This window comes from Mixta mediterraneensis (assembly GCF_030283135.1).
Taxonomy (GTDB): domain Bacteria; phylum Pseudomonadota; class Gammaproteobacteria; order Enterobacterales; family Enterobacteriaceae; genus Pantoea; species Pantoea mediterraneensis.
This window is the reverse complement of record NZ_JASUAZ010000002.1, coordinates 53559-111229: the sequence shown is the minus strand read 5'-3', so window position 1 is coordinate 111229 and position 57671 is coordinate 53559. Positions and strand designations below refer to the sequence as shown.

The 57671-nt window shown below is 52.4% G+C and carries 53 protein-coding genes (2 of these 53 cut by a window edge); 12 read left to right on the top strand and 41 right to left on the bottom strand.

Annotated features, from left to right (window positions below; all coding sequences use genetic code 11):
* Positions 1-170, top strand: the 3' portion of a protein-coding gene (locus QRY16_RS02315; RefSeq protein ID WP_193404617.1) for a GDFGVC terminal motif YodC-like protein. 10 nt of this gene lie to the left of the window's left edge; only the last 170 of its 180 coding nucleotides appear in the window; its start codon lies off the left edge, out of view; the stop codon is at positions 168-170.
* 30 nt (positions 171-200) lie between these two features.
* Here QRY16_RS02315 and QRY16_RS02310 read toward each other — a convergent pair whose 3' ends face one another.
* The 3 genes from QRY16_RS02310 to guaB form a co-directional block, all read right to left on the bottom strand.
* Positions 201-974, bottom strand: coding sequence for a DUF3750 domain-containing protein (locus QRY16_RS02310; RefSeq protein ID WP_289775503.1), 774 nt, complete (start codon positions 972-974; stop codon positions 201-203).
* Positions 975-1075: 101 nt separating this feature from the next.
* Positions 1076-2656: a glutamine-hydrolyzing GMP synthase gene (guaA, locus tag QRY16_RS02305; protein ID WP_289775502.1), complete on the bottom strand. Its 1581-nt coding sequence runs from the start codon at positions 2654-2656 to the stop codon at positions 1076-1078.
* Positions 2657-2726: 70 nt separating this feature from the next.
* Complete coding sequence (gene guaB / locus QRY16_RS02300) at positions 2727-4193, bottom strand: IMP dehydrogenase (RefSeq protein WP_289775501.1); 1467 nt, start codon at positions 4191-4193, stop codon at positions 2727-2729.
* A gap of 168 nt (positions 4194-4361) precedes the next feature.
* Between guaB and xseA the strand changes: the two genes are divergently transcribed.
* From xseA to QRY16_RS02285, 3 genes are read left to right on the top strand one after another with little or no spacing between them, the layout of a single operon-like run.
* Entirely contained in the window at positions 4362-5735 is a 1374-nt protein-coding gene (xseA, locus tag QRY16_RS02295; RefSeq protein WP_289775500.1) for an exodeoxyribonuclease VII large subunit, read from the top strand.
* 56 nt (positions 5736-5791) lie between these two features.
* Positions 5792-6805: a M4 family metallopeptidase gene (locus tag QRY16_RS02290; RefSeq protein ID WP_289775499.1), complete on the top strand. Its 1014-nt coding sequence runs from the start codon at positions 5792-5794 to the stop codon at positions 6803-6805.
* A complete protein-coding gene (locus tag QRY16_RS02285) occupies positions 6802-7134 on the top strand; it encodes a protealysin inhibitor emfourin (protein ID WP_193404611.1) in 333 nt (110 codons plus the stop codon). The genes QRY16_RS02290 and QRY16_RS02285 overlap by 4 nt, the downstream gene beginning before the upstream one ends.
* 40 nt (positions 7135-7174) lie before the next feature.
* Here QRY16_RS02285 and QRY16_RS02280 read toward each other — a convergent pair whose 3' ends face one another.
* The 10 genes from QRY16_RS02280 to ndk form a co-directional block, all read right to left on the bottom strand.
* Positions 7175-9616, bottom strand: a complete 2442-nt coding sequence (locus tag QRY16_RS02280; protein ID WP_289775498.1) for a glucose/quinate/shikimate family membrane-bound PQQ-dependent dehydrogenase — start codon at positions 9614-9616, stop codon at positions 7175-7177.
* A gap of 619 nt (positions 9617-10235) precedes the next feature.
* Positions 10236-11723 (bottom strand): ribosome biogenesis GTPase Der, encoded by a 1488-nt coding sequence (gene der / locus QRY16_RS02275; protein ID WP_193404701.1) that lies wholly within the window; start codon positions 11721-11723, stop codon positions 10236-10238.
* Positions 11724-11896: 173 nt separating this feature from the next.
* Positions 11897-13078, bottom strand: a complete 1182-nt coding sequence (gene bamB, locus QRY16_RS02270; protein WP_193404609.1) for an outer membrane protein assembly factor BamB — start codon at positions 13076-13078, stop codon at positions 11897-11899.
* A gap of 19 nt (positions 13079-13097) precedes the next feature.
* Positions 13098-13715: a YfgM family protein gene (locus QRY16_RS02265; protein ID WP_193404608.1), complete on the bottom strand. Its 618-nt coding sequence runs from the start codon at positions 13713-13715 to the stop codon at positions 13098-13100.
* Positions 13716-13754: 39 nt separating this feature from the next.
* On the bottom strand, positions 13755-15029 hold the full coding sequence (gene hisS / locus QRY16_RS02260; protein WP_193404607.1) for a histidine--tRNA ligase: 1275 nt from the start codon (positions 15027-15029) through the stop codon (positions 13755-13757).
* Positions 15030-15134: 105 nt separating this feature from the next.
* Positions 15135-16256, bottom strand: a complete 1122-nt coding sequence (gene ispG, locus QRY16_RS02255; protein WP_193404606.1) for a flavodoxin-dependent (E)-4-hydroxy-3-methylbut-2-enyl-diphosphate synthase — start codon at positions 16254-16256, stop codon at positions 15135-15137.
* Between the two features lie 37 nt (positions 16257-16293).
* Positions 16294-17307, bottom strand: a complete 1014-nt coding sequence (gene rodZ, locus QRY16_RS02250) for a cytoskeleton protein RodZ (protein ID WP_289775497.1) — start codon at positions 17305-17307, stop codon at positions 16294-16296.
* Positions 17297-18031: a type IV pilus biogenesis/stability protein PilW gene (gene pilW, locus QRY16_RS02245; RefSeq protein WP_289775496.1), complete on the bottom strand. Its 735-nt coding sequence runs from the start codon at positions 18029-18031 to the stop codon at positions 17297-17299. The genes rodZ and pilW overlap by 11 nt, the downstream gene beginning before the upstream one ends.
* 80 nt (positions 18032-18111) lie before the next feature.
* Complete coding sequence (rlmN, locus tag QRY16_RS02240; RefSeq protein WP_193404603.1) at positions 18112-19281, bottom strand: dual-specificity RNA methyltransferase RlmN; 1170 nt, start codon at positions 19279-19281, stop codon at positions 18112-18114.
* Positions 19282-19465: 184 nt separating this feature from the next.
* Positions 19466-19897, bottom strand: a complete 432-nt coding sequence (gene ndk, locus QRY16_RS02235) for a nucleoside-diphosphate kinase (RefSeq protein WP_003848684.1) — start codon at positions 19895-19897, stop codon at positions 19466-19468.
* Positions 19898-20158: 261 nt separating this feature from the next.
* Here ndk and sseA point away from each other — a divergent pair, with 261 nt between their 5' ends.
* Positions 20159-21001 carry a 3-mercaptopyruvate sulfurtransferase gene (sseA, locus tag QRY16_RS02230; protein WP_289775495.1) on the top strand — a complete coding sequence of 281 codons (843 nt, stop codon included), beginning with the start codon at positions 20159-20161 and terminating at the stop codon, positions 20999-21001.
* 30 nt (positions 21002-21031) lie between these two features.
* Here the strand turns inward: sseA and sseB are convergent, their stop codons facing one another.
* The 5 genes from sseB to trmJ all read right to left on the bottom strand — a co-directional run bounded on the left by sseB (position 21032) and on the right by trmJ (position 25898).
* The gene (gene sseB / locus QRY16_RS02225; protein WP_289775494.1) at positions 21032-21796 is read right to left on the bottom strand and encodes an enhanced serine sensitivity protein SseB; all 765 of its coding nucleotides are present in this window, start codon (positions 21794-21796) and stop codon (positions 21032-21034) included.
* A 49-nt stretch (positions 21797-21845) separates the two neighbouring features.
* On the bottom strand, positions 21846-23132 hold the full coding sequence (gene pepB, locus QRY16_RS02220) for an aminopeptidase PepB (RefSeq protein ID WP_289775493.1): 1287 nt from the start codon (positions 23130-23132) through the stop codon (positions 21846-21848).
* A 156-nt stretch (positions 23133-23288) separates the two neighbouring features.
* Positions 23289-24452, bottom strand: a complete 1164-nt coding sequence (locus tag QRY16_RS02215; protein ID WP_289775492.1) for an IscS subfamily cysteine desulfurase — start codon at positions 24450-24452, stop codon at positions 23289-23291.
* 91 nt (positions 24453-24543) lie between these two features.
* Positions 24544-25041, bottom strand: a complete 498-nt coding sequence (iscR, locus tag QRY16_RS02210) for a Fe-S cluster assembly transcriptional regulator IscR (RefSeq protein WP_289775491.1) — start codon at positions 25039-25041, stop codon at positions 24544-24546.
* Positions 25042-25145: 104 nt separating this feature from the next.
* Positions 25146-25898 (bottom strand): tRNA (cytosine(32)/uridine(32)-2'-O)-methyltransferase TrmJ, encoded by a 753-nt coding sequence (gene trmJ, locus QRY16_RS02205; RefSeq protein WP_289775490.1) that lies wholly within the window; start codon positions 25896-25898, stop codon positions 25146-25148.
* Between the two features lie 120 nt (positions 25899-26018).
* Between trmJ and suhB the strand changes: the two genes are divergently transcribed.
* Positions 26019-26822, top strand: coding sequence for an inositol-1-monophosphatase (suhB, locus tag QRY16_RS02200; RefSeq protein ID WP_289775489.1), 804 nt, complete (start codon positions 26019-26021; stop codon positions 26820-26822).
* Between the two features lie 67 nt (positions 26823-26889).
* On the opposite strand, the gene QRY16_RS02195 is transcribed toward suhB, so the two are convergent.
* The 3 genes from QRY16_RS02195 to QRY16_RS02185 all read right to left on the bottom strand — a co-directional run bounded on the left by QRY16_RS02195 (position 26890) and on the right by QRY16_RS02185 (position 29698).
* Positions 26890-27903, bottom strand: a complete 1014-nt coding sequence (locus QRY16_RS02195) for a TIGR04086 family membrane protein (protein WP_289775488.1) — start codon at positions 27901-27903, stop codon at positions 26890-26892.
* Positions 27904-28109: 206 nt separating this feature from the next.
* Positions 28110-29081, bottom strand: coding sequence for a nickel/cobalt transporter (locus tag QRY16_RS02190; RefSeq protein WP_289775487.1), 972 nt, complete (start codon positions 29079-29081; stop codon positions 28110-28112).
* On the bottom strand, positions 29072-29698 hold the full coding sequence (locus QRY16_RS02185; protein WP_193404592.1) for a DUF1007 family protein: 627 nt from the start codon (positions 29696-29698) through the stop codon (positions 29072-29074). The genes QRY16_RS02190 and QRY16_RS02185 overlap by 10 nt, the downstream gene beginning before the upstream one ends.
* 155 nt (positions 29699-29853) lie before the next feature.
* Here QRY16_RS02185 and csiE point away from each other — a divergent pair, with 155 nt between their 5' ends.
* Entirely contained in the window at positions 29854-31122 is a 1269-nt protein-coding gene (gene csiE / locus QRY16_RS02180; protein WP_289775486.1) for a stationary phase inducible protein CsiE, read from the top strand.
* On the opposite strand, the gene QRY16_RS02175 is transcribed toward csiE, so the two are convergent.
* Together QRY16_RS02175 and glyA are read right to left on the bottom strand one after the other, a co-directional pair.
* Positions 31104-32252 carry a 3-phenylpropionate MFS transporter gene (locus tag QRY16_RS02175; protein WP_289775485.1) on the bottom strand — a complete coding sequence of 383 codons (1149 nt, stop codon included), beginning with the start codon at positions 32250-32252 and terminating at the stop codon, positions 31104-31106. The genes csiE and QRY16_RS02175 overlap by 19 nt on opposite strands.
* 128 nt (positions 32253-32380) lie before the next feature.
* The gene (gene glyA / locus QRY16_RS02170; RefSeq protein ID WP_289775484.1) at positions 32381-33634 is read right to left on the bottom strand and encodes a serine hydroxymethyltransferase; all 1254 of its coding nucleotides are present in this window, start codon (positions 33632-33634) and stop codon (positions 32381-32383) included.
* Positions 33635-33963: 329 nt separating this feature from the next.
* Here glyA and hmpA point away from each other — a divergent pair, with 329 nt between their 5' ends.
* A complete protein-coding gene (gene hmpA / locus QRY16_RS02165) occupies positions 33964-35148 on the top strand; it encodes an NO-inducible flavohemoprotein (RefSeq protein ID WP_289775483.1) in 1185 nt (394 codons plus the stop codon).
* Positions 35149-35198: 50 nt separating this feature from the next.
* On the opposite strand, the gene glnB is transcribed toward hmpA, so the two are convergent.
* From glnB to purL, 5 genes are all read right to left on the bottom strand, one after another.
* Positions 35199-35537 carry a nitrogen regulatory protein P-II gene (glnB, locus tag QRY16_RS02160; RefSeq protein ID WP_007886217.1) on the bottom strand — a complete coding sequence of 113 codons (339 nt, stop codon included), beginning with the start codon at positions 35535-35537 and terminating at the stop codon, positions 35199-35201.
* 98 nt (positions 35538-35635) lie between these two features.
* Entirely contained in the window at positions 35636-36973 is a 1338-nt protein-coding gene (gene glrR / locus QRY16_RS02155) for a two-component system response regulator GlrR (protein WP_193404587.1), read from the bottom strand.
* Complete coding sequence (qseG, locus tag QRY16_RS02150; RefSeq protein WP_193404586.1) at positions 36970-37641, bottom strand: two-component system QseEF-associated lipoprotein QseG; 672 nt, start codon at positions 37639-37641, stop codon at positions 36970-36972. The genes glrR and qseG overlap by 4 nt, the downstream gene beginning before the upstream one ends.
* A 3-nt stretch (positions 37642-37644) precedes the next feature.
* Positions 37645-39072, bottom strand: a complete 1428-nt coding sequence (locus tag QRY16_RS02145; protein WP_289775482.1) for a sensor histidine kinase — start codon at positions 39070-39072, stop codon at positions 37645-37647.
* A 570-nt stretch (positions 39073-39642) separates the two neighbouring features.
* Positions 39643-43533 (bottom strand): phosphoribosylformylglycinamidine synthase, encoded by a 3891-nt coding sequence (purL, locus tag QRY16_RS02140; protein ID WP_289775481.1) that lies wholly within the window; start codon positions 43531-43533, stop codon positions 39643-39645.
* A 269-nt stretch (positions 43534-43802) separates the two neighbouring features.
* Between purL and mltF the strand changes: the two genes are divergently transcribed.
* Positions 43803-45260, top strand: a complete 1458-nt coding sequence (gene mltF / locus QRY16_RS02135; protein WP_289775480.1) for a membrane-bound lytic murein transglycosylase MltF — start codon at positions 43803-43805, stop codon at positions 45258-45260.
* On the opposite strand, the gene tadA is transcribed toward mltF, so the two are convergent.
* Both tadA and yfhb read right to left on the bottom strand, forming a co-directional pair.
* Positions 45257-45751, bottom strand: a complete 495-nt coding sequence (gene tadA, locus QRY16_RS02130) for a tRNA adenosine(34) deaminase TadA (protein WP_193404582.1) — start codon at positions 45749-45751, stop codon at positions 45257-45259. The genes mltF and tadA overlap by 4 nt on opposite strands.
* A 66-nt stretch (positions 45752-45817) precedes the next feature.
* Positions 45818-46456, bottom strand: a complete 639-nt coding sequence (yfhb, locus tag QRY16_RS02125; RefSeq protein WP_289775479.1) for a phosphatidylglycerophosphatase C — start codon at positions 46454-46456, stop codon at positions 45818-45820.
* A 157-nt stretch (positions 46457-46613) separates the two neighbouring features.
* Between yfhb and QRY16_RS02120 the strand changes: the two genes are divergently transcribed.
* Entirely contained in the window at positions 46614-47453 is an 840-nt protein-coding gene (locus QRY16_RS02120) for a MurR/RpiR family transcriptional regulator (protein WP_289775478.1), read from the top strand.
* A 54-nt stretch (positions 47454-47507) separates the two neighbouring features.
* Complete coding sequence (locus tag QRY16_RS02115; protein ID WP_193404579.1) at positions 47508-47756, top strand: YfhL family 4Fe-4S dicluster ferredoxin; 249 nt, start codon at positions 47508-47510, stop codon at positions 47754-47756.
* 2 nt (positions 47757-47758) lie between these two features.
* Here the strand turns inward: QRY16_RS02115 and acpS are convergent, their stop codons facing one another.
* The 11 genes from acpS to rpoE all read right to left on the bottom strand — a co-directional run bounded on the left by acpS (position 47759) and on the right by rpoE (position 57071).
* Positions 47759-48139, bottom strand: a complete 381-nt coding sequence (gene acpS, locus QRY16_RS02110) for a holo-ACP synthase (protein WP_193404578.1) — start codon at positions 48137-48139, stop codon at positions 47759-47761.
* Positions 48139-48870, bottom strand: coding sequence for a pyridoxine 5'-phosphate synthase (gene pdxJ, locus QRY16_RS02105; RefSeq protein ID WP_289775477.1), 732 nt, complete (start codon positions 48868-48870; stop codon positions 48139-48141). The genes acpS and pdxJ overlap by 1 nt, the downstream gene beginning before the upstream one ends.
* Positions 48871-48942: 72 nt before the next feature.
* Complete coding sequence (recO, locus tag QRY16_RS02100) at positions 48943-49671, bottom strand: DNA repair protein RecO (RefSeq protein ID WP_193404576.1); 729 nt, start codon at positions 49669-49671, stop codon at positions 48943-48945.
* A 4-nt stretch (positions 49672-49675) separates the two neighbouring features.
* Positions 49676-50581: a GTPase Era gene (era, locus tag QRY16_RS02095; protein ID WP_289775476.1), complete on the bottom strand. Its 906-nt coding sequence runs from the start codon at positions 50579-50581 to the stop codon at positions 49676-49678.
* Positions 50578-51258, bottom strand: coding sequence for a ribonuclease III (rnc, locus tag QRY16_RS02090; protein ID WP_193404574.1), 681 nt, complete (start codon positions 51256-51258; stop codon positions 50578-50580). Before rnc ends, era begins: the two co-directional genes overlap by 4 nt.
* Positions 51259-51389: 131 nt before the next feature.
* Positions 51390-52364, bottom strand: coding sequence for a signal peptidase I (lepB, locus tag QRY16_RS02085; RefSeq protein ID WP_289775475.1), 975 nt, complete (start codon positions 52362-52364; stop codon positions 51390-51392).
* 9 nt (positions 52365-52373) lie between these two features.
* Entirely contained in the window at positions 52374-54173 is a 1800-nt protein-coding gene (gene lepA / locus QRY16_RS02080; RefSeq protein WP_289775474.1) for a translation elongation factor 4, read from the bottom strand.
* Positions 54174-54394: 221 nt separating this feature from the next.
* The gene (gene rseC / locus QRY16_RS02075) at positions 54395-54859 is read right to left on the bottom strand and encodes a SoxR-reducing system protein RseC (RefSeq protein ID WP_193404571.1); all 465 of its coding nucleotides are present in this window, start codon (positions 54857-54859) and stop codon (positions 54395-54397) included.
* Positions 54856-55812, bottom strand: a complete 957-nt coding sequence (rseB, locus tag QRY16_RS02070; RefSeq protein WP_289775473.1) for a sigma-E factor regulatory protein RseB — start codon at positions 55810-55812, stop codon at positions 54856-54858. Before rseB ends, rseC begins: the two co-directional genes overlap by 4 nt.
* Positions 55812-56465, bottom strand: coding sequence for an anti-sigma-E factor RseA (gene rseA / locus QRY16_RS02065; RefSeq protein WP_289775472.1), 654 nt, complete (start codon positions 56463-56465; stop codon positions 55812-55814). The genes rseB and rseA overlap by 1 nt, the downstream gene beginning before the upstream one ends.
* A 27-nt stretch (positions 56466-56492) precedes the next feature.
* Complete coding sequence (gene rpoE, locus QRY16_RS02060; RefSeq protein ID WP_193404568.1) at positions 56493-57071, bottom strand: RNA polymerase sigma factor RpoE; 579 nt, start codon at positions 57069-57071, stop codon at positions 56493-56495.
* Between the two features lie 375 nt (positions 57072-57446).
* On the opposite strand from rpoE, the gene nadB reads away from it, so the two are divergent.
* Positions 57447-57671: the 5' end (the start) of an L-aspartate oxidase gene (nadB, locus tag QRY16_RS02055; protein WP_289775471.1), read on the top strand. Its footprint extends 1437 nt past the window's final position; the window shows 225 of its 1662 coding nt (coding positions 1-225); its start codon is at positions 57447-57449; the stop codon falls past the right edge of the window.

The window sequence follows — 57671 nt, the reverse complement described above, 5'->3', positions numbered from 1 at the left end:
TTAACGATTTTGTGCAGGCAAAAACCGGTGGGCCAAAGATGTTAGTGTTGCGCGTAGAAGGCGATGTGTTGTGGTGCGCGCGCGTGGATGATGCAACCAAAAAAGAAATAGAAGTAAAAGCCGGCAGCGTGAATCTGTATCACGAAGAGGATGATTTCGGCGTCTGTTAAGTTAAGAGGCCCCATTAGGGGCCTGAATGGTCAGGGGTTATTATGTTGCAGATTATCGTGACCAAGGCCGCCAATAAACGGCAAACGCAGACGTAACGGTGTGAAATCTACCCCCATACTCAGCCCTAATATATTCAGCTCAACGCCCTCTTCCGCGCCGAGCGTCATCCCCGCCACGCCTAAAACTGACACCTGCAAACCGCGGCCAGACGGTGGTAATCCAATCGGACGCCACAGCGGACGATAATCTTTACCCAGCGCATTGGCGGGCAAATCGAGTTTTAAAGCCGGCACATGTCGGCCAATGTGTGCCAGGAAGGTGTTGCTGTTAGGTCCCGGCCATGCATGGTAGGTTTGCGGCCAGGGATAAGACTTTATCGCAGCTTCAATTTGCGGAATCATCGCTTCTGCCGCCGGGCCGCGATGGTCCACCAGCAGGCGAGGTTTTGCACCGTACCAGTATCCGTCGGGAATATTGGTGTTGCGCCGCACTTTATCGCCGCTCCCCCAGCTGATCACTTCGTAGCGGTTATACTGGGTTTCTCCGGCGCGTTTGAAGATAATCCACGGATGCACCGCCACTGCCCCCTTCCAGCCATATGTCGGCGCGGCATAAACCTGCACAATCGCTAAACTGGCATGGGTACGTGGATCGGGCGCGATCCCGGCGGAATCGCGTCGTGCCGACCACCATCCTTCCTGACTGGCTGCACCGCTATGGCGGGTTGCCTGCGCAATACTCGCCGCCAGAGATAGCAGCAACACAGCAAGAAAACAGAGACTGAATACTTTCAGTGGAAGCATGCGGTATCCCGGTGATTAAGACAAAGAAAGAAAATCGCCAGTCAATCTGACGATTAAACTGGCGATTGGGTAATCAGCGCGTTTTAGAATAAGTCAGAAACTTATTCCCACTCAATGGTGGCCGGTGGTTTGCCACTAATATCGTAAACAACGCGGGAAATACCCTCTACTTCATTGATGATACGGTTGGATACGCGGCCAAGGAAGTCATAGGGCAGATGCGCCCAGTGTGCTGTCATAAAGTCGATAGTTTCGACCGCACGCAGCGAGACAACCCAGTCATACTTACGACCATCGCCCATTACGCCAACAGAACGTACCGGCAGGAACACGGTGAAGGCCTGGCTGACCTTGTTGTACAAATCAGCTTTGTGCAGTTCTTCAATGAAGATAGCATCGGCGCGACGTAGCAGGTCGCAGTACGCTTTCTTCACTTCGCCCAATACGCGCACGCCCAAACCGGGACCTGGGAATGGATGGCGGTAAAGCATGTCGTATGGCAGGCCAAGTTCCAGACCAATTTTACGTACTTCATCTTTGAACAGCTCTTTCAGTGGCTCGACCAGCCCCAGCTTCATCACTTTTGGCAGCCCGCCGACGTTATGGTGTGATTTGATCACATGAGCTTTGCCGGTTGCAGAAGCCGCAGATTCAATGACGTCAGGATAAATGGTGCCTTGCGCCAGCCACTGCACATCGGTCAGCTTCGTCGCTTCTTCGTCAAACACTTCAACGAACACCCGACCAATGGTTTTACGTTTGGCTTCTGGATCATCAATACCTGCCAGCGCGTTAAGGAAGCGCATTTCAGCCGGCACGTGAATAATGCTCAGACCAAAGTGGTCACCGAACATGTCCATTACCTGTTGCGCTTCGTTGAGGCGCAACAACCCATTATCAACGAATACGCACGTCAGGCGATCGCCGATGGCTCGATGCAGCAGCATCGCAGTAACAGAGGAATCCACACCTCCCGACAGGCCAAGAATAACTTTGTCGTTGCCAATCTGCTTACGCAAACGCTCAACGGCGTCTTCGATGATTTTTGCTGGTGTCCACAGCGCTTCACAGCCACAAATGTCGATAATGAAACGCTCGAGCATACGCAAACCCTGACGCGTGTGCGTCACTTCCGGGTGGAACTGTACGCCGTAAAAACGCTTCTCTTCATTGGCCATAATGGCAAACGGACAGGTTTCGGTGCTGGCGACGGTCACAAAGTCAGACGGGATTGCCGTCACTTTGTCGCCGTGGCTCATCCATACGTCCAGTAAGGGTTTGCCGGCCGCGCTGAGCGCATCTTCAATATCGCGAACCAGGGCGCTCGCGGTAGTCACTTCAACCTGTGCGTAGCCAAATTCACGCTCGCTGGAACCTTCAACTTTTCCGCCGAGCTGCATCGCCATGGTCTGCATGCCGTAGCATACGCCCAGCACCGGTACGCCAGCGTTAAATACATATTCCGGTGCCCGTGGGCTGTTCAGCTCCGTGGTGCTTTCCGGGCCGCCGGAAAGGATGATGCCGCTCGGGTTGAACTGGCGGATCTGTTCTTCGGTGACATCCCATGCCCAAAGTTCACAGTAAACGCCCAGCTCACGCACGCGACGCGCCACCAGTTGGGTATATTGAGAACCAAAATCGAGAATCAGAATGCGATGCTTATGGATATTTTCCGTCGTCATTGAGGGGTTTCCAGAACGGTGACTTGATAATAAAAGCGCCCGGCTGAGCCGGGCGAGAAATCTTACGGGATTATGAACCCATGCGGTAGTTTGGCGACTCTTTGGTAATTGTCACATCGTGCACGTGGCTTTCGTTGATCCCGGCGCCGCTGATACGGACAAACTCCGCTTTAGTCCGCAAATCGTCAATGGTTGGGCAACCGGTCAGGCCCATGCAGGAACGCAAGCCGCCCATCTGTTGATGAACGATCTCTTTCAGACGACCTTTATACGCGACGCGACCTTCAATCCCTTCCGGTACCAGTTTGTCAGCCGCATTGTCGGTCTGGAAGTAACGGTCAGATGAACCTTTGGACATGGCGCCTAACGATCCCATGCCGCGATAGGATTTGAATGCGCGACCTTGATACAGCTCAATTTCGCCCGGCGATTCTTCAGTACCCGCCAGCATTGAACCGACCATCACGCAGGATGCGCCCGCGGCGATAGCTTTTGCAATGTCGCCTGAGAAACGGATACCGCCATCGGCGATAACGGGAATGCCGGTGCCTTCCAGGGCGGCAACAGCGTCAGAAACAGCGGTGATTTGAGGTACGCCTACGCCAGTTACAATACGCGTGGTACAAATTGAACCAGGGCCGATGCCCACTTTCACGGCGCTCACGCCCGCTTCTACCAGAGCTAATGCGCCCGCGCCTGTCGCGACGTTGCCCCCGACGATTTCGAGGTCAGGGTATTTAGCACGGGTTTCACGGATACGCTGCAGTACGCCCTGAGAATGACCATGGGAAGAGTCGATCAGCAGTACGTCAACGCCAGCGGCAACCAGCGCATCTACACGCTCTTCGTTGCCAGCGCCAGCGCCTACCGCAGCACCGACACGCAGACGACCCTGCGCATCTTTACAGGCGTTAGGCTTACGTTCAGCTTTCTGGAAATCCTTAACGGTAATCATGCCCAACAGGTGAAAGCTTTCATCCACCACCAGGGCTTTTTCTACGCGTTTCTCATGCATTTTCTGCAGAACTACATCACGCGCTTCACCCTCTTTTACCGTTACCAGGCGCTCTTTCGGTGTCATTACCGCCGAAACAGGCTGAGTCAAATCGGTCACAAAGCGAACGTCACGGCCGGTAATGATACCGACCAGTTCGTTGTTGGCATTAACAACCGGATAACCTGCAAAGCCGTTACGCTCAGTCAGCGCTTTTACGTCGGCCAGCGGAGTCGTTGGCAACACGGTTTGCGGTTCAGTGACTACGCCGCTTTCATATTTTTTCACCTTGCGGACTTCATCTGCCTGGCGTTCAATCGACATATTTTTATGGATGAAGCCCAGACCGCCTTCTTGCGCCAGCGCAATGGCCAGGCCCGCTTCCGTCACGGTGTCCATTGCTGCGGACAGCATGGGAATAGTTAAACGGATGTTTTTAGTGAGCTGGGTACTGAGATCAGCCGTATTTGGCAGGACGGTGGAGTGAGCAGGAACGAGCAGGACGTCGTCAAAAGTGAGTGCTTCTTTAGCGATTCTTAACATGGCAATACTCCACCTCGGGTGAATGAGAATAGATAAAATATTGCCGCGGCATTATACAGGCCGTAATCGATTGCCTCCAGCATTATTTAATAAAAACTCTTGATCCGTGGTATCAGCCCTGTAGTATCGACTAATTAACCTGCTGATTTGGAATTTGATCTTCGTCACATGTCACTGCCTCCAACCGCCAATATTTTTACCGTCAGCCGCCTCAATAACACGGTGCGTCAGTTACTGGAAAAAGAGATGGGCCTGGTTTGGCTGAGCGCGGAGATCTCTAACTTTACTCAGCCCGCTTCCGGCCACTGGTATTTTACGCTTAAAGATGATGGCGCCCAGGTTCGCTGTGCCATGTTCCGTAACAGCAATCGTCGCGTGACCTTTCGTCCTCAACATGGCCAGCAAATTTTAGTTCGTGCCAATATCACGCTGTATGAACCCCGTGGCGACTACCAGCTCATTATCGAAAGCATGCGCCCCGCCGGTGAAGGCTTATTGCAGCAGCAGTTTGAGCTGCTGAAAGCCAGACTGGCAACCGAAGGCTTGTTCGACCCTCAACATAAGCAGGCCTTGCCGGAACCGGCGAAACAGGTTGGCGTGATCACCTCTGCCAGCGGCGCGGCGTTACATGATGTGCTGCGCGTGCTGCATCGACGCGATCCCTCTTTACCGGTAGTGATCTATCCCACCGCCGTCCAGGGCGTTGACGCGCCCGCCGCCATCGTTCGCGCCATTGAAATAGCCAACCTGCGTAATGAGTGTGATGTATTAATCGTAGGCCGCGGCGGCGGCTCGCTGGAGGATTTGTGGAGTTTTAACGACGAACGTGTGGCGCGCGCCATCTTCGCCAGCCGCATTCCAGTGGTGAGCGCTGTCGGTCATGAAACCGACGTTACCATTGCCGATTTTGTTGCGGATCTGCGTGCGCCAACCCCTTCAGCCGCAGCCGAAATCGTCAGCCGCAATCAGGTTGAGTTATTACGCCAGCTCCAGTCTCAGCAGCAGCGGCTGGAAATGGCTATGGATTATTACCTGGCTCGCCAACAGCGGCTGTTTAGTCGGTTAGACCATCGCCTGCAGCAGCAACATCCACAATTACGTCTGGCGCGGCAGCAAACTGCCCTTTTCCGTCTGCAACAGCGTCTGACCGAAGCAATGGAATCACGCCTTCGAGTGTTCACGCGCCAGCAGGATCGCCTAACACAACGTTTTACGGCGCAATACCCACAGCAGCGCCTGTTTCTGGCGCAAAAGTCATTGCAAAACTGGCATTACCGTCTCGAACAAAGCATGGAAAAAGTGCTCAATTGCGATCAGCAGCGCTTTGCAACCCTGGCTGCTCAGCTTGAAGGCGTCAGCCCGCTGGCGACACTTGCACGCGGTTTTAGCGTAACCACTGACGTTTCCGGCCAGAGAGTGAAAAAAACCGGCCAGCTGCATACCGGCGATCTTCTTCGCACCCGACTTGAAGATGGCTGGGCAGAGAGCCAGGTGACAAAACTTCTGCCCGAAAAGCCGCGGCGGCGCCAAACATCTTCCTGAGGTCATAACTATACTTTTTGGCTCAACTGTTAATTCATCGTGCCAAGGAGTCGGATATGGCTTATAGCGTTATTCCTCCCTACATCTTACGCAAAATCATTGCACACGGTTCCGGCCATCAGCAGGAAGAAGCGCGTCGTACCTTAACCCACGTACAGCATTTAATGGCAGCGCCCTGGCAAAAGCCATCCGTGGCGAAAACCGCTGTTGGCGGCCGGGTTGAACGTGAGATTTATGATGCGCAAAACGAGCAAACTTTGCCGGGCAAGCTGATCCGGCAGGAAGGTCAATCGGCAAACGGTGATATTGCCGCCCAGGAAGCCTGGGATTATCTCGGTACAACCTACGACTTTTTCTGGCAGGCTTACAAGCGCAACTCTCTGGACAATCAGGGCTTGAAACTGTTGGGCACGGTGCATTACGGTAAAAATTACCAGAATGCCTTTTGGAATGGTCAGCAGATGGTGTTTGGCGATGGTGACGGCGAAATTTTTAATCGCTTCACTATTGCAATAGACGTGGTAGCGCATGAGCTGACGCATGGCGTTACTGAAAATGAAGCCGGATTGATCTATTTCGAACAGGCTGGTGCACTGAACGAGTCATTGTCAGATGTATTCGGCTCGTTAGTGAAGCAGTTCAGTAAGAAGCAGAGCGCCGAACAGGCCGACTGGATTATCGGTGAAGGCTTGCTGGCCAAAGGTATTCATGGCCGGGGCTTACGCTCAATGTCTGAACCCGGCACGGCTTATGACGATCCCATGCTGGGCAAAGATCCACAGCCTGCGCATATGGATCACTATGTGCAGACGCGTGAAGATAATGGCGGCGTGCACCTTAACTCTGGTATTCCTAATCGCGCTTTCTGTCTGGCTGCCAAAGCGCTGGGCGGTTATGCATGGGAGTTGGCTGGTCATGCGTGGTATGACAGCCTGTGTGATAAAGCGTTGCCGCAGAATGCCGATTTTAAAACCTTTGCTCAGTACACCATGCAGCACGGCGAAAAGCGCTTTAACCGTTCAGTGGGCAGCGCGATTGAACAAGCCTGGAAAGAGGTGGGCGTGTTATGAGCGAGCTTCCTCAACTCACCGACGATGCAATCATTGTGGTGGCACGTGAAGGCGGTATCGCGTTTATTCCGGGCCTGCGCGGCGAGCGTCGTTTCACTTTAGGCCAGCTTCCTGCCCCCCAAAAACAGCGCGTTTGTGCTGTGCTGGAACAGGCGATGCCTTTAGGAGAACCGGAAGAAAAGGCTGCTCAGGTTGGTCGTGGCGATCAGCGTTATTTTCGCATTCAGATTCAGTACGCCACCCACCGGGAAAGTGGCACGATAGTGCTGTTAATACCGGAACAGGTGGCGCCACCTGAACTGGAATCCCTGTGGCGCGACGGCGAATAGCGAAAAAAAAGCCGACATCGCTGTCGGCTTTTTCATCACGTTATTTACTGTCAGGTAGGGCGTAAGCAATGACATAGTCACCACGATCGGGAGACTGACGTGCGCCGCCCGCTGAGATGAGAATGTATTGTTTGCCGGTTTTCGGTGAAACATAACTCATTGGGCCGCCCTGGCTGCCAACCGGCAGGCGAGCTTTCCATACTTCTTTACCGGTTGAGCTGTCGAAGGCGCGCAGATAGTAATCCTGCGTACCCGCGATAAACACAAGGCCGCCCTGCGTTGCCAGCGTGCCGCCCAGCGTTGGCATACCAAGTGGCATTTTCATGCGCATTTTGATACCAAAAGGACCGGTATCCTGCACCGTACCGACTGGCACCTGCCAGACGATTTTCCGTGTTTTCATATCAATCGCGGACAGCGTACCAAACGGTGGCGCCTGGCAAGGAATGCCCAACGGAGACATGAAACGGTTTTTATTCACCGCATAAGGCGTGCCTTTCAGCGGAACCGCACCCATGCCGGTGTTGATCGCTTCACCGCCATTGCTACCACGGGCAATCTTGCTGGTATCAGCCGGAATCATCTGTACCCACAGGCCCAGACGCATATCGTTGACGAACAGCAGATGGTTGTTCGGATCGGTGGACATGCTGCCCCAGTTCATACCGCCCAGCGAACCTGGGAAGCTGAGGGATTTATCGGTATCCGGCACGGTGAACAGACCATCATAACGCATGGATTTAAAAGCAACACGGCATACCAGCTGATCGAACGGCGTTGCACCCCACATGTCAGATTCTTTCAACGTCTGGTTGCCAATCTGTGGCATACCGGTCGAATGCGGCTGAGTTTTGGTGTACTGCTCGTTCGGAATATGGCCCTGCGGCATTGGCAACTCTTCGACTTTCGTCAACGGCTTGCCTGTCATGCGATCCAGCACAAAGATCATGCCGGTTTTACCGCCGATGACCACGGCCGGTTTGGTGGTGCCATCCTGCATTGGGAAATCGATCAGGCCTGGCTGCATCGGCAGGTCGAAGTCCCACAGATCGTTATGAACGGTCTGATAAACCCACTTCTCTTTACCCGTGGTGGCATCCAGCGCCAGCACGGACGCGCCGTATTTGTGATCCAGTGCAGTACGATTCGCGCCCCACAGGTCAACAGAAGAGCTGCCCATAGGGATAAATACGGTATTCATCGCCGGATCGTAAGACATCGGCGCCCACGAGTTTGGTGTGCTGCGCGTATAATCTTTGCCTGGCATCAGAATCGCATTCGGGTCCACATTGCCTGGGTCAAACGCCCAGCGCATTTGGCCTGTGATAACGTCAAAACCACGTAATACACCGCCTGGCATATCGGTCTGAACGTTGTCCGCGATACGTCCTCCAACCACAACGGTAGTACCCGCCACGGTCGGTGCAGAGGTCAGCTGATATTGCGGATCTGGCGCTTTACCCAAACCGGCTTTCAGATCAACCTGTCCGTTGTTGCCGAAGTCCTGACAGAATTCACCATTGTCAGCGTTGATTGCGATCAGGCGTGCATCAATGGTGTTCATCAGGATGCGGCGCTGACAGGTATCACCCGCAGGTAAATTTACGGCTGTCACCGGCGTTGAGCCTGGCTTTGACGGCTGCGTCAATGGTTTGGTCGCATCAAAATAAGCCAGACCGCGGCAGCGATTCCAGACTTCAGCTTGTGCGTTGATTTCGCGTTTCCAGATTTGCTTTCCGCTATCCGCTTCTACCGCAATCACATTGTTATGCGGCGTACAGAGATAGAGCGTATTGCCAATCTGCAGCGGAGTTTGTTGATCTTCCGCACCGTTACCGGTTGGGCTAACTGGCGTATCGCCAGTATGGAAAGTCCAGGCCACCTGCAGGTCTTTTACGTTGTCACGTGTGATTTGATCCAACGCAACAAAGCGGCTCCCGCCTGATGTATTACCGTAGTTATCCCAGTTTTTCTGCTGTTTCGCTTTATCAACCGGAATCAGCGGCAATTCCTGACCGCTGCTGGCAACAGTGGGATGTGGCTGGAACATCTGAACAAACGTCACCACCATGCCAATAGCCAGCACGGCAGACAAGACGTAGGAAACGTTAGCCAGCAACGTTTTGCCTTCACGCTTACGCAGCGCAGGCCAGGTCAGGAACGCCAGGATCATCAGTCCGGCTGGCACCATCAGGCGTGAAACCAGCGGCCAGAACGCCAGGCCAGCATCGAAAAGCGCCCAAATCAGCGTGCCGATACACATCAGCAGAAAAAGCGTCACTGCAGAAGATTTACGCCGGAAGAACTGAACTGCCGACAGAACGGTAACAATACCCGCGATTAAGAAGTACCAGCTGCCGCCAAGCGCGACGAGTTTACCGCCGCCGATAGCGAAGAACAGGCCGGTAGCAAGCAGCACCAACCCGAGCAGCACGGTCCATATTCCCAACCCTTTACCGGAGCGGGACGATGTTTCAGCCATAACACTAACTCTCCTGAAAAAATAAAGCGTCCGCGCTCCACGCCCGCTTGCCGTTTCGGGAGCCGGGAGCTTTACGCTGGGGAACACTTTATTTTAAATCGAATTAAAAACGGACCTGCGTCCGGGATTCAAGCAATGTGAAGCAGGCGACATTAAGAATTGTCTATAGATCTGCCCACAGCGGGGCTGGATTGTACCACCTGGTACATAAAGAGGTGAATATCTATTACTCATTTGTTACTGAGAAATAGCATTTTTGCTACAAAATGTGCGTTAAGTAATTAAATTTACACGGTTCTTGCAATAACAGTCTTTCAGGCGGTCGATGTGTAAAAGTGCGTTAAGCGCTTAACGGTACAAACCCGATGTTCTTTAACGGTTAAACCGTATTTATAAGCGTCAAAACAGACAATTAGATCAAAAGTTTAAAGACATGCCTGCGGTTAAGGGCAACCTGAGCAACGTACCTGCGCTGCGTATGACGTACCACATATTTTACAAATGCCTTTGTCTTCGCGCTACGTTAACGACAGCGGATAAAGCTATCCCTCAGTACGTTTTCCCTTTTGCAACCTGGCTGCTTACCGCAAAAAAAAGAGGGCCAACCGGCCCTCGATAATTAACGCTTATTTTTTTTCATATGCGCCATCAGGCGCTTACGTTTACGCTGCTGAGTGGGTGTCAACAGGTTACGCTTGCCTTCATAAGGGTTTTCGCCCTCTTTGAACTGAATACGAATCGGCGTTCCCATAACATTGAGAGAACGACGGAAGTAGTTCATCAGATAGCGCTTGTAAGAATCCGGCAAATCTTTCACCTGATTGCCATGGATCACGACAATAGGTGGATTGTAACCTCCGGCATGCGCATATTTCAGCTTCACGCGGCGACCACGAACCAGCGGTGGCTGGTGATCTTCTGCGGCCATATTCATAATGCGCGTCAGTAACGATGTGTTAACCCGCTTGGTTGAGCAGTCATAAGCTTCCGTGACCGATTCGAACAGGTTACCCACGCCGCTGCCGTGCAGCGCAGAAATAAAGTGAACGCGGGCGAAATCAATAAAGCCCAGGCGGAAATCGAGCGTCTCTTTGACCTCGTCACGCACCTCTTGCGACAGGCCATCCCACTTATTAACCACAATTACCAGTGAGCGCCCGCTATTCAGAATAAAACCGAGCAGCGAGAGATCCTGGTCGGAAATCCCGGCGCGGGCATCAATCACCAGCATCACAACGTTTGCGTCTTCAATCGCCTGTAGCGTTTTGATTACCGAAAACTTTTCTACCGTATCGGTGATTTTTCCGCGCTTACGCACACCCGCGGTGTCAATCAGCACGTACTCACGCCCATCACGCTCCATCGGAATATAGATGCTGTCGCGCGTCGTACCCGGCATGTCATATACCACTACGCGATCTTCGCCAAGAATGCGGTTGGTCAGGGTAGATTTGCCCACATTTGGGCGGCCTACAATCGCCAGCTTGATCGGCAAACCGGTTGGATCAAACTCTTCTTCTTCCTCTTCAGGCGGTTCACCATTCTCTTTTGCCGCCAGCGCCGCCCAGTAGGCTTCGTTTTCGTCTTCTTCGGTCACTTCTACCGGATCGACCTGTTCCATCCACGGCAGCAGCGCGGTTTCTAACAGGCTGGTCACGCCACGACCGTGCGAGGCCGCAATGGCATGGATTTCCCCCAGGCCCAGCGAGTAGAAATCTAAGACGGCTGAATCGGGATCGAGTCCGTCGGTTTTATTAGCCACCAGGAAGGTAGCTTTTTGGCGCGAACGCAGATGCTTAGCAATTTGCTGATCGGCCGGCATCAGACCCGCACGGGCATCTACCATAAACAGCACAACATCAGCTTCTTCAATCGCCAGCAGCGACTGTTCTGCCATGCGCGTTTCGACACCATCCTCAGTGCCGTCAATGCCACCGGTATCAATAACAATAAATTCGCGCCCTTCCACTTCGGCGCGACCATATTTGCGATCGCGAGTCAGTCCAGGAAAATCCGCTACCAGCGCATCACGTGTGCGGGTTAAGCGGTTAAAAAGCGTAGATTTTCCCACATTGGGACGCCCAACCAGCGCGACCACAGGTACCATAACAATGCCTCAATAAATAATTAATCGCCCGAATGGCGTGATTATAACGGCTCTTGCCGCTAAGTTCAGGCTGAAGGCGCAAAGAATACCATGCCTGACTAAAAACGAAACGGCCCCTGATAAACTCAGGAGCCGCTTTCAGGGAAGGATTTCACCTGACTGGCGTTTACCCATTAGCGGGTAATCGCATAAACCTCACCGTCTTTGGACTGGATCAGCAACTTGTCGCTGGCAACCACCGGTTCAGTCTGGAAGCCGGAGCTATCCAGTTTCTGCTGGGCAACAAAGCGACCGTCGGTCGTGTTCATCCAGTGCAGATAACCTTCGCTGTCACCCACCACGATATAGCCATTGTACAACACGGGCGATGTCAGGTTACGGTGCAGCAGATCGCTCTGACGCCAGATTGCCACGCCGCCATCCGCGTTCAGAGCAATGACGCGATCGTCCTGATCGATCAGGTAAATACGGCCCGCATCTACAATCAGATCTTTCACGCCACCAATTTCACGCTTCCACAAAATTTGTCCTGAACGCAGGTCCAGCGCGGTTAAATCGCCATTGTAAGCCAGCGCGTAAACCACGCCATTTACCACAACCGGCGTGGTATCAACATCATTCAGGCGATCGATTTCCGTCGCGCCGCTTGGCTGCGAAATGCGCTGCTGCCAAATCAGCTGACCTTGATTCATGATGACTGCGCTGACGCGACCGTTATCTCCGCCGACAATCGCACCGCCAAAGGCAACGGCTGGCGCAGATTCACCGCGCAGAGACAGCGCTGGCATATCAAGGTTAACGCTCCACTTGATGGCGCCGCTGTTCTGATCCAGCCCCTGCAACATGCCGTTGCTGGTGTGAATCAACACTAAACCATCACTGACAACCGGACGTGACAGCGCTTCGCCAGCCACTTTGGTTTGCCAGTCAATCTTACCGTCGCTGCTGTTTAAGGCATAAACCTGGCCGCGTTCGCTGCCAGCATACAGGCGGTCGCCATTCACGGTCAGGCCGCCAGACAACAGGGCTGAACGATTTTTTGAGAAGAAGCCGGTTTTCTCAGAGAGATCGACTTTCCATTTTTCCTTACCATTCGCTGCGTCTAATGCTTTTATGATACCAAAGCGATCGGCCGCATAAACGGTGCCCTCTTGCCAGGCGGGATGCAGGTTGGAATAAAAATCGCCAACACCATCACCCACCGACGTGCTCCATACTTCTTGCGGAGTAAACTGATTTTCGACCTTCGGCAACGGGGCCATTTTTACTGCATCTTCTTCGCCGCTAAACAGCGAACAACCGCTGAGCAAAGTGACTGAAATCAGCCCTGGCAGCAGGTATTTACGTAATTCCATGCGCTCTCTCTTGACTGGCTTAGCTTAAGTTATTCATCTTCATCTGCATCATTTGCTTCAATGCCGGAGAGGCATCAGATTCCACCCCTTTGCTCCAGGCATCGCGTGCGCCCTGCTTGTCGCCTTTGCTTAGCAGCGCTTCGCCGCGGATGTCGGCCACAATGGCTGTCCAGCCATCACCCTTCACGCCTTCCAGGGTTTTAAGTGCCGCGTCGGCTTGATTTTGTTGCAGTTGAATGCGCGCCAGGCGCAGGTTAATAACCGCCTGCAGGTTGGCATCTTTTGTGTCTTTCAGGCCGTTTTGCAGCTGAGCAGCCGCTTTATCGAGCTGGTTGCTGTCAACATACTGTTTGGCTACATCCATTGATGCCAGCGCACCGTAGGTGTTGCTGTTATCCCTGGCAAAATTGCTCACCGCCTCCAGCGTTTGAGGCTTATCCGCCTGCATAGCATTGGTCAGCTGCTGATACTGCGCTGAAACGGTTTTGGCCGAGCTCTCTTCATGGTTCGCCCAGTAGCGCCAGCCACCCAGCGCGGCAATACCGATGACTACGCCAACCGCTAACGCTTTGCCATTGTTGGCAAAGAAGCGGCGCACGGCATCAATCTGTTCATTCTCATTGCTATAAACTTCCACGCAATCCCTCTCTTTTTAATGATCGGTGCTGTGACACGCTTACTGTAACAGCGTGCGCAATGCAGCAGCAGCCTCTGCCTGCGCTAGCGTTTGCTGCTCGCCACTGCGCAGATTTTTAATCACGACCTGACCGGCCTTCACTTCGTCTTCACCCACTACCAGTGCAACGCGTGCGCCCCACTTATCTGCGCGGGCAAACTGCTTTTTAAAATTGCCGCCGCCAAAGTTGGTCATCAGCTTCAGATCGGGCATTTCATCGCGCAGTTTTTCTGCCAGCAGCATCGCTGATGCCTGTACGCCTTGACCCGAAGCGATAACATAGACATCAACAACACGAGTCGGTTCAAATTCAGGATTAACCGCCTGAACCAGCAGGACCAAACGCTCCATGCCCATGGCGAAACCGACAGCAGGCGTTGCGCGACCGCCCAGTTGCTCAACTAAGCCATCGTAACGGCCGCCGCCACACACGGTACCCTGTGAGCCCAGGCTATCGGTGACCCATTCAATCACCGTCCGGTTGTAGTAATCGAGGCCACGCACCAGACGCTGATTTACGGTATACGCAATGCCCGCATCGTCCAGCAGCGCGCAAAGACCGTCAAAATGCGCACGTGACTCTTCATCCAGATAATCGCCCAGCTGGGGCGCATCGTTCAGTAAGTGCTGAATTTCAGGATTTTTACTGTCGAGCACGCGCATCGGATTGGTATACATGCGGCGTTTGCAATCTTCATCCAGCGTTTCTTTATGTTGTTCAAGGAAAGCCACTAACGCATCGCGATAATTAGCGCGTGCCTCAAGCGAACCGATGGAGTTGAGTTCGAGCCGGACGTGGTCGGCAATACCTAATGCTTTCCACCAGCGCGCATTAAGCATGATCAATTCAGCATCAATATCTGGCCCCTGCAAGCCAAATACTTCAACACCCATCTGGTGGAACTGGCGATAGCGGCCTTTTTGCGGACGCTCGTAACGGAACATCGGTCCCATGTACCACAGGCGCTGCTCCTGGTTATAGAGCAAGCCATGTTCGATGCCCGCACGCACACACCCTGCGGTCCCTTCCGGGCGTAGCGTCAGGCTTTCACCGTTGCGGTCGTCAAAAGTATACATTTCTTTTTCAACCACATCGGTGACTTCACCGATAGCGCGTTTAAACAGCGGCGTTTGTTCAACGATCGGCATACGAATTTCGCTATAACCGTAACTCGCCAGAACCTGTTTCAGAACGCCTTCAATCCGTTGCCAGATGGCTGTATCCGCGGGCAGATAATCATTCATCCCACGAATAGCTTGAATATTCTTCGCCACGTTAGAATCTCTTAATACAAAAAAACCTGTCCGGCATCATACCTTATGAGGATGAAACCGCACAGGTTCAGTCAAAAAAGTCACGCACGCAGCCTGCGTGCGCCATTATTTTTCCAGCTGCTGCACGTCGATACGACGACTTTCGTCGAGCATCGACGCTTTGGCACGGATGCGGGCTTCCAGCTGATCGATCATATCGCTATTGTCGAGACGATCCCGCTGACGCACTCCATCTTCATAGAAACCACTTTTCTTATTGCCGCCGGTTACGCCAAGCGTAGAGATAGTGGCTTCGCCTGGACCATTCACGACACAACCAATAATAGAAACGTCCATCGGCGTGATGAGGTCTTCCAGACGCTGCTCCAGCGCGTTTACCGTGCCGATTACGTCAAATTCCTGACGCGAGCAGGTTGGGCAAGCGATAAAGTTAATGCCACGCGAACGAATACGCAGCGATTTCAAAATATCGAAACCCACTTTCACTTCTTCGACCGGATCGGCCGCCAGCGAAATGCGCAGCGTGTCACCAATGCCTTCCGACAGCAGCAGACCAAGTCCGATAGCCGATTTCACCGCCCCCGCACGCGCGCCGCCTGCTTCGGTAATACCGAGGTGCAGCGGTTGTTCAATTTGCTTTGCCAGCAGACGATACGATTCGACCGCCAGGAACACGTCCGAGGCTTTCACGCTGACCTTAAATTGATCGAAATTCAGGCGATTAAGGTGATCAACGTGGCGCATAGCTGATTCCAGCAACGCCTGCGGCGTCGGCTCACCATATTTTTCCTGCAGATCTTTTTCCAGCGACCCCGCATTCACGCCGATACGAATCGGAATATTGCGGTCGCGGGCGCAGTCAACCACCATACGAATACGTTCGTTGTTACCGATATTGCCTGGGTTGATACGCAGGCAATCGACGCCATACTCAGCGACTTTCAGTGCAATGCGGTAATCAAAATGGATGTCTGCCACCAGCGGTACGTCGACCTGCTGTTTGATCAGCTTAAATGCTTCGGCGGCGTCCATAGTGGGCACAGAGATGCGGACAATATCCACGCCTACGCGCTCAAGCGCTTTGATTTGGTTTACTGTCGCAGCCACATCGGTGGTGCGGGTATTGGTCATCGACTGAACGGCAATAGGTGCACCGTCGCCGACTGGCACCTTGCCGACGTAAATGCGTTTTGATTTACGGCGGATAATGGGTGCTTCGTTATGCATATTTCTTCTCCACAATTGCCCGGTACGCGATACGCTGTTATTGCGCACCTAATGTCAGGCGAGCAACCTGGTTATTACGGATAAAATGACTTAAATCAACAGGCTGGTTCTGATATTGCACCTGTACGGCCGATGGCGCGCCAATTTTCAGACGATACGGAGCCGTACCCGCGAGGCTGAGTTTACCACCGCTGTGTTGCATTCCGCTGAACAGTTTTTTACCGCTGGCATCCGTTACTTCTAACCAGCAATCAGCATTGAAAGTCATAACAACCGCGTTGGGATCCGTTGCCGGTTCGCTCACAGCAGCAGCCCCAACCGGTATTTGCGGTGCGGTTGACGTGGGTGCAGCAGACGTATTGACCGGAGCCTGAGAAGGTGAAACCACGGCGTTATCGCCGCCAGGCTGCGCTGACGTAGCAGGATGACTGGCATTGTTCGCGGGCGTAGTCACGGAAGGCGTGCTGGCAGCGCTGTTATCCATGGTTATGGGTGCCGGATTGCTTTCATCCGGTGCGGCAGGCGCAGCAGTTTCATCAGACGTACTGTCGCCTGCGGTTTCACCCAGCGGAATGGACTGGCTACTGTCATCATTACTGCCGTTCTGACTGACCATGGTCGTCAGTTCCTCCTGCGACGCTTTATGGTTTTGCCACCACCATGCGCCCGTCAGGCCAATCACCACAAACACCACCAGCCAGGTGAAAATCATCAACCAACCGTCGCGCTTTTTGCGGCGCTTACCCAAAGAGAAACTTTGCATCGGTTCGATTTTTGCGGCACGCACCGGCGTTTGTTTCGCCATCATTGGCAGTAATTCCTCTTCAGGAATATGCACCAGACGGGCGTAAGAGCGAATGTAGCCGCGTAAGAACGTCGAGGCTAAATCAGCGGGCGATTTATCTTCCTCAATGTCTCGAACGGTAGAAAGTTTCAGACACAGGCGCTCAGCAACGTTCTGCTGCGTCAGTCCCATCTGCTCACGGGCCAGACGCAGGCGTTCACCTGTTGAATGTACTGCAGAATTCTCTTGATTGGCTTCAGTATTCATTAGCTAAATAACGCTGGTACTGTATCGATTGCGGAAAACGCCGCGCTAACTGGTCGCCATAAAACCTGACATCTGCGACATTTTCCTGTTGCGCGGCGAAACGTATATGTAACGCCAGACTGCGTGCCGTTTCAGGCAGACGTTGCTGGTAAATCTTTAACAATAACGATGTGTTAGCCTGTTGATCTGTTTCCAGCAGCCTTTCGGCCTCAGCTAACACGGACTCTCCTTTGCTGCGGTCCGCATCCAGCGCGTGCAGCAGTGCTGAACGTGCCGCGTCATCATCGCCTGCCTGCAGATAACAATATCCCGATAGTTCGAGCGCATCGATGCGGGCGTCGCCTTCCGGCGCATCTTTTGCCCGTTTAAACTGTTGATGCGCTTCGTCATACTGCCCTAAAGCGCAAAGAAACGCACCGTAATTGTTAGCGATGTAACCATTATCTGGTGCCAGGCGCTGGGCATGAAGAAACTGCTCTGTCGAAGCTGCCATGTTTCCTTGCCGCTGGGCCAGCCGGGCCAATGCCAAAGCTATGCGGTAATCACGCGGTGCAGCGGCCTGAGCACGCAAAAAATTACGCTGTGCGGCGGCATAATCTCCTACAGCTAAATAATGCATCCCTAACTGTAGACGCACCTCTGCAGCACCGGGGGGCGTTGCTTTGCTGACACAACCGCTTACAACAAACAGCGCCAGTAATCCTGTCGATAATCCTTTATGCATTTCGTTACCCTTATGTCGCTCATTAGCTGGCAATAGCCTGCCACGAGCGACACAAGCGGGAAACGCTAAGCGCCAGGGTTTCAGAGAGCCTTCACAGTTATCGGCTCACCCGCCATTTTTTTCTTCATTGTACGTTTGGTGCGGTCAATCACTTCCCCGGCCAGCTGTCCACAGGCGGCGTCAATATCATCTCCACGCGTTTTGCGCACAATGGTGGTAAAACCGTATTCCATAAGCACTTTGGAGAAGCGATCCACGCGGCTGTTAGAGCTACGACCATAAGGCGCACCCGGGAAGGGGTTCCAGGGAATCAGGTTAATTTTGCACGGCGTCTCTTTCAACAGCTCAGCCAACTCATGCGCATCATCGGTACTGTCGTTAACGTGATCCAGCAGTACATATTCGATGGTGACGCGTCCCTGGTTGGCATTTGATTTTGCCAGATAGCGCTTTACTGCCGCCAGGAACATTTCAATGTTGTACTTTTTGTTGATCGGCACAATATCGTCACGCAGTTTGTCGTTCGGTGCATGCAGCGAAATGGCCAGCGCGACATCAATCATGTCGCCAAGTTTGTCCAGCGCGGGCACGACGCCCGAGGTTGATAACGTCACTCTGCGTTTTGACAAGCCAAAACCGAAATCATCCAGCATGATTTCCATTGCCGGTACGACATTATTCAGGTTAAGCAGCGGCTCGCCCATTCCCATCATCACAACATTGGTGATAGGACGCTGGCCCGTTACTTTTGCCGCACCGATGATTTTCGCGGCACGCCATACCTGGCCGATAATTTCCGAAACACGCAGGTTACGGTTAAAGCCTTGTTGCGCAGTCGAACAGAATTTACACTCCAGCGCACATCCCACTTGCGAAGAAACGCACAGCGTTGCGCGATCGTCTTCCGGAATATAGACCGTTTCCACCAGCTGATCGCCCACGCGGATCGCCCATTTAATCGTACCGTCGGCGGAACGCATCTCTTCAGCCACTTCCGGCGCCCGGATCTCGGTCAGCTCCATCAGTTTGGTACGCAGCTTTTTGTTGATGTCGGTCATCTGCTCGAAATCATCACAGCAGTAGTGGTACATCCATTTCATGACCTGATCGGCGCGGAAAGGCTTCTCGCCCAGCGCAATAAAAAACTCACGCATCTGCTGACGATTCAGATCCAGCAGATTAATTTTTTGGTTTTGTGGGGAAACAACAATGGGGGATGCGGACGACGGCGTCACAATCTGTTCGGACATAATGTTCTCTGGCCTCGTTGTTACACGTTATGGCTCTGGTTAAGAATAGATAAAAAATTGCGCCTTCACTAAGCATGCTCAATGAAGGCGTAATATTGTACAACATCTGCTGCCTGATGCCAGGCGGGATCGAGATCCTTTGGCAGATTTTTGTAAAGCCATCTATCCGTTTATCGCCGGGCGATTAACGGGTACGTGGGCAGATTTCGTTTTCGCCGAAGAAATAAGCGATTTCACGTGCAGCAGATTCAGCAGAGTCAGAACCGTGAGTCGCGTTCTCGGTGAAGCTGTCTGCATAGTCGGCACGCAGGGTGCCTGCCAGGGCATTCGCTGGGTTAGTCGCGCCCATCAGGTCACGGTGACGCTGAACGGCATTTTCGCCTTCCAGGACAGAAACCACAACCGGACCAGAAGTCATGAATTCAACCAGGCCGTCAAAGAAAGGCTTGCCCTGATGCTCAGCGTAGAAGCCTTCAGCCTGCTCTTTGCTCAGCTGCAGCATTTTTGCGCCAACGATTTTGAAGCCTGCGCTTTCAAAACGATTGTAGATTGCACCGATCACGTTTTTAGCGACGGCGTTTGGCTTGATGATAGAAAAAGTACGTTCGATTGCCATGTTGACCTCTGTCATAACGTCCTGAAGAAACCGGGGAGCGCACGCCCCAGCTAAGAAACGGCGCCGATTATAGGGGCAGAGCCAAGCCTTGCCTATCAGAGATCTCATAATTTATTGAAAAATATTGATCTGCCTCGAAGCATTGAGTCAGTAATTGTGCGATGCGCCCGATCAGCGTCGCCATTTAGTCATCGCTTTTTCTTGAGATAGCACGCTCATTACCGGAAACTAAACGTTCCTGAATTCTGAAAAGAGGTTGCTATGACAGCTCCCCTGTTTGTATCCGCTGACTGGTTGCATGAACATTACACCGAGGAAACCCTGCAGGTGCTGGACGCACGCATGTTACCGCCTGGTCAGGAAGCGGTGCGCGATATTCAAGCCGAATATCTCGCAGGCCATTTGCCCAATGCGCCTTTTTTCAATATTGAAGCGCTGTCCGATCACACCAGCGCCTATCCGCACATGATGCCGCGCCCCGAAGGTTTTTCCGTGGCGATGCGTGAACTGGGCGTCAGCAGTGACAAACATTTAGTGGTGTACGATGAAGGTAATCTGTTCTCGGCACCGCGGGCATGGTGGATGCTGCGCACTTTTGGCGTTCAGCACGTGTCTGTTCTGGCTGGTGGCTTGCAGGGCTGGAAAGCGGCGGGCTTCGCAGTTGAAACCGGCCCGGTAACCCTGCCGGAAGGCGAGTTTGAAGCGCATTATGATGAAGGCCAGGTTAAACGTCTTAACGATGTGCTGCTGATTAGCCATGAAGGCGGCGCGCAAATTGTCGATGCGCGGGCCGCAAATCGTTTTAATGCCGAGGTGGATGAGCCACGTCCAGGGCTGCATCGCGGCCATATCCCGCGTAGCCTTAACGTGCCGTGGAATGATTTAGTGGCGAATGGCGAGCTAAAGCCGGTGGCCGAATTACGCGAGCTGTTTGCTAAAGCCGGCGTAGACGTGGATAAACCTGTCGTTGCCAGCTGCGGTTCGGGTGTCACTGCGGTGGTGGTGATTCTGGCGCTGACTGCGCTGGGCGCGCGCAACGTGACGCTTTATGACGGCTCATGGGGTGAATGGGGGAGTCGCGACGACTTACCGATTGAGAAATAACAGAAAGCGCGGCTTCAGTGCCGCACTTTTTTAGATAATACGCTGGCTTCCTTTGAAATCGCGCAGGAAGCTGCCCCAGCGACGCTCATAAAAAGGAGTGATGTGCGCCGTAAAGAAATGGCTGATACCGCGATCGTCTATCGTCACTTCGCAAATATCAACTGGCGCATCCTCCGGCAACGTGTCAGTCGCTACGCTGCCCGCCGCCTGGATAATCTCGTCAATATTGCTTTCCGCTTCAATACCGATCAGCAGATTGGGCGTGTCTTCGGCACGCTCGCGAATGCTGGCGATGAATGCGCGTCGTACCTGCTTATACTTGCTAAACAGCTGCGTCAGAGAATCGATCACCTGTGCAGGCGGTTCCGCCACTTCCGATAACAGCAGTGAGTGTCCGCCTTCCAGCACCGTTTGCTGACTCAGCGCGTCCCCTGCTTCGCCCAGCAAATGGCTGATCTCAGCCGGAGAGAATGCTTTGCCACTCGATAGCCTGGGATTCAGAAACAGCGTTTCACCGCGTGTCATTTCAAACAACGTTCGCACCGGCAAGCGCAGGTACGCTTGTTCCTCACTGATGGCTTCACTCATCGCCTGCTCTGACGTAAAAAACGGAATGACGCTGCTGCCATCCTCTTTTTCCCAGTGCTGCAAATCGACCGGCGTATTAGCGTCCAGCTGTGGCGTGGTACTTTCGCCCGGCACCCAGGCATCCGACTCCAGCAGCAACTGAAAAAATTCCGGTCGATGCGCAGGCTCCGTTGCCGCCAGCTTCAGCACTTCTTCAAGACGATTCATATTCTACTCTCAAAAAAGCGGCGACCCGTTGGCCACCGCCGGGATCAATTTACTTCAGTAACAGGTTTGCCAGTGTGCGCACACCTAAGCCGGTTGCGCCGGCAGACCACTGTTCAACTGCGCTTTTACGATACGTTGCTGAGCAGTCGATGTGCAGCCAGCCTTGCTGATAGTGAGTGACAAAATGCGACAAGAAAGCGGCCGCGCTGCTGGCCCCGGCTGAATGCGCTGGACTGGCGATATTGTTCAGATCGGCAAAGTTGGACGGCAGGTGATTGCGATGGAACTCCGCCAGAGGCAAGCGCCAGAAAGGCTCGTTTTCGCTGACCGCGCTGCCCATCAGAGATTGCGCCATAACGTCATCAAAGGTAAACAGCGCGTGGTAATCGTTGCCAAGTGCCGTTTTTGCCGCACCGGTCAGCGTAGCCGCATCAATCAGCAAGGTTGGCTTCTGCTCGCTGGCATCAATCAGGCCATCGGCTAATACCAGGCGCCCTTCTGCATCGGTATTCATTACTTCAACGGATTTACCGTTGCGATAGTGAATGATGTCACCCAGCTTGAAGGCGTTACTGCTGACCATGTTATCGGCGCAGCACAGATACAGTTTTACGCGCTTGTTCAGCCCCCGTGAAATGGCCATTGCCAGCGCGCCGGTTACGGTGGCCGCGCCGCCCATGTCAGATTTCATCGAGTCCATAAAACTACTCTGTTTCATGCTGTAGCCGCCGGTATCAAAAGTAATGCCTTTACCGACCAGACAGGCATAAACCGGCGCATTCTCGTCACCCGTTGGATTGAAATCTAACGCGAGGAAAGCAGGCGGACGGTTTGAACCACGCCCTACGGCGTGTAAGCCACTGTAACCTTGCTCGCGCAGGTCCTCACCTTTGGTGATGCGATAGCTGACGGCATCGCCGCCCACTTCGTTAATCAGATCCACCGCGTTGTGGGCTAAAACTTCCGGGCCCAGCTCTTCCGCTGGCAGGTTAATGATGTCACGCACCCAGTCAATGATTCTCAGACGGCGCGAAAATTCTGCCTGCTCATGCTCGCCTAGCGTTGGCCAGTCAACCTGACGTTTACCTTTCGGCCCGCGATAGCCTTGCCAAAAAGCCCAGCACTGTTCGAGGTGCCAGCCTTCGCCGACCAGCGCCACATGGCGCACGCCTTGTCCATCAATTTTGCGCGCAGCACGTTGAATCGTCATCAGCGTATCATCGCTGGTTAAGTGCAGCGTCATGCCGCTGTCGTTGCTGGTCAGAATAGCTTTTTCGCCCCAGCGCGCATCGGCGGGCTGGTTGCTAAGAGTGATGTTCATCGGTTGCGTAGTCATCGCGAAGCTCCGTATATGTTATAAGTTTCATCCAGGCAAAGTGTAGGAACGGCCTGTGAAGGTGTTAGGTGGAATGCGCAGACTGTTCTGATAGCAGATTAATTCAGGCGACGCCAGCACAACCCGCTGAATGACGCCGTTTCCAGAATGCTGCAATCAGCGGATTACATTCAGCGTGCGCAGGCGCGTGACCGATTTCTGCACCAGGGTAATGGCGTAGTCGATCTCTTCTTCAGTGGTAAACCGTCCCAGCGAGAAGCGCAGCGAACTGTGTGCCAGCTCTTCGCTCAGGCCCAGCGCGCGTAATACATAGGAAGGTTCAAGGCTGGCCGACGTACAGGCTGAGCCCGAGGAAAGCGCCAAATCTTTCAGCGCCATGATCAAGGATTCGCCATCAACATGGGCAAAACTGACATTAAGAATGTTGGCAGAACTGTGCAGCAGATCGCCATTGATGTAGACCTCATCCAGTACGCTGAGTCCTTGCCATAAGCGATCGCGCAGCCTCTGCAAACGCGCCATTTCTTCTTCACGCTCGTCGCGCGCAATCCGATAGGCTTCGCCCATGCCAACAATCTGATGCACCGGTAACGTTCCCGATCGCATGCCGCGCTCATGACCACCGCCGTGAATCAGCGCATCAATTTGGGTACGCGGTTTACGGCGTACATATAACGCGCCAATCCCTTTCGGTCCGTAAACTTTGTGCGCCGAAAACGACATCAAATCTACGTTCAGTTCGCTGAGATCGAGGGGCAATTTGCCAACACTTTGTGTCGCATCAACATGGAACAGAATGCCACGTTCGCGGCATAACTCCCCCATGGCAGCAATGTCCTGAATCACACCCGTTTCATTATTAACATGCATGATCGATACCAGCACGGTGTCGTCACGCAACGCAGCGCGTAACGCTTCCGGGGTGATGATGCCATTGGCGGCGGGCGACAGGTACGTGACCTCAAAGCCTTCCCGCTCCAGCTGTTGACAGCTGTCGAGCACCGCTTTGTGTTCAGTTTTGCTGGTCACGATATGTTTGCCGCGCGTCTGATGAAAATGCGCGGCACCTTTTATAGCGAGATTATCGGATTCAGTCGCGCCAGAGGTAAAGACGATTTCACGCGGGTCAGCATTGACCAGCTCCGCGACTTGATTGCGCGCAACATCAACCGCTTCTTCTGCTTGCCAGCCAAAACGGTGAGATCGAGAGGCCGGGTTACCAAACGTGCCATCCAGCGTCAAAAATTGCATCATTTTGCTGGCCACACGCGGATCGGCCGGCGTGGTCGCGGCATAATCCAGGTAAATCGGTAATTTCATTGCGCTACAGCTCCGTATAAAAATTCATACGTCTTTATAGCAGAAACGGCCCTGACCGCGTTAGCAGTAAGGGCCGCAGCAGAGGCTGGAATTAAGACGCACGCAGGTTAACGTTGATTTCCTGTGCTCGCGAATTCTGGAAGCGACGGTTGTCGTTGGCATTCTGACGATCGGCAACATCAAGGATTTCCTGATTATTCACCAGTTCCGCCAGCGTAATGTTGTTCAGAAACTCGCTGATGCGCACGCTCAGGTCGCGCCACAACACGTGTGTCAGACAACGCTCACCGCCCTGGCACCCTTCTTTGCCCTGACATTTAGTCGCATCGACAGATTCGTCAACCGCGGTAATCACTTCGCCAACGGCGATAGTATTTGACTCTTTACCTAACAGATAACCGCCACCAGGGCCACGGACGCTGGCAACTAAGCCATTTTTACGCAGACGTGAGAATAACTGCTCCAGGTACGACAACGAAATGCCCTGACGCTCAGAAATATCAGCGAGCGGAACCGGGCCTTCATGGGAATGAAGGGCAACGTCCAGCATAGCAGTAACGGCATAACGTCCTTTGGATGTCAGTCTCATAGCGTACGACCTCAATAGCGTCCGGTTATCGGAGGATTAACGAAAGATGTCTGGAGTCTGACATTCCCGAGTAAATTGGTCAACTATTTAACCAAGTAATTTACTCAACTATTATCGTCGCCATTTTTGTGGGTTTTACGTTTCTCAAAAGAGGAAAGCATGCCGCGCAAAATATTGAGTTCATCGCGTTCAGGACGCGCACGGGTATAAAGGCGGCGCAACTTGCTCATCACCTGTCCCGGATTGGCTTCACGAATAAAGCCACTGCTCAGCATCATCTGTTCCATATGCTGATAAAAACGTTCCAGATCGTCTACCAGTGGATAGGGAGAGTCTTCATATTGTGGTTTTGGCTTCGCGGTTTCCTGCGCCTGCAACCATGCCATCCGCAGTTCGTACGCAATAATTTGCACCGCCATTGCCAGATTCAGCGAACTGTATTCCGGGTTCGCCTGTATCGCAACGTGATAATGACACTTCTGCAACTCATCGTTCGTCAGGCCAACGCGTTCACGACCAAACACCAGAGCGACCGGCGCCTGCTGCCCCTCCTCCACGCTTTTGATGCCGCATTCGCGTGCGTCGAGCATTGGCCAGGGCAGAGAACGTGAACGCGCGCTGGTGCCTACAACCAGACTACATCCGGCGATGGCCTCGTCGAGCGAATCGACAATTTTGGCTTCGCCAATCACGTCGCTGGCGCCCGCCGCCAGCGAAATCGCCTGTGAATCGGGCTTGACCAGCGGGTTGACCAGATAGAGATTCGTTAAACCCATGGTTTTCATGGCGCGCGCAACGGAGCCCATGTTGCCGGTGTGAGAGGTTTCCACCAGTACAATTCGAATATTTTGCAGCATAATTGGGATTGGTCAGAAAATGATGGCGCGTAGCCTAACATAAAAGGAGGACATTTACCGAACACGCTGATATACTCCGCGCCGTTTTCCCCGTTCTTTAACATCCAGCGAGAGATACCGATGCATCCGATGCTCAACATCGCCGTGCGCGCAGCGCGCAAGGCCGGAAATTTAATTGCCAAAAATTACGAAACCCCGGACGCAGTCGAAGCCAGCCAGAAGGGCAGCAACGACTTCGTTACTAATGTTGACCGCGACGCAGAAAGCCTGATTATCGAAGTCATTCGTAAATCATACCCGCAGCACACCATCATCACCGAAGAAAGCGGTGAACTGGCGGGCGAAGATCAGGACATTCAATGGGTAATCGATCCGCTGGATGGCACCACTAACTTTATCAAACGTTTGCCCCACTTTGCTGTTTCTATCGCCGTGCGCATTAAAGGCCGCACCGAAGTTGCCGTGGTTTATGATCCTATGCGCAACGAATTGTTCAGCGCGGTACGTGGCCAGGGCACCCAGCTTAATGGTTATCGCCTACGCGGCAGCATCGCTCGCGATCTGGATGGCACCATTCTGGCAACGGGTTTCCCGTTCAAAATGAAACAGCATGCTCCCGCCTATATGAATATCGTCACCAAACTGTTTACCCAATGTGCCGACTTCCGCCGCACCGGTTCTGCTGCGCTGGATTTGGCCTATGTGGCAGCGGGTCGTGTTGATGGTTATTTCGAAATCGGCCTGAAGCCATGCGATTTCGCCGCGGGTGAGTTGCTGGTGCGTGAAGCGGGCGGGCTGGTGACTGACTTCACCGGTAATCACGGCTATTTGCATTCCGGTAATATTGTCGCCGGTAATCCACGCGTAGTGAAAGCACTGCTTTCCTGCATGCGTGAAGAATTGAGCGAAGCGCTGAAACGCTAAAAAAATAAGGCGGTATTGAATGCCGCCTTATTTATCACTTCTCAACTACGTTAATGTATCCGCTACATTAACGACGTTCGTGGCCCAGCACCTGATGCGGCTGAGTACGACGCCCGACCATACCCATTACACCAGCCAGGATGGCTTCAATAATTAACATAAAGAACGCATACCAGCTGGCTTTCGCCGTGGCTACAGCAGCCTGCTGTGCCGCTTCACGCGCTTTTTGTTCTGCCTGTTGTTTCAGCTCCTGGTATTTTTGCACCGCCTGCTGATAGCTTTGCTCAGTCTGCGCAACGATCTGATCGACTTCCTGATCGCTTTTACCGGTCCGCGCTTTGATGATATTTTTCAATGCGTCGCGATCGGCCGCCTGCAATGTATCGGAATGACGATTCATTACGCTACGTACCCAGTTAGCTAAATCAGTATCGGCTGTTTGCGTATGGTTAGCAGTATTAGAGGCTTGATTCTCTGCATTTTGCGCTTCGTTATTTGCATCCTGTTTTAACTTCTCAGGCTGTAATTCTGGCTTGCCGGTTTGGCGAAGCGTAGTTTCTAACTGATTTTGCAGATCATCTAAATTAATATTATTTTCTTGCAGTTTATCTTTCGCCATTTGCGTCAGTGATGGCGCAGCGGCGGAAATACCGCTACCAAACGCCTGGAAGCCAGATCCAACAATATTCATCGCGCCGCCTAAAACGCTACTCGCAAGTGAAATTGCCAGATAAATGGTGAAAACAGTGCTCAGACCAAACATCAATAAACCATGTAATGCTCCTTCGCGTTGAGCAAGACGTCCGGCTATATAGCTACCGGCCGCCATCGCGATTAACATGTCCACCGCAGTCCATACCAGGGCACCTGTGCCGATATGCTGCAAAGGGTTTTGTTCATCCATAGGATCGATAGTCGTTGCGCCAATAGCGGTTCCTAGCAGGGCAAGTAAAATGTGCACAATTAACGCACAAATCACCCCAGCAAAAACGGCGCTCCAGGAAATACGTTTCAGCGGCAAATCGGCAGACGTTGTCGTCACCGTTTGAGTAGTGCCATTATTAATCCGGGTTTCAGCCATAATATGTTCTCCTTGAACCAGACGTAGAGCAATTTTAATTATTCAACCGCACAAAAAGATGTCCGATTAGTCGTTATTAGCGTAGACAGAAAAAACATTTTTCACCAGCAAAGCGCAAAGAGAAATACAAACTTTAACGCGCCGTGAAAATAACCCGCAAGGAGAGAAAGTGCAGGACGATATATTTACCGTTGCGCTTTTAAATATCAGAAAGGACGAATACCGCTGCTCATTACAGGTTGTGCCGATTGCCATAATGCGACACCTGCAACTATTAATATCAGGCTGCCTGACAGAGCCAGTAACGGCATAAATAGACGTATATTGCTCGCCGCTACGTTGTTTTTCCCTAATCGCTGAGCGAAAGTACGCGAACACTGTACTATTAAGCCTATTGCTGAGATGGTTAACGCTGTACCCGCTGCCATGACCCCTGCCGACACTACGCCCCACAGATAAACACCGATCACTTTGGCAAATAATAGCATCATGATCGCACCTGAACAGGGGCGTAACCCCATCGACATCACCACCAGCAGCTGGGTTTTCCAGTTCACCGCCTCAGAAATCTGTTGCGCATCTGGCAGGTGAGCATGGCCGCATCCGCAATGTTTATGGTGCTGATGGACGGCTTGTATTGCATAAAGGGTCATCGTTGGGCGCGAACGCCATAGCCGCCACAGTGATTTCAGTGCGCGATAGCCAATCCACACACCCAGCCCAATAACCAGCAGATAACTGCCCTTCTCAAGCCAGAAACTACTGAGGTGCAGCTGGCGCGACGAGGTTTGCAGAATTACCAGCATCAGCGTAACCAGTACAATGGCTGTCGAACCTTGCAGCAACGATGCCAGCAGGGTTAGCCTCATACTGGTTTTTAGCTTTGCCGGATGGGTTGCCAGAAACGTGGTAATCACGACTTTGCCGTGCCCCGGTCCCAGCGCATGCAGCACACCATAGATCAGACTGAAGCCGACCAGCGAAAAACCTGCCTGCTGCGGCTGTGCGGCAACCTGTTGCAGTAGCTGAGTCATTTGCTGATGCAGCTCTCTCTGCCATAACACGCTTTGCAATAAGATTTGCGGCCAGTGCAGCCAAAAAGTCGCGCCCAGCAAAATGATGATGCCTGCTGCTAACCACAGCGGCCAGCGACGTAGCGAAACCTTCATTAATGGCATGCCAAAATCACCGTTTGGGCAAATTGCCGTCCTAAATCCACGTCTTCGCGCGGCGCATCGGCTTTATCCAGCGACAGCGCATATTGCTTTAGCGAATCAGCTGGCTCAGGCGTGTTGAGCCTGAACTGGCAACGCGAGCGTAAAACGGCAGGCAGACTCAGCGCGTTGGCACTGGCATAAGTCATATCGACAAAATAGCTGGGATCAAAAGTAACGATTTCAAAGCGTTGTCCGTTCAGCACGGGGGGCTCTGCCAGCAGCAGAATAAATTCCAGCACCGCTTTATGTCCATTGCGAGAAAGATTGTACTCTTTTGGCAGATTCAAAAATTTCACCCGCTGCTTGTTGTGCCAGATTTCAGAAAAATAGTGCTGGCCCAACACATTCGCCATCACGCCTGCCGCCAGCTTCTTCCATACCACCGTGCCGGGCTTCGCCTTACCAGCGTCATACAACAGATCGGCAGAGGTGATCTCATCCATCGTCCAGGTCATTTTAAGGGCGGTAAAGCGATCCCCGTCAGCCATCAGTTCCGTTTTCATATCAATAAAACTATGTGGATGTGCGAAGACATCCGAACTCATCAATATCAGCAAAGCAAAAAGTGCGCGTTTCATAATGTTATAAAGTAACGTTTCCGTCAAAAAGAGTCCATTAGTAACAAAAATTTGTGACCCGCTTTAAACCTCTGAGCAAAAAACCGGCCAATCTACGCAGTGAACTTATCCCTTGACTATTCTTAGCTCAAAATTACTCGCTGGAATTTAGATTGATGAGTTCTGCTACATCTTCAGCACCACTCTTCACCCGTTCACAGCGTCGTTGCCATCTTTTGTTACTGTTGTTTCTGCCGTCTCCCGCGCTAACGCTTGAAAAACTCTGCCAGCTTAATCGGGTAGAGCCTGCGGTTGCCCGACAGGATATTGCAGATGTCGGTGATGAGATACAGCGCTACCACCAACTGGAACTGCATCAAATGGTGGACGGCAGTTTACGTATTCATGGTACGGAGCTGGACCGACGCATCTGTTTGCTGCATAACCTGCGGCGTAGTCTGCGCTTGTCGCAAGATTTTGTCTGTGAACATTTTGCCATGCCGCTGCGTCAGCGTTTGCAGGTAATGAAGATTGAAAAAGCGTTATACGATGAGATCAATTTACAGGCGTTGATTCAACACTGCAGCCTGCGGCTGGCACGTGATTTCAGCCCACGTGATCGCCTGTTTTTGCAGATTTTTATGAAATACGGTTTGTGCCAGCGCCAGCCAGCCTTGTTCAGTACACGCCAAGCTGCCTGGTTACAACACAAAGCCGAACGTGATGCGGCGCTGGATGTAATTCATCACTGGCAAAAGCGCTGTCACCTCGCCCCGCCGATCAGCGAAGCTGATTTTTGGACGCTGCTGTTCAGTTTGATCCATGCGCCCAATGCCGCATCTTTACAGCACCCCAGCGAATACCGCCTGATGCAGGCCACCGATAGGTTAATCGATGCTTTTGAACGCGGCGCAAAGGTGATATTCGCCGATCGTAGTGAGCTGCAACACCAGCTTTTTACCCACCTCGCGCAAGCATTAGATCGCATCCATTTTAATATCGGCATTGATAACAGCGTGGCGCTGGACGTTGTACGCCTTTATCCTCGCCTGCTGCGTACTACTCAGCAGGCGTTAACCGTTTTTGAAAGTGATTACGAGGTTGAATTTAGCCCCGAAGAAGTCAGCTTGATCACGGTAATTTTTGGTGCCTGGCTGATGCAGGGAAACGCGTTACAGGAAAAACAGGTACTGCTACTGACGGGTGAAAATAGCGCGCTAGAGCAGGAAGTTGAGCAGCAGATCCGTGAGATCACACTGCTGCCGATCAATATAAAGTACCAGGAAATGAATGATTTTCAGCATAATGGTGCACCACGTGAAATAGACCTGGTGATTTCCCCTTACGCCGCCTCGCTGCCGCTGTTTTCGCCGCCGCTGATTCACGCTGAGCTGCCGCTGACAGCACATCAGCAGCAGCGAATTCGTTATTTACTGGAATCGTAACCTGGACGCAAAAAAAGCGCAGGTAACGCTATCAGCGCCATAACCCAGAACACATAGCCTTGCAGATGGGTGAACAGCACGCCACAAATCATGGTCACAATGGCAATGCCACCCCCCATCGCCAGCGCGGAATAAAGCGATTGCAGACGAATCACGTCTGTACCTTTGCGTGCGGCGATAAAACGCATCGCTGCCAGATGACAAACGGTAAAGCTACCGCAATGAAGAATCTGCGCCACAATCAGCAGCGGCAGTGCCGTACTGGCACCCAGCAGTCCCCAACGGAGCAGCGAGCAAATCGCGGATAACAGCAGCAAATCGCGGGACGACCAGCGTTTAAACAGGACGTGGCTCCAGGCGAAAATAACGATCTCTGCCACCACGCCGAGTGACCATAAATATCCCACCACGGAGGCTGAGTAGCCGCTCTCTTGCCACCAAATAGCGCTAAAGCCGTAATAAGCGGCATGCGCGCCCTGTAACAGCGTGACGCATAACATAAAGCGCCAAACTGCGCGCGCTTGCAATAACACGCGCCAGGCGTCCCATCCGCCATCGGCTGCGCCCTGTCGTTCGCTACCCTGCGGTTGTGTGGCTGGCGAAAGCATCATTCCTGCCAGCATGCTAATCGCGCCAATTGTTAACAACGCCAGAATAGCCTGCGATGAATACGCGTTAACCAGCATGCCGGTTAACGCCGAGCTGATAACAAACGCCAGCGATCCCCAGAGTCGCACCGGACCATAAGCCAGACCAATTTGCTGTGTCCAGGTTGCCGCAAGCGCATCGCTAAGCGGCACCAGTGGCGAGAAAAACAGATTGAAACCCACCATCAGCAGCAGTAGCCACAGCCATTGCTGCCCTATCCAGTAACCGACAGCGAACAGACACGTCATTAACGCCAGCGCACGCAATGCGGTAATCAGTTGAGACGGATTGCGAACTTGCGAAGCGATCAACAGGCTGCCAACAAAACGCGCAACCATGCCGCAGCCGAGCAGCAAACCGATTTTTTCAGCCTCCAGGCCAACGCCTTTTAGCCACACGCCCCAGAAAGGCAGGTAAATGCCATAACAAAAAAAGTAGGTGAAATAACTTAATCCGAGCCATTTGGCGGAGCCGATTTCCATATTCCTTCCAGCAAGAGTGCGTCATTGCAGCAAGCATAGCCACGGCCTGGCAGCGCAATAGAATGTACAGCAGTAAAAAAGGATGGCTTTCGCCATCCTTTTGTCTGTTTTGCTCAGCGGGTAATCGCTTATGCGTAAACCGGCAACCGGCTGCAGACATCCAGCACTTTCTGCTTAACGCGTTCAATGGTCGCTTCGTCGTTGATATTATCCAATACGTCAGCAATCCAGCCAGCCAGTTCGCGCACTTCTGCTTCTTTAAAACCACGGCGTGTCACTGCCGGCGTACCGATACGTACTCCTGACGTGACAAATGGGCTCTTCGGATCGTTAGGTACACTGTTTTTGTTCACGGTAATGTTAGCGCGACCCAGCGCGGCATCCGCTTCTTTACCGGTCAGGTTTTTGCTCACCAGATCAATCAGGAACAGATGGTTGTGAGTACCACCGGAAACGATGTTGTAGCCACGTTCAATCAGCACTTCCACCATCGCTTTTGCATTTTTCGCGACTTGCTGCTGGTAAGTTTTGAACTCAGGTTCCATTGCTTCTTTGAATGCCACCGCTTTACCTGCAATAACGTGCATCAGTGGACCACCCTGCCCTCCAGGAAAGACTGCGGAGTTCAGTTTTTTATACAGATCTTCATCGCCGCCTTTAGCGAGGATCAGACCGCCACGCGGACCCGCCAAGGTTTTGTGCGTCGTTGAAGTAACGATATGAGCGTGTGGAACCGGCGTTGGGTAAACATCAGCAGCAATCAGACCCGCCACGTGCGCCATATCAACAAACAGATAAGCGCCAACACTGTCTGCGATTTCACGCATTTTTGCCCAGTCGCAGATACCAGAATAAGCAGAGAAACCGCCCACAATCATTTTTGGCTTATGGGTTTTCGCCAGTTCAGCCAGTTCGTCGTAATCAATCTTGCCGGTTTCATCGATGCCGTAAGGCACCACATTGTACAGTTTACCGGACAGGTTTACCGGTGAGCCGTGCGTCAGGTGACCACCGTGTGCCAGGTTCATACCCAGAATGGTGTCGCCGGGTTGCAGCAGCGCAGTGTAAACCGCGAAATTAGCCTGAGAACCGGAATGCGGTTGCACGTTCGCGTAATCAGCGCCAAACAACGCTTTTGCCCGATCAATCGCTAATTGCTCAACGATGTCAACATATTCGCAGCCGCCATAATAACGTTTACCAGGATAGCCTTCCGCATATTTGTTGGTGAGCTGCGAGCCTTGCGCCTGCATAACACGCGGGCTGGTGTAGTTTTCAGAAGCAATCAATTCAATATGCTCTTCCTGACGCACCTTTTCTTGCTCCATCGCCTGCCACAACTCGGCATCATAATCGGCAATGTTCATATCACGCTTTAGCATCCGCATCTCCTGACTCAGCTATCTTTTTAACGGCAGTTTAAGCCCCCGCAAGGGGCGAAGGCCCACAGTGTAAACCGTTTTAATGGGTGAAGGTAGCGTGAATCCCCTCTTTTTACGCAAACGATTGGCCCCTTTCTGCTAAAGGATTTTAACGCTGTTTTGCAAGCCCAGCGCGACACAATTTTTATTCAGGTTTGGTGGAAAACTTTTCATTTTGCACCGAAAAGTTGCCACTCTATTACCCTGAAAAAAGAGCGGGTTATTTACAAACCGAGGTCATATCATTAAGATGCATTTAAAATGCAACTTATAAACACGAGGTCCTTTTTATGCTTGATGCACAAACTATCGCTACTGTGAAAGCCAGCCTTCCTGCCGTTGCGGCCTGTGGTCCAAAGCTTACCGCGCATTTTTATGATCGCATGCTGTCACATCATCCCGAACTGAAAAACGTCTTTAATATAAATAACCAGCGCAACGGCGCTCAGCGTGAAGCGTTGTTCAATGCGATTTGTGCTTATGGTGCAAATCTGGAAAACCTTGCCGCGCTGCTGCCAGCGGTGGAAAAGATTGCGCAAAAACACACCGGTCTGAATATTCAGCCCGAACAATACGCTATTGTGGGCGAGCATTTACTGGCGTCGATTAAAGAATTGTTAAATCCCGGTGATGAAGTCCTGGCGGCATGGGGACGTGCTTACGGCGTACTGGCACAGGTGTTTATCCAGCGCGAAGAAGCCATTTATCAGGATTCAGAACAACAACGTGGTGGCTGGCGGGGAACGCGTGCGTTTCGCATTAGCGCCATTGAGGAGCAAAGTTCGGTAATTAAAAGCATCACACTCACGCCCGTTGACGGCGGCGCGGTGGCTGCCTTCCAGCCAGGGCAATATCTCACCGTCTACCTGCATCCCGCTTCGTTTGAGTACCAGCAAATTCGCCAATATTCAATTACCAACAGCAGCAACGGCAAGGATTATCGCATTGCGGTAAAACGCGAAGCACAAGGCACTGTCTCTGGCTATCTGCATCGGTACGCCGTCGTCGGCGACGAGATTCAGCTGGCCCCCCCACATGGCGACTTCTTTATGCAAGTGACGCCTGAGACGCCAGTTGCACTTATCTCTGCCGGTGTTGGACAAACGCCCCTGCTGGCAATGTTACATGCTTTGGCAGAACAACAGCATGCCGCCCCGGTTAGCTGGTTACACGCGGCTGAAAATGGTGAACAGCATGCTTTTTCTGCGGAAGTCACCGCGACGGGTGGGTGTCTGAATGATTTTGAACAGCAGGTCTGGTATCGCCAGCCAACAGAACAGGACGCCGGGCGTTTTACCGCACAAGGCTTGATGAATTTAACTACGCTGCCAGCACGTCTGCAGGATGTAAACACCCACTTCTATCTTTGCGGTCCGCTGGGCTTTATGCAGTTCGCAGGCGGCCAGTTACGGGATGCGGGTGTGGACCTGGCGCGCATTCATTATGAAGTTTTTGGACCATACAAAGTACTGTAATAAAAAAAACCGCAGCGGTAACCGTTGCGGTTTTTCTATTGAATGCGGGGTTAAATCGCCTCTTCGTCTTCTTCGCCGGTACGAATACGCACCACGCGCGCCACGTCAAAGACAAAGATTTTACCGTCACCAATCTTGCCGGTCTGTGCGGTTTTCATGATGGTTTCCACACAGGTATCAACAATATCATCGCCCACCACCATTTCAATTTTCACTTTTGGCAGGAAATCGACCATATATTCCGCACCGCGATACAGTTCGGTATGGCCTTTCTGACGACCAAAGCCTTTAACTTCGCTCACGGTCATCCCGGTAATGCCTACTTCGGCTAAGGCTTCACGCACATCATCGAGCTTGAACGGTTTGATAATTGCATCGATCTTTTTCATGTCAGACCCTTTTCTCTTTCCCTCCGTGGTCGGAAGGGTGTCTCAAGTATAAATGTTCCTGGCGGCGTCGCAGGCTTATCGCGCCTCGCGGCAGAAAACTACTCTTTAAAATCGCTGGCGTCCAGTTCGTGACGAGACAGCAGCCTATAAAACTCAGTACGATTACGTCCAGCCAGGCGTGCCGCATTGGTGACGTTGCCTTTGGTCATCTGTAGCAATTTGCGCAGGTAATTAAGTTCAAACTGATTACGCGCCTCGACAAAGGTTGGCAGCGCACTGTTCTCCCCCGTCAACGCTTGCTCGACTAAGGCATCGCTGATAACAGGCGACGAGCTGAGCGCAACGCACTGCTCAATCACGTTAACTAACTGGCGCACGTTACCTGGCCAGCTGGCGGCCATGAGTCGCTTCATAGCATCAACCGAGAAACTGCGTATCTGCGGCTTATGCCGCTCGGCGGCCTGACGCAGCAGATGATTCGCCAGCAGGGGAATGTCTTCGGCGCGCTGATGCAGCGTTGGTATTTTTAAATTCACCACGTTCAGACGATAAAAAAGGTCTTCGCGAAACTCTTTTTTTTCCATCGCCTTCGGCAGATCGCGATGCGTGGCAGAGATGATACGGACATTGATCGCAACATCGTTATTGCTGCCCAGCGGACGCACTTTTCGCTCCTGTAGCACGCGCAGCAGTTTTACCTGCAATGCCTGGGGCATATCGCCTATTTCATCAAGAAACAGCGTGCCGCCTTCTGCCGCCTGAAACAGACCTTCGCGTGCGCTGACTGCGCCGGTAAACGCGCCTCTGGCGTGGCCAAACAGTTCGGATTCCAGCAGCTGTTCTGGTAATGCTCCGCAGTTAATGGCGATAAAAGGCTTATCTGCACGCGGACTGGCGGCATGAATAGCCTGAGCCAGCACTTCTTTGCCAGTGCCGCTTTGACCGTTAATTAACACGCTGACGTCTGACTGCGCCACCATGTGCGCCTGCTCCAGTAAATGCAACATTTGTGGGTTGCGCGTGACTATCGCTTCGCGCCAGCGGTCATCGCTGATGGGCACCCGCTGTGCCAGCGCTTCATCAATGGCTTTGTACAGCGCGTCACGATCGACGGGTTTAGTCAGGAAGCTGAATACGCCTTGCTGAGTAGCAGAAACGGCATCAGGGATCGATCCATGCGCGGTAAGGATGATCACCGGTAAGCCAGTGTGGCGCTTTTGGATCTCGCCAAACAGCGCCAGGCCATCCATCTCATCCATACGCAGGTCGCTTATCACCAACTCAATCTTCTCTTTTTGCAGCAGACGTAACGCTTCCGGCCCACTGGCAGCCGTGATCACCTGATACCCTTCGCTGCTCAGGCGCATACCCAAAAGCTTTAACAGGCTGGGATCGTCATCCACCAACAGCAAGCGTGCGGGTTGTTTTATCATCATTGCTCCTCCGCCTGTGGCAAAGCCGTGCCGTGTGTGCTGTCGGAGATGTCCGGCGCTTTGCGCGACGATAGCTGGCGTTCAATATCGGTCAGCCGCTCCAGTTTGTGCTGGGTATCACTGAGCTGCTGGCGCATCTGAATTTGCTGTTGGCGCAGTTGATCCATTTGCATATCGCTGGTTTGTTGCAGACGTGAATAACGCGTGCGCGTTTCGCTCAGATCAAGCTGTGCCGCCTGGTTGCTGCGCCATAGCTGGATAAGTGGACGAACCGAGGCTGGAAATGTGGCGCTGAAGCTGTCGAGTGTCGTAACGTAATCGCGTCGTTCCATTGGCGTCACGTTGCCGTTAGCCATTAATACGCCCTGTTTAAAGGCGCGCGACCAGTTTTCTGCCGACCAGCGATGGGCTTCGGCTCGTGCCTGGTCAGGAGACAAGCGTTCAGCGCAGTCAATGGCGCGTAGCCAGTAAAGCGGATTGCTTACCGCAGCGGCAGTTTCAATCGGCCAGACACTGCTGCATTCGGTTGTCAGATAATCGGCTATTTTTACCTGCGGTTCTGCAACCGAATGCGTTGAAGGCAGCGAGGGCGAAACCGGGGAGGTCTGGCATCCACTAAGCAACAGGCTGGTTAACGCGCTTAGTAATAATAAGGGTGTGAAGAATTTCATTATTCAGACATTCCCGGCTGTGGTGTTCAGTTCAATGCGAAAGCAAACGTCAGCTTCTGGACTATCGACCAGCCTCAGATCGCCATACATACGGCGAACGCAGTCTTTAGCGATGCTTAAACCCAGCCCGCTGCCTTTAACCGGCCCCTGACGCTGCTGGCTACCCTGAAAAAAGGGTTCAAAAATCATTTTTTGCTCTTCAGCGGGAATTGGCGTGCCAGTGTTCGCCACTTCAATCCAAATCTTTTCGCCCTGCTGCTGGCTACGTAGCCAGATGTTACCGGATTCACTGCCGTAGTTCACGGCATTGGAATAGAGATTATCAATTGCCCGCATCAGCAGCATCGGCTCTGCCAGGCAGTGCTTCACGTTGAGCACAATTTCGGTATGCATCAGCTTCGTTCTGGCGGGCAAAGCATGGGCGCTGACGACCATATTGATGATCTCATCCAGCGCGACCGTTTCCAGCGGCGTTGGGCTGTCTGTCAGCTTGCGATTATAGTCGAGCAGTTGTTCAATCAACTGCTGTAAATGACGACTGCTGCTGTCCAGAATCGCAACCACTTCTTTTTGATCGGCATTCAATGCACCTGCCACCTCATCGGCTAACAGCTCGGTTCCTTCCCGCAGGCTGGCGAGTGGCGTTTTCAGCTCATGGGAGAGGTGACGTAAAAATTCGTGGCGTTGCGTTTCCAGCCATGCCAGCCGTTCGCTCAGCCAGACGATACGCTGGCCCAGCGAGCGCAATTCACGCGGCCCACGGAACGCAATGCTGCTGCCTGGCTCGCGTCCTTCACCGAGGCGATTGATCATGCGTTCAATGCTTTTAACCGGACCAATGATCATACCGGTAAACAGCAGTACCAACGCGAGGCTGATAACAAATAAAATCAGCGCCTGCCAGCCGAAAAACTGGCCGCGATCGGCAATCTCATGTTGCAGTTGCAGGCCCCGGGAGAATACGACCTGACGCGTATCCTGCACAAGCTGCGCATTGGTAGCAGAGAAGCGGTCCAGCGCCAGCGATGCCGTAATTACCGGATTGCTGCTTTTGCATTTCAGCTGGGTTAACTGCGGCATAATAGCCTGTAACGTCTGGAAGGCGGGCAGTTCTGGCAGGCTGGCAGCGTGCGAATCCAGCATTTGGTTGTAACGTGCAAGTTGGGTTTGATAAAGCCGCGCCAGTGTGGCGTCGTCTAAAACACAGTATTGACGATAGCTGCGCTCTAGCTCAACGGCCGTTCGGGCCATCGCCTCGCTACGACGCACGTCGGTGAAGGTGTTGCGATTCGTATCGGCGGCCTGTTCGCTCAGGGCGGAAAGGCTTTCCCATGCCTGCCATGCCAGCACCAAAAGCGGTAATAGCACCAACAAAAACGCCATCAGTACCAGCTGACGCAAAGATCGGGGAAATAGACGCCATTTTTTCACGCAACCGCTTCCTTAAAAAAACGCTTAACGGATGCTAGCGGAGTCTGACGCTGGAAGAAAGTGAAACAAAAGAAAACGGCAGGCTCTGCGGCCTGCCGTTAACGCAACGCCTGAGCATTGCGGAAGAATAAGGTGGAGCCTAACTCAACGTTACGTCCGATGCTTGATAACGTTGCATAGCAAACGATTATCGGTGGGGTGGACGGCAGGCTCCGTTTGGTGCGTCATTCGATTTTTATGAGCTCTGAGCCATAAAGCCAGGCAATCATAAACAGGTGAATGAGCAGTAATGGTTACATAGCAATATCCGTGCCAGATTTAATAAAGCCTTTATTATCAGAAAATTGATTAAACAAGAGCAGCGCGTAGCAGCCGATTATACCGTTTGGTCTGAAATAGTGTCGCCAATGACCAACACTTAAGGCCAGAAAAAACAAAAACATTAAAAATCAGCCAAATAAATGTCTCTTTTTAGAGACATATAAGTAAGGTGATTGTCGTCTTTTCCCAACAATCACCAACGTAAAAAAGGAGGCATCGCTGCCTCCTTGTTTTATCTGGTTTTTAACTTTAACCCAGCTGCTTACGCGCATTACGGAAAATACGCATCCACGGACTGTCTTCGCCCCACTCTGCCGGATGCCATGAGTTGCTCACCGTGCGGAACACGCGTTCCGGGTGCGGCATCATGATCGTCACCCGGCCGCTTTCGTTTGTTACAGCGGTGATGCCATTCGGTGAACCGTTCGGGTTAGCCGGGTAAGTTTCTGTCACCTTGCTGAAGTTATCAACAAAGCGCAGCGCAACCAGTCCCTTCGCCTCCAGTGCCGCAAGATGCGCACCATCACGCACTTCAACAAAACCTTCCCCATGCGAGACCGCGATCGGCATATAAGAACCGACCATGCCTTCTAACAGCAGCGATGGGCTTGCAGCGACTTCAACCAGGCTAGAGCGTGCTTCAAAACGCTCTGACTGATTACGCACAAAACGCGGCCACAAGTCGCTGCCCGGAATTAATTCGCGCAGGTTGGACATCATCTGGCAGCCGTTACACACGCCCAGCGCCAGGGTCTGTGGACGATGGAAGAATTGCTCAAACTCATCACGAACGCGTGGATTGAAAAGAATGGATTTCGCCCACCCTTCCCCCGCTCCTAATACGTCTCCGTAGGAGAAACCGCCACATGCCGCTAATGCCTGGAACTCTTCCAGACCGCGACGACCGGCCAGCAGATCGCTCATGTGTACGTCAACCGCAGTGAAACCGGCGCGATCAAAGGCCGCCGCCATTTCAACGTGCGAGTTGACGCCTTGCTCACGCAACACCGCAACACGGGGACGCGCACCACAGGCAATCATTGGCGCGGCAACGTCTTCTTCCGGTTTGAATGTCAGATGAACATTCAGGCCGGGATCGCTGTCATTTTTCTTAGCCTCGTGCTCCTGATCGGCACAAGCGGGGTTGTCACGCAGGCGCTGCATTTGCCAGGTGGTTTCTGCCCACCAGGTACGCAACGTGGTACGGCTTTCGCTGTACACCACGCTATCGCCGGAACGAATAACGAAACGATCGCCTGGTTGCGCACTGCCCAGCACATGACTACATGCAGCTAAACCATGGTCAGCAAGAACCGTCTCAACCCGTGCACGATCGGCAGCATTGATTTGGATCACCGCGCCCAGCTCTTCGCTAAACAAAGCGGCCAGTGCATCGCTGCCCAGAGCGGCAATATCAACGTCTATGCCACAATGACCGGTAAACGCCATCTCTGCCAGCGTTACCAGTAAACCTCCGTCTGAACGATCGTGGTACGCCAGCAGTTTCTGCCCGGCCACCAGCGCCTGGATAGCATTGAAGAAGCCAGCCAACTGTTGTGCATCGCGCACGTCGGCGGGTTTGTCACCTAACTGGCGATAAACCTGCGACAGTGCTGTTGCGCCCAGCGTGTTCGCGCCATTACCCAGGTCGATCAGCAGCAGTAAGTTTTCCTGATCGGCCTGTAACTGTGGCGTTACGGTGCGACGGACATCTTCCACACGAGCAAATGCGGTAATAACCAGCGACAGCGGCGAGGTCATTTCGCGTTGCCCGGTGCCTTGCTGCCAGCGGGTTTTCATCGACATTGAGTCTTTACCCACCGGAATAGTGATACCCAGCGCTGGACACAGTTCTTCGCCCACAGCTTTCACCGCCTCATACAAACCAGCATCCTCACCCGGATGGCCCGCAGCAGACATCCAGTTGGCCGACAGCTTCACCCGCTTTAATGAGCCGATCTGCGTCGCTGCCAGGTTAGTGAGTGCTTCACCGACCGCCAGGCGCCCGGAAGCGGCAAAGTCCAGCAATGCAACAGGCGCACGTTCGCCGAGTGCGAAGGCTTCACCGTAATAGCTGTCGAGGCTGGCAGTAGTGACCGCACAGTTGGCAACCGGAATCTGCCACGGCCCGACCATCTGATCGCGCGCGACCATGCCGGTAACGCTACGATCCCCGATGGTCACCAGGAAAGTTTTTTCAGCCACGGCTGGCAAATGCAACACACGATTTACCGCATCAGCCAATGTGATACCGTCGCGCTGTAACGCCGCACCTTGTGCGCGCTGCTTCACCACATTACGCGTCATTTTTGGCGTTTTCCCCAACAGCACATCCAGCGGCATGTCGATTGGATTGTTGTCGAAATGGCTGTCCGTCAGGCTCAGATGCAACGCCTCTGTCGCTTCACCAATCACCGCATACGGAGCACGCTCACGCTGGCAAATGGCATCAAACTCAGCCAGTTTTTCTGGCGAAACAGCCATGACATAACGCTCTTGCGATTCGTTACACCACACTTCCAGCGGGCTCATACCTGGCTCGTCGCTGAGAATATCGCGCAGGTTAAAACGACCACCACGGCCACCATCGCTGACCAGTTCTGGCATGGCATTGGAAAGCCCGCCCGCGCCAACGTCATGGATAAATAAAATGGGGTTGTCATCACCGAGCTGCCAGCAGCGGTCGATCACTTCCTGGCAACGACGTTCCATTTCAGGGTTGTCACGTTGTACTGATGCAAAATCAAGATCGGCGTCAGACTGACCGGATGCCATAGACGACGCCGCGCCGCCGCCCAGCCCAATATTCATCGCCGGTCCACCCAGCACAATTAGCCTGGCCCCGACGCTGATTTCCCCTTTCTGTACGTGATCGGCACGGATATTACCAATGCCCCCCGCCAGCATGATCGGTTTGTGATAACCGCGCAGCTCCTCACCGTTATGGCTGTTAACCCGCTCTTCATAAGTCCGGAAATAGCCGTTTAACGCCGGGCGACCAAATTCGTTGTTAAACGCTGCGCCGCCTAAAGGCCCTTCGGTCATGATGTCCAGTGCGCTAACAATACGTTCAGGCTTGCCGAAATCCTCTTCCCACGGCTGCCCGAAGCCGGGAATACGCAGGTTAGAGACGGAGAAGCCCACTAAACCGGCTTTCGGTTTGGCGCCACGTCCGGTTGCACCTTCGTCACGAATTTCGCCACCGGAACCGGTTGCTGCCCCAGGCCACGGGGAAATTGCGGTTGGATGGTTATGCGTTTCGACTTTCATCAGGATATGTGCGGCTTCCTGATGGTATGCATATTCACCTTTATCCGCGTCAGCGAAGAAGCGGCCGACTTCAGAACCTTCCATCACTGCGGCATTGTCTTTATAAGCGGACAGCACGTAATCTGGCGTCTGCTCAAAGGTGTTTTTGATCATTTTGAACAGCGACTTCGGCTGTTTTTCACCATCGATAATCCAGTCGGCGTTAAAAATCTTGTGACGACAGTGTTCTGAGTTGGCCTGCGCGAACATGTACAGTTCGATGTCATTCGGGTTGCGACCCAGTTTGGTGAAGGCATCGAGCAGATAGTCAATTTCGTCTTCAGCTAATGCCAGGCCCAGGCTGATGTTTGCCTGAACCAATGCCTGACGACCTTCACGCAATATATCAATACTTTTTACCGGCTGCGGCTCATGACGGATAAACAGCTGTTCAGCCTGTGCCAGATCGCTATACACGGTTTCCACCATGCGATCATGCAGTAATGCGGCCAGGGTTTGCCACTGCGCGTCCGTTAGCTGTGGTGCATCAATATAGAAGGCCATACCGCGCTCAAGGCGACGCACCTGTGGTAAACCACAGTTATGGGCGATGTCGGTCGCTTTTGATGACCAGGGCGAAAGGGTGCCTGGACGTGGCGTAACCAGCAGCAGACGCCCTTGCGGCGCGTATTCAGCGAGAGAAGGACCGTATTTAAGCAGGCGCTGCAGGCGGGCTTTTTCATCGGCGCTCAGCGGCGTGCTGACATCGGCAAAATGGACGTACTCAGCGTAAATATCACTCACCGGTAGATGAGCTTCCTGAAAGCGGGTCAGCAGTTTGTTTACACGAAAAGCCGACAGGGCGGGCGAACCACGCAGAATTTCCATCATTAAAGATCTCTCGTCTTCGAAGCGCCGGGCGACGCTTCATTGGGCGCAACAGGGAAAACGGGGCGTATTATAGAGAAACAGCACTCGCGACGAAACCGTTTGCGCAAAATTTATGGCCCCCCGGATTTGCCTGAATTTTGCACAGAAATTGCTTTATGAGTTGCTCTGCTTCGCTTTGTTGCGCAAAATGCCCCTCGCTCTGGGAGTTCAAAAAAGATCAATATTGCCTGTAAAAGACAGGGGCCTTAGAGCCATCGAGAGATAACTATTTGAAACGCTTTAAATTTAATTATCTGTTTATCGGTCTGGTTGCCGTACTGTTAGCACTGGCTTTATGGCCGTCCATCCCCTGGTATGGCGGCGGACAAGACGCGATCTCACGGATTAAATCACGGGGAGTGTTGCGTATCAGCACCATTAATTCCCCGCTGACTTACTACACCATCAATAAATCTCCAGCCGGGATGGATTATGAGCTGGCGAAGCGCTTCGCCGATTATCTGGGCGTAAAGCTGAAAATCACTGTCCGTCCTAATCTCAGCGACCTGTTTGACGACCTTGATGATGGCAAAGCGGATTTGCTGGCTGCAGGACTGATCTACAACAGCGAACGTCTGGCGCGTTATCAAACCGGGCCAGGTTACTACAATGTGTCGCAGCAGCTGGTGTATCGCGTGAACAAACCACGCCCTAAAAACCTTGGTGATTTGAATGGGCGGTTAACGGTTGCCTCGGGCTCAGCCTATTTATCGACATTAAAAAATGCCAAATCTAAACAGTATTCTAATCTCGATTGGGCTATCTCTACCGATCAGAACCCAAAAGCGCTACTGGAAGCAGTGGCCGATGACAAACTTGATTATACCATTGGCGATTCAGTGACGATTGCGCTGCTCCAGCGTATTCATCCGCAGCTGGCGGTGGCTTTTGACGTGACCGATGAAGAACCTGTGACCTGGTATCTGCCCCACAGTGAAGATGGCAGCCTGAATGCTGCGATGCTCGATTTCTTTAATGGTATGGGCGAAGAAGGGGCGATGGCACGACTGGATGAGAAATACCTCGGTCACGTAGGCACTTTCGATTATGTTGATACTCGTACTTTTTTACGTGCTATCGACAGCACCTTACCGGACATCAAACCGCTGTTTGAAAAATATGCCAGCGGCATAGACTGGCGCTTATTAGCCGCTATTTCTTATCAGGAATCGCACTGGAATCCGCAAGCCACTTCGCCTACCGGCGTGCGCGGTATGATGATGTTGACGCGAAATACCGCCGATAGCCTGAAGGTTGCTGATCGTACCGATGCCGAACAAAGCATTCGCGGCGGCAGCGAATATTTACAGCGTATGATGGAAAAAGTGCCGCCAACCATTCCTGAAGAGGAGCGCATTTGGTTTGCGCTGGCGGCGTATAACATGGGTTATGCGCATATGCTGGATGCGCGCAAGCTCACCGCCAGGCAAGGCAGCAATCCAGACAGCTGGGCCGATGTAAAGCTGCGCTTACCGATGCTAAGCCAGAAGCGTTATTACACGCAGACGACTTACGGCTACGCACGCGGCCACGAAGCCTATAACTATGTTGAAAATATCCGTAAATATCAGATAAGCCTGGTGGGATATTTGCAGGAACAGGATAAGCGTATTGCCCGGCAGGCAGCGTTAGAAGCAGAGCTGGGCAGAGGTTATCCGGCGGTTGAGCCAAAAATTGCAATGAATTAAAGCTCGCGCAGGGCCTGACGCTGCGCTTTTTTCTGCTCGCGCCGCATGCGGAAAAAGTCACTCAACATGCCCGCACACTCTTCAGCCAGTACGCCGCTGACCCGCTCAATTTGATGGTTCATGCCTGGATGACCCAGCACATCTATCAGCGAGCCTGCCGCGCCGGTTTTCTCGTCATGCGCACCAAAAACCAGACGCGTGATACGGCTATGCACCATTGCGCCCGCACACATCACGCAGGGTTCCAGCGTGACATAAAGCGTGGTATCAAGCAGACGATAATTCTCCAGCACTTCTCCACCCTGTCGCAGCGCCATGATTTCGGCGTGGGCAGTCGGATCATGTTGCCCAATCGGTCGATTCCAGCCCTCACCAATTACGCGATCGCCCTGTACCAGCACCGCGCCAACCGGGACTTCACCCTGCTCCCAGGCCAGACGCGCCAGCCCAAGCGCATGACGCATCCAGTATTCATGTTGTTGTTGGTCCACCCTGGCGACTCCCGACTACAGAAAAGCGGCGCATTATAGCGATCTCTTCGCCCGATTCGAAGCGGCTTATTCCAGCTGTTGCAGTTCACCGCCTGGCGTCACACTCCAGCGGTGCTGACAGAAAAACAGTAGCGGGTTATCTTGTTTGCTGTCGCTGTAACCGCTGTACAACTGCAGCGGCGTGCCAATTTTTTCTTCCAGCTGCGCCACTTTTTCATGACCAAGACAACGCATCGCGAGTATGCGCCCTCCTGCCCCACGTTGCATTTGACTGGCGATCAGTTTCACGCGCGGCAAAAAAGCAGAATCATAATAAACCTGTTCGACCAGCGCCTGCGGCGATCCGGTAATTAACCAGACGTCGGCATCATCGCTATTGAGATAATCGGTCAAACGTTGCTGGACCACCGGAAAAGCCCTTACCCGCAGGCGAAACCACTGCGCGAATTCCGCTTCCAGCTGTAATAAGGTGCGTTCAGAGCGACCAAACGTAATTGACCACAGCAGCAGGCTCATCGGCCAGCGTGCCGCCCGGCCTTTAAGCAATAATCCCAGCCCGACTACCGGCAGTAGCGGCACCATTAACAGCAAATTGAGCGGTTTACGCCGTAGCAAATAACGCATAAAGGTGCCGAACATATCCTGTTGATGCAGCGTACCATCCAGGTCAAAAAACACCACGCGACGTTGTGTACCTTTGGTCAAGCCACTCTCCTTTTCGCTGATTTTTGCCTTATCTGCCTTCATTGTAGCCATCATCAGACGACGCGGCGACGACTCTCATTTTTAATTCCAGTGTCTACAATGCTCAATGAATAGTTTATTCTTCGCGAAATAATCATTAAAACCAAGAGGATTGGGCATGAGCTCCTTGTTGCGTATTCGCCAGCTTTATCCCCGCCTGGCGCTAAATGAGCGCCGCCTGGCCGATTTTTTGCTATCGCAGCCGGACAGGGCGCGGCATCTGAGTTCACAGAAGCTGGCAGAAGAAGCCGGGATTAGCCAGTCTGGCGTCGTGAAGTTTGCCCAGAAGCTCGGTTACAAAGGCTTTCCGGCGCTGAAATTAGCCTTGAGTGAATCGCTGGCAGACAAGGATGCGATTACCGTGCACAACCACATATTAAGTGACGATCCGCTGAAAACCGTAGGTGAGAAATTACTGACCGAAAAGCTTTCCGCTATTCGGGCGACACTGGATATTAACAGCGAAAAAAAACTCAATGACGTCTTGCTGCTGCTGAAAAACGCCCGGCGCATCCTGCTGGTTGGCATTGGCGCGTCAGGTCTGGTGGCAAAAGACTTCTCCTGGAAGCTGATGAAAATTGGTATTAACGCGGTGGCTGAGCAGGATATGCATGCCTTGCTGGCGAGCGTTCAGGCGATGGGACCCGGCGACGTATTACTGGCGATCTCATACACCGGCGAGCGGCGCGAGATTAATCTGGCGGCCCAGGAAGCGGCAAGCGTTGGCGCAAGCGTGTTAGCCTTTACCGGCTTCACACCAAATACCCTGCAACAGCGTGCAACACACTGTCTTTATACCGTGGCGGAAGAGCAAAGCACGCGTAGCGCCGCAATTTCATCTACCACTGCGCAACTGGCGTTAACCGATCTGCTGTTTATGGCGCTGATACAAAATGATCCCGAACGTGCGTCGAGCCATATCCGCCACAGCGAAGCCCTGGTGAAAAAGCTGGTCTGAGCAGTTTCTGCGCGTATAATACCCGCGCTTTTTCTGTTGTTATCAGAGGATTTTATGGCGCTGTTAATTACGGCCAAATGTATAAATTGCGATATGTGTGAGCCGGAATGCCCAAATCAGGCTATTTCGCTGGGTGACAGGCTTTATGAAATTGATACCAGCCGCTGCACGGAGTGTATCGGGCATTATGCTGCGCCGACCTGTCAAAGCGTCTGCCCCATTGATACCACCATTATCATCGATCCACAGCACATCGAATCACGCGATGCGCTGTGGGAGAAATTTGTCGAGCTGCACGGTTAAGGTTAACTTTCGATAATGACCGTGGCGCAAGCATAATGCCGCTCATCTGCCAGCGTAACATGAACGGTTTTTACCCCTAACTGCTGCGCGACATCAGCAGCATGCTGGAAAAAACGAAGCCCCGGTTTCCCCAGCTCGTCATTAAATACTTCAAACTGGTTAAACGCCAGACCACCACGAATCCCGGTGCCAAAAGCCTTCGCTGCAGCTTCTTTTACTGCAAACCGCTTCGCCAGGAAACGTACCGGCTGCTGGTGAGCCTGATATTGTTGCCATTCGGCCTCACTCAGGACCCGACGCGCTAAACGATCGCCGGAGCGTTCGAGCACGCCAGCGATGCGTTCGATTTCTACGATGTCAGTGCCTAGCCCAAGAATAGCCATTAGCGGCGTGCTTCTCGCATCAGCTGCTTCATCTCTTTAACGGCATCAGACAGGCCGCACATCACAGCACGGCCAATAATGGCGTGACCAATGTTCAGTTCATGCATTTCCGGTAACGCTGCAATGGGTAACACATTGTGATACGTCAGGCCGTGTCCGGCATTCACTTTCAAACCCAGACTGTTGGCAAAACTCGCCGCTTTACGGATGCGTTCAAATGCCGCGTCACGTGCTAAACCTTCTGGCGCTTCAGCGTAGGCACCGGTATGAATTTCAATATAGGGTGCGCCGCTGGCAACGGCTGCTTCAATTTGACGATGATCGGCATCGATAAACAGCGAAACCAAAATTCCGGCCTCACTCAGCAGCCTGACTGCGGCGTTGAGTTTGTCCTGCTGCCCGGCCACATCCAGCCCGCCTTCAGTCGTCACTTCCTGGCGCTTTTCTGGCACCAGACAGCAGAAATGGGGTTTGATTTCGCAGGCAATGCCAATCATTTCGTCAGTCACGGCCATTTCCAGATTCATGCGCGTCTGGATGGTATCGCGCAGGATACGCACGTCGCGATCGGTAATATGACGGCGATCCTCACGCAAATGTACGGTGATGCCATCGGCACCTGCCTGCTCGGCAATAAATGCTGCCTGCACCGGGTCGGGATAATACGTGCCGCGCGCGTTACGCACCGTGGCGATATGGTCAATGTTGACCCCTAACAGTAACTCAGCCATGACAATCCTCAACTCTTTTAGGTCGAAATAATGAGTGTACCGTGCGGGTAATCACATGCGGTACGACTAGCGCTAATCCTTTGCCGCATCCGGCTTTTTTTTAGGTATAAACTGCCGAAACAGTTCCTGGCTTTTTAGCGGCTTGCCACCAAGATACGGCTTTAACGCCATGCGGGTAAAGCGCTTAGCAGCGCGTAAGCAGTCGGCATCTGGAAAGTCTCGCTCCCATAGCGCACGTAGCTGGCGGCCGGTAAAGCTACGCTGGTTTACCACCACACTGGCGATGAATCCCTTTTCTTCGCGATAGCTGTAGGTCATGGCATCGTCAACAGGCGCGCCGCTGCCGGCGCAGTGCAGAAAATCGATGCCATAACCAAGATGGCCCAGCATCGCCAGCTCAAAGCGACGCAATGCCGGTTCCGGTGATCCACTGCTGGCCGCCAGATCCTGAAGACAATGAAGATAATCGAAGAAGAGATCGGAGAAAGGGATTTCCTGCTCCAGTACGCGTGACAACAGTTCATTGACGTACAGGCCACAGTAAAGCGTGATGCCATGCAGCGGTAAAGCCAGCGATACCGCCTCAGCATTGCGCAGGGTTTTAACCTCGCCGCGCCCGCTCCAGCGCACTAACAAAGGTGTGAAGGGCTGAAGCGCACCTTTGAGCTGTGAACGTCGGGAGCGTGCGCCTTTAGCAAGGACCCGCACCCGCCCCTGACTTTCACTAAACAGGTCGAGCAGCAGGCTGGTTTCGCTGAAAGGGCGACTATGCAGCACAAAGGCGCGTTGCCAGCCTTCCATCGAATCAGAGATCGTCTACATAACCCAGGCTACGCAGCGCACGTTCGTCATCTGCCCAACCGGATTTCACCTTCACCCACAGTTCAAGATGCACTTTTGCCTCAAACATCTCTTCCATATCTTTACGGGCTTCAATGCCGATGGTTTTGATCTTGGCGCCTTTATTGCCTATCACCATCTTCTTCTGGCCTTCACGCTCAACCAGAATCAGGCCGTTGATGTCATAACCTCCGCGCTCGTTAGTCACGAAGCGTTCAATTTCCACGGTAACCGAATAAGGCAATTCAGCGCCGAGAAAACGCATCAGTTTCTCACGAATAATTTCAGACGCCATAAAGCGCTGCGAACGATCGGTAATATAATCTTCGGGGAAGTGGTGCTCAGCCTGCTTTAAATGCTTGCGCGTGACTGCCGCAATCGTATCAACATTTTTACCGCTTTCGGCAGAGATCGGCACAATATCGAGGAAATTCATCTGCTGACTAAGAAACTGCAAATGCGGAAGCAGGATAGTTTTATCCTGAATGTTATCCACTTTATTGACGGCTAGCACCACCGGCACTTTGCCGTCGCGCAGCTTGCCTAACACCATTTCGTCATCGGGCGTCCAGCGGGTGCCTTCCACAACAAAAATCACCAGCTCAACGTCGCCAATGGAGCTGCTGGCTGCACGGTTCATCAGGCGGTTAATCGCACGCTTCTCTTCCATATGCAGGCCAGGCGTATCAACGTAGATCGCCTGATATTCGCCTTCAGTATGGATCCCCATAATACGATGGCGCGTAGTTTGTGGTTTACGCGAGGTGATCGATACTTTCTGACCCAGCAACTGGTTCAGTAAAGTGGATTTGCCGACGTTGGGTCGGCCGACAATTGCGACAAAGCCGCAATAGGTAACATGTTCGCTCATTCGAGTCCTAACTTAATCAGTGCCTGTTCAGCAGCTGCTTGTTCTGCTTTACGGCGGCTGGAGCCTACGCCCACCACCGGTTCAGCCATGCCACTCACTTGACAATGAATGGTGAATTCCTGATCGTGCGCTTCGCCGCGTACCTGTACCACTAAATAACCTGGTAACGGTAAATGGCGACCTTGCAGATACTCCTGCAGGCGCGTTTTGGGATCTTTTTGCTTATCGCCCGGACTGATTTCGTCAAGGCGCGTCTGATACCAGTCAAGGATCAGTTGTTCCACCGTCTGGATACTACTGTCAAGGAAGATGCCGCCAATCAGCGCCTCTACCGTATCCGCCAGGATAGATTCACGACGAAAACCGCCGCTTTTCAATTCGCCCGGACCTAAACGCAGGCATTCACCTAAATCAAACTCGCGCGCCATTTCAGCCAACGTATTGCCACGAACCAGCGTGGCGCGCATGCGGCTCATGTCCCCTTCATCCACCCGGGGGAAACGGTGATAAAGTGCATTTGCAATCACATAGCTGAGAATAGAATCGCCGAGAAATTCAAGTCGCTCGTTGTGTTTACTGCTGGCGCTACGGTGTGTAAGCGCTTGCTGTAATAGTTCCGGATGAGTAAAAGTGTAGCCCAGTTTGCGCTGAAGCTTGTTAATCAAGATGGGGTTCATGCGATTCCAGTTCTTTTTTGCGTCTGTGACTCTGCATACCAAACAGGGCTGAGTTTCCAACACATTCTGTTTGGTGTGCAGTGACCTCCAGCAGGAGGTCACCCGGTTGCCTTGCGATCAGGCGTTTACTGTCAGTGAATGCCGCCAATTCGACTCAGGCGAACGCCGGTCGGCCACTGACCTTCTTGTTTATCAAAGCTCATCCAGATAGCAACCGCTTTTCCGACCAGATTCCGTTCCGGAACAAAGCCCCAGTAGCGGCTGTCGGCGCTATTATCCCGGTTATCGCCCATCATGAAATATTGCCCTTGCGGCACTACCCAGCTTGCCTGCGGCTGGCCCGGCTGTTGATAGTACATGCCAGCCTGACTTTGCGCTTCATTCACCAGCAGAATGTCGTGGGTTACATTGCCAATCGTTTCCTTACGCGTACCCAGACGCAAACCGCCGCGCATGGTTTCCCCCTGCGGAACCTGGTAAAAACCGCTACCGCTTTCATTACCATCGAAACCGCTGAAGGTCTGAATGAAGCTGCTTGGCTGCACATCGGTATACGTTACCGGCAAGGCGGTAACACAGGCTTTGCCCTGGTTGCAGCCCGGATTCACCGTCAGCGTTTTGCTGTACGGATCATAGGTGACTTTATCGCCTGGCAAACCAATCACACGCTTAATGTAGTCCAGACTTGGATCTTTCGGATATTTGAATACCGCAATATCACCGCGCTTCGGCTGACCCGTTGGAATTAACGTGGTTTGGGTGATCGGATCTTTAATGCCGTAAGCAAACTTCTCAACCAGGATAAAATCGCCAATGAGCAGCGTGGGCATCATTGATCCAGAAGGGATCTGGAATGGCTCGTAGATAAACGAACGCACGATGAACACCACTGCAAGCACCGGAAAAACCGATGCTGCCGTTTCAATCCAGCCTGGCTGAGGCGACACTTTTGCCAGCGTTTTGCTGTCTAGCGTGCTGCCTGCCTGCGCCTGCGCTGCGGCTTGTTGGGCGCGACGTGCAGGTGCCCATTTAAACCGATCAATACACCAGATAATGCCTGTAATCAGTGTTGCTATCGCCAGAATCAGAGCGAACATATTAGCCATTGTGCGTCCTTATTTGCTGTCCTTACCGACATGCAGAATGGCAAGGAATGCTTCCTGCGGCAGCTCAACGTTACCGACCTGCTTCATTCGCTTCTTACCTTCTTTCTGTTTCTGCAACAGTTTCTTTTTACGGCTAACATCACCGCCATAACACTTGGCGAGAACGTTTTTACGCAACTGTTTAACCGTTGAACGAGCAATAATGTGGTTGCCGATTGCCGCCTGAATTGCAATATCGAATTGCTGACGTGGAATGAGCTCTTTCATCTTCTCAACCAGGTCACGGCCACGATAAGGCGCATTTTCACGGTGGGTAATCAACGCCAGCGCATCAACACGTTCAGAGTTAATCAGAACGTCAACGCGCACCATGTCAGAGGCTTGAAAACATTTAAAGTTGTAATCCAAAGAAGCATAACCGCGCGACGTTGATTTAAGACGATCAAAGAAGTCGAGCACCACTTCGGCCATCGGAATATCATAGGTCAGAGCGACCTGATTGCCGTGATAAACCATATTGGTTTGCACGCCGCGCTTCTCAATACAAAGCGTGATGACGTTGCCCAAATATTCCTGCGGCAGCAACATGTGACATTCAGCGATTGGCTCACGCAGTTCTTCAATATCGTTTAGCGGCGGCAGTTTAGACGGGCTGTCAACATAGATGACTTCGCCGCTGGTGGTTTCCACTTCGTAAACAACCGTAGGTGCGGTGGTGATCAGATCAAGATCATATTCACGCTCCAGACGCTCCTGAATGATTTCCATGTGCAACAGACCAAGGAAGCCACAACGGAAGCCAAAGCCCAGCGCAGTGGAGCTTTCTGGCTCGTAGAACAGGGAAGCATCGTTCAGGCTCAGCTTACCCAGCGCATCACGGAAGGCTTCGTAATCATCAGAACTGACCGGGAACAAACCGGCGTAAACTTGTGGCTTCACTTTTTTGAAGCCCGGCAAGGCTTTATCTGCCGGATTACGCGCGCCGGTTAAAGTATCCCCTACTGGTGCGCCGAGAATATCTTTAATCGCACAGACCAACCAACCTACTTCGCCGCAGTTCAATTGCGTGCGATCAACCTGCTTGGGTGTGAAAATACCCAGCCGATCGGCGTTATACACCTGACCAGTACTGAGCACTTTAATCTTGTCACCCTTACGCATAGTGCCGTTTTTAATACGTACCAACGACACCACACCGAGATAGTTATCGAACCATGAATCAATAATTAATGCCTGAAGCGGTGCTTCAGGATCGCCTTCTGGTGCGGGAATGTCGCGCACCAGGCGCTCCAGCACCTCCGGCACGCCAACGCCAGTTTTTGCCGAGCAACGCACTGCATCAGTCGCATCAATACCGACAATATCTTCGATTTCCTGGGCTGCCCGATCAGGGTCAGCAGCCGGCAGGTCAATTTTGTTCAGGACCGGCACTACTTCCAGATCCATCTCAATCGCTGTATAGCAGTTTGCCAGGGTTTGCGCTTCTACGCCCTGTCCGGCATCCACCACCAGCAATGCTCCTTCGCAGGCAGCCAGTGATCGTGAAACTTCATAAGAGAAGTCCACATGTCCAGGGGTATCAATGAAATTGAGCTGGTAAGTTTCGCCGTTTAACGCTTTATAATCGAGAGTAACGCTTTGCGCTTTAATGGTAATACCACGCTCACGTTCCAGATCCATAGAATCCAGAACCTGCGCAGCCATTTCGCGATCGGTTAAGCCACCACAAATTTGAATCAAGCGGTCAGAGAGCGTCGATTTGCCGTGGTCAATGTGCGCGATGATGGAGAAATTTCGGATGTGCTTCATTTATATGAATATCTTCACGTAGAAAATCAGTTGAAAACCTGAGCACAGACACATTCAGGAAGATCGCTCTTTACCCACAATCCTGTCAGCCTCATTAATGACGACGCATATTACACTGTTAATGCCGCGCATAAAAGAATGGAACGTAGTGGAATCACAACAGTTTGTAGCGAGAAGGGAACATAACGAAGGCCACAATCACAGCGCGGCCTGAGTGAGAATTACGCTTCGCTTTCAACGCGCAGCGCATCAGGTGGTAAAGCGACGTTGAGAATGACCGGCTGGAAGGTTTCGCGATCGCCAAATTTCATCGATACGCCTTTCGCGACAATAAATCCACCTATACCACCTAACAACGCACCACAGGCTGCTGCCAGATCGCTATGGAAAAATGCCTGAAAAATGCCAGCAAACAGAAACAGGCCAAACAGCGGCGTCATATAAACCAGTAACGCCGAACCAAGCAGGCTGCTTTCTTTGATACCCAGCTCAATACGCTGACCGGGCGCCAATGGCTTGCTGCTGGCAATCTGCATTACATGCGCGTCTTTTGGGCCAAGCTTATTCAGCATATGGCTGCCACAGCCTTTGCGCGCCGAGCAGCTGTTGCAGGAAGTTTTCGCTTCGGTATGCAGCGTAGCAATGCCATCCTGCCATGCCACCACGGTGGCCCACTCTCTCATCATTTTTGTGACCTTAAATCGATGCTGTCCGCAATGCGTTTTGCTGTCGAGGGGGGTAACTCACCAACGACCGTAATTTCATTATTATTACGCAAAACCGTTTGTACGGTACGACGTCCAGTGCGCAATGTCTGTGTAGTGCTGCTTTTATCCGCCGGGGTAATGTTAATCGCAAAACTAAACAAGCCATCGCTGTAAAGGCGCGTCTCCATACTTTTGTTCATGGTCGGAATATCGCGACGATTTTGAGACACTAATGACATGCCAGCGGGTAACCAACCTGGTTGCCAGGTTAGCGTGATCTTGTCGTCTTTTGGCACCGATAAGGTGGGCGGCAGATTGGCTTTTTCTAAGCCCTGCATTAAGTTGCGCACGCCTTCATCAACGGCAAAACTGATTACTCTGAATTGCTCAAGCGTTTCACCATCGCGATCCAATAAATCAATACGCAGCGGTAGTTTAGTATCTACATCCAGCCACACAACATAGCTATAGCGGGTGCCATCGCGCGATACAATGCGCAGCACATCGCACATCTGATCGGCAATACGGGAACGCCCAACGGTAATAAAGTCGTAAGTACTGGCAAGTTTTGCGAAGTTGGCAAAAATCACTGACGGCAGTGCATCAATAATATGGTTGCCAGGCAATGAGAAAGGGTCGAGACCGGGTTCAAAATAGCTAATATCGCTGCCACGCTGAATAACTTCACGGCGTGGACCATCCATCTGCAACAATTGTGCAAATACCCGTTTATCAACCACAGCGTGGCGATAACGCAGCGATTCAATGCCAATACGGGAAATATTGATGTAAGCAAATTCGTAATTGAGGTTCTGGCTTGCCTGCTCCATCTGCTGTAACAACGCCCCAGACGCAGATGTTTGCGCCGGGGCGGTAGAGGACCAAAGCAGGCTGCCTGCCAGCAGGCTAACGGCGCACCAAAGCTGCTTCATTACTGCTGTTGAATTCCTAAGGACTGATTGCCGGGAACATCTGCCTGCGCTTGTTTAGGCACATCTGATTCAAACTGCAATTGATCAGCATGTAAACGGCGCTGAAGTTCATAATCCTGCAGCATAGCGTTTACACGACGACGCTGCTCCTGAACCTGCTGATTCGCGCTGTTGGTATCAAAAGCATCAGAGGGTACGCCTAAACTCACTGGCGATGCTTTTCCCATCATTGGCAAGGTATTAAAAACCGGAGAATCCGAGGATTCAACCTTACTGCCGTTAGGTTGATTGTAATGCTGAACACCAACGATGACCGCCAGGGAAACACAAGCCGCAACGCCAACCTGCGTCAGTTGCGCTGCCCAGGGCCGCGCTTTACGCCAGAATGGCATTTTTTCCCAGCGAGACGGTTCTGGCTGCGCTTCAGGAATCAGCGTAGTGACTTTACGCAGCGGTTCTTGTTCGATGGCAGCAGCTACGCGCGCAGAAATATCGAAATGCAAAGTATCGCCAACATCGCCGCGCAGGGTATCGCGGATCAAATGATAGCTTTCCCAGCTTTTCTGCAGCTCTGCATCTTTTGATAACGCGGAAAAAAGCTCGTTATCAAGCGTCTCACCATCCATTAAAGCGGAAAGTTTTTCTTTCTGCATGCCTAAATACCCTTCCAGTAGCCGTTATCACTGACGTTGGATAAGCGGTTGAACTTTATTATCAATAGCCTCTCGTGCACGGAAGATACGTGAACGAACAGTACCTACCGGGCAATCCATGATGGCGGCAATTTCTTCGTAACTCAGCCCGTCCAGTTCCCTGAGAGTGATTGCCATACGCAAATCTTCAGGAAGCGCCTCAATGGTACGAAAGACGATTTGTTTCAGTTCTTCTGACAACATTAAGTTCTCAGGGTTCGAAATTTCTTTTAGTGCACCCGCACTTTCGAAATTTTCCGCATCAATCGCATCCACATCGCTTGATGGCGGACGACGCCCCTGCGCAACCAGATAATTTTTAGCGGTATTGACCGCAATTCGATAAAGCCAGGTATAAAAAGCGCTATCGCCACGGAACGAATCCAGCGCGCGGTAAGCTTTAATGAAAGACTCCTGAACTACGTCAGGTACATCGCCCGACGGAACATAGCGTGAAACCAGGCTCGCCACTTTATGCTGGTAACGAATCACCAGTAAATTGAAAGCCTTTTGATCTCCTTTCTGAACCCGTTCAACGAGGATCTGATCCGTTAACTGCTCGCTCATCCGAGGTAATATCTCCCCAAATTCATTTCTAATGCGTAAAGGAACTGCCAGCACATCTCATTGTTCTGAGCAAGCATGCACTTAGAGTTGCGATGTGGCGTTAAGTTCACTTATCGCCCTGAGTTTTACCGCTCCGCTGCAGGTAAAACAGCCTGTTTGTTATCGTTCACTATCACAGAGCCTGAATCGCTGGCAGAGTAACTCATGACAACGGCTTTTTCATCTTTAAATCCTTACCCGCAAATAAGCGTGGCTTAAAAAGCTTGCTTAAGCCGCTCGAATTTAACTTACTGAAATAAAAATCATTTTCAAAAAAAGCACTCTCCCGTGTCGATTATTTGTTCAAAATACTTCACAGAATTACGTGTAGCGCTTATGCTCGACCCATTCTTGTTTAGTAAATTAAACATTATGAAAATGAATTCACTTCCTGATTATCAGTGCGATGTCATGATTGTAGGCAGCGGCGCAGCAGGATTGTCGCTGGCGTTACGATTAGCTCAGCATTATCAGGTCATCGTATTGAGCAAAGCACAGGTTAACGAAGGATCAACGTTATATGCGCAGGGTGGCATCGCGGCAGTTTTTGATGAAACCGAC

Coding starts and splice junctions, on each gene's coding strand:
- QRY16_RS02280 (WP_289775498.1), bottom strand. CDS start 9,616: ATGGCTGAAACATCGTCCCGCTCCGGTAAAGGGTTGGGAATATGGACC.
- rseA (WP_289775472.1), bottom strand. CDS start 56,465: ATGCAGAAAGAAAAACTTTCCGCTTTAATGGATGGTGAGACGCTTGAT.
- QRY16_RS02115 (WP_193404579.1), top strand. CDS start 47,508: ATGGCGCTGTTAATTACGGCCAAATGTATAAATTGCGATATGTGTGAG.
- trmJ (WP_289775490.1), bottom strand. CDS start 25,898: ATGCTGCAAAATATTCGAATTGTACTGGTGGAAACCTCTCACACCGGC.
- lepB (WP_289775475.1), bottom strand. CDS start 52,364: ATGGCTAATATGTTCGCTCTGATTCTGGCGATAGCAACACTGATTACA.
- ndk (WP_003848684.1), bottom strand. CDS start 19,897: ATGGCAATCGAACGTACTTTTTCTATCATCAAGCCAAACGCCGTCGCT.
- iscR (WP_289775491.1), bottom strand. CDS start 25,041: ATGAGACTGACATCCAAAGGACGTTATGCCGTTACTGCTATGCTGGAC.
- QRY16_RS02190 (WP_289775487.1), bottom strand. CDS start 29,081: ATGCCATTAATGAAGGTTTCGCTACGTCGCTGGCCGCTGTGGTTAGCA.
- glnB (WP_007886217.1), bottom strand. CDS start 35,537: ATGAAAAAGATCGATGCAATTATCAAACCGTTCAAGCTCGATGATGTG.
- guaA (WP_289775502.1), bottom strand. CDS start 2,656: ATGACGACGGAAAATATCCATAAGCATCGCATTCTGATTCTCGATTTT.
- rlmN (WP_193404603.1), bottom strand. CDS start 19,281: ATGTCCGAACAGATTGTGACGCCGTCGTCCGCATCCCCCATTGTTGTT.
- rseB (WP_289775473.1), bottom strand. CDS start 55,812: ATGAAGCAGCTTTGGTGCGCCGTTAGCCTGCTGGCAGGCAGCCTGCTT.
- sseA (WP_289775495.1), top strand. CDS start 20,159: ATGACAGCTCCCCTGTTTGTATCCGCTGACTGGTTGCATGAACATTAC.
- rpoE (WP_193404568.1), bottom strand. CDS start 57,071: ATGAGCGAGCAGTTAACGGATCAGATCCTCGTTGAACGGGTTCAGAAA.
- QRY16_RS02175 (WP_289775485.1), bottom strand. CDS start 32,252: ATGGAAATCGGCTCCGCCAAATGGCTCGGATTAAGTTATTTCACCTAC.
- era (WP_289775476.1), bottom strand. CDS start 50,581: ATGAGCGAACATGTTACCTATTGCGGCTTTGTCGCAATTGTCGGCCGA.
- QRY16_RS02285 (WP_193404611.1), top strand. CDS start 6,802: ATGAGCGAGCTTCCTCAACTCACCGACGATGCAATCATTGTGGTGGCA.
- ispG (WP_193404606.1), bottom strand. CDS start 16,256: ATGCATAACGAAGCACCCATTATCCGCCGTAAATCAAAACGCATTTAC.
- glrR (WP_193404587.1), bottom strand. CDS start 36,973: ATGATGATAAAACAACCCGCACGCTTGCTGTTGGTGGATGACGATCCC.
- recO (WP_193404576.1), bottom strand. CDS start 49,671: ATGGAAGGCTGGCAACGCGCCTTTGTGCTGCATAGTCGCCCTTTCAGC.
- der (WP_193404701.1), bottom strand. CDS start 11,723: ATGGTACCTGTGGTCGCGCTGGTTGGGCGTCCCAATGTGGGAAAATCT.
- rseC (WP_193404571.1), bottom strand. CDS start 54,859: ATGATGAGAGAGTGGGCCACCGTGGTGGCATGGCAGGATGGCATTGCT.
- bamB (WP_193404609.1), bottom strand. CDS start 13,078: ATGGAATTACGTAAATACCTGCTGCCAGGGCTGATTTCAGTCACTTTG.
- lepA (WP_289775474.1), bottom strand. CDS start 54,173: ATGAAGCACATCCGAAATTTCTCCATCATCGCGCACATTGACCACGGC.
- rodZ (WP_289775497.1), bottom strand. CDS start 17,307: ATGAATACTGAAGCCAATCAAGAGAATTCTGCAGTACATTCAACAGGT.
- glyA (WP_289775484.1), bottom strand. CDS start 33,634: ATGCTAAAGCGTGATATGAACATTGCCGATTATGATGCCGAGTTGTGG.
- pdxJ (WP_289775477.1), bottom strand. CDS start 48,870: ATGGCTGAGTTACTGTTAGGGGTCAACATTGACCATATCGCCACGGTG.
- csiE (WP_289775486.1), top strand. CDS start 29,854: ATGAGTTCTGCTACATCTTCAGCACCACTCTTCACCCGTTCACAGCGT.
- QRY16_RS02290 (WP_289775499.1), top strand. CDS start 5,792: ATGGCTTATAGCGTTATTCCTCCCTACATCTTACGCAAAATCATTGCA.
- hmpA (WP_289775483.1), top strand. CDS start 33,964: ATGCTTGATGCACAAACTATCGCTACTGTGAAAGCCAGCCTTCCTGCC.
- xseA (WP_289775500.1), top strand. CDS start 4,362: ATGTCACTGCCTCCAACCGCCAATATTTTTACCGTCAGCCGCCTCAAT.
- qseG (WP_193404586.1), bottom strand. CDS start 37,641: ATGAAATTCTTCACACCCTTATTATTACTAAGCGCGTTAACCAGCCTG.
- QRY16_RS02185 (WP_193404592.1), bottom strand. CDS start 29,698: ATGAAACGCGCACTTTTTGCTTTGCTGATATTGATGAGTTCGGATGTC.
- QRY16_RS02120 (WP_289775478.1), top strand. CDS start 46,614: ATGAGCTCCTTGTTGCGTATTCGCCAGCTTTATCCCCGCCTGGCGCTA.
- QRY16_RS02215 (WP_289775492.1), bottom strand. CDS start 24,452: ATGAAATTACCGATTTACCTGGATTATGCCGCGACCACGCCGGCCGAT.
- purL (WP_289775481.1), bottom strand. CDS start 43,533: ATGATGGAAATTCTGCGTGGTTCGCCCGCCCTGTCGGCTTTTCGTGTA.
- QRY16_RS02310 (WP_289775503.1), bottom strand. CDS start 974: ATGCTTCCACTGAAAGTATTCAGTCTCTGTTTTCTTGCTGTGTTGCTG.
- acpS (WP_193404578.1), bottom strand. CDS start 48,139: ATGGCTATTCTTGGGCTAGGCACTGACATCGTAGAAATCGAACGCATC.
- sseB (WP_289775494.1), bottom strand. CDS start 21,796: ATGAATCGTCTTGAAGAAGTGCTGAAGCTGGCGGCAACGGAGCCTGCG.
- pilW (WP_289775496.1), bottom strand. CDS start 18,031: ATGCATAAAGGATTATCGACAGGATTACTGGCGCTGTTTGTTGTAAGC.
- rnc (WP_193404574.1), bottom strand. CDS start 51,258: ATGAACCCCATCTTGATTAACAAGCTTCAGCGCAAACTGGGCTACACT.
- QRY16_RS02195 (WP_289775488.1), bottom strand. CDS start 27,903: ATGGCTGAAACCCGGATTAATAATGGCACTACTCAAACGGTGACGACA.
- pepB (WP_289775493.1), bottom strand. CDS start 23,132: ATGACTACGCAACCGATGAACATCACTCTTAGCAACCAGCCCGCCGAT.
- suhB (WP_289775489.1), top strand. CDS start 26,019: ATGCATCCGATGCTCAACATCGCCGTGCGCGCAGCGCGCAAGGCCGGA.
- guaB (WP_289775501.1), bottom strand. CDS start 4,193: ATGTTAAGAATCGCTAAAGAAGCACTCACTTTTGACGACGTCCTGCTC.